At 72.0% G+C, this 57,096-nt stretch carries 49 protein-coding genes (1 of these 49 only partly in view); 13 read left to right on the top strand and 36 right to left on the bottom strand.

Features of this window, described 5'->3' with window-relative positions; genetic code table 11:
- Positions 1-263: the final stretch of a metal ABC transporter permease gene (locus EUA98_RS02415; RefSeq protein WP_130101140.1), read on the top strand. 616 nt of this gene lie to the left of the window's left edge; only the last 263 of its 879 coding nucleotides appear in the window; the start codon falls outside the window, past its left edge; it ends in the stop codon at positions 261-263.
- 30 nt (positions 264-293) lie between these two features.
- Positions 294-872 (top strand): DedA family protein, encoded by a 579-nt coding sequence (locus EUA98_RS02410; protein ID WP_130101070.1) that lies wholly within the window; start codon positions 294-296, stop codon positions 870-872.
- A 62-nt stretch (positions 873-934) separates the two neighbouring features.
- Here the strand turns inward: EUA98_RS02410 and EUA98_RS02405 are convergent, their stop codons facing one another.
- From EUA98_RS02405 to EUA98_RS02350, 12 genes are all read right to left on the bottom strand, one after another.
- Positions 935-1,759, bottom strand: a complete 825-nt coding sequence (locus EUA98_RS02405) for an isoprenyl transferase (protein ID WP_130101069.1) — start codon at positions 1,757-1,759, stop codon at positions 935-937.
- A complete protein-coding gene (gene recO, locus EUA98_RS02400) occupies positions 1,759-2,490 on the bottom strand; it encodes a DNA repair protein RecO (RefSeq protein WP_130101068.1) in 732 nt (243 codons plus the stop codon). The genes EUA98_RS02405 and recO overlap by 1 nt, the downstream gene beginning before the upstream one ends.
- A 59-nt stretch (positions 2,491-2,549) precedes the next feature.
- Positions 2,550-4,139, bottom strand: coding sequence for a methyl-accepting chemotaxis protein (locus EUA98_RS20160; protein ID WP_242511226.1), 1,590 nt, complete (start codon positions 4,137-4,139; stop codon positions 2,550-2,552).
- A 166-nt stretch (positions 4,140-4,305) separates the two neighbouring features.
- Positions 4,306-6,021 (bottom strand): GGDEF domain-containing protein, encoded by a 1,716-nt coding sequence (locus EUA98_RS02390; RefSeq protein WP_130101067.1) that lies wholly within the window; start codon positions 6,019-6,021, stop codon positions 4,306-4,308.
- Positions 6,018-7,775, bottom strand: coding sequence for a 2-isopropylmalate synthase (gene leuA, locus EUA98_RS02385; protein WP_242511225.1), 1,758 nt, complete (start codon positions 7,773-7,775; stop codon positions 6,018-6,020). The genes EUA98_RS02390 and leuA overlap by 4 nt, the downstream gene beginning before the upstream one ends.
- A gap of 133 nt (positions 7,776-7,908) precedes the next feature.
- A complete protein-coding gene (locus EUA98_RS02380; protein WP_130101066.1) occupies positions 7,909-9,426 on the bottom strand; it encodes an outer membrane protein assembly factor BamB family protein in 1,518 nt (505 codons plus the stop codon).
- Positions 9,427-9,485: 59 nt separating this feature from the next.
- Complete coding sequence (locus EUA98_RS02375; RefSeq protein WP_130101065.1) at positions 9,486-10,979, bottom strand: alpha/beta hydrolase family protein; 1,494 nt, start codon at positions 10,977-10,979, stop codon at positions 9,486-9,488.
- 23 nt (positions 10,980-11,002) lie between these two features.
- Complete coding sequence (gene era, locus EUA98_RS02370) at positions 11,003-11,893, bottom strand: GTPase Era (RefSeq protein ID WP_130101064.1); 891 nt, start codon at positions 11,891-11,893, stop codon at positions 11,003-11,005.
- Positions 11,890-13,221: a hemolysin family protein gene (locus tag EUA98_RS02365; protein ID WP_130101063.1), complete on the bottom strand. Its 1,332-nt coding sequence runs from the start codon at positions 13,219-13,221 to the stop codon at positions 11,890-11,892. Before EUA98_RS02365 ends, era begins: the two co-directional genes overlap by 4 nt.
- A complete protein-coding gene (gene ybeY / locus EUA98_RS02360; protein ID WP_130101062.1) occupies positions 13,218-13,670 on the bottom strand; it encodes an rRNA maturation RNase YbeY in 453 nt (150 codons plus the stop codon). The genes EUA98_RS02365 and ybeY overlap by 4 nt, the downstream gene beginning before the upstream one ends.
- The gene (locus EUA98_RS02355; protein ID WP_130101061.1) at positions 13,667-14,779 is read right to left on the bottom strand and encodes a PhoH family protein; all 1,113 of its coding nucleotides are present in this window, start codon (positions 14,777-14,779) and stop codon (positions 13,667-13,669) included. Before EUA98_RS02355 ends, ybeY begins: the two co-directional genes overlap by 4 nt.
- 115 nt (positions 14,780-14,894) lie before the next feature.
- The gene (locus EUA98_RS02350; protein WP_130101060.1) at positions 14,895-15,242 is read right to left on the bottom strand and encodes a histidine triad nucleotide-binding protein; all 348 of its coding nucleotides are present in this window, start codon (positions 15,240-15,242) and stop codon (positions 14,895-14,897) included.
- A gap of 103 nt (positions 15,243-15,345) precedes the next feature.
- On the opposite strand from EUA98_RS02350, the gene EUA98_RS02345 reads away from it, so the two are divergent.
- Positions 15,346-15,906, top strand: a complete 561-nt coding sequence (locus EUA98_RS02345; RefSeq protein WP_130101059.1) for a Gmad2 immunoglobulin-like domain-containing protein — start codon at positions 15,346-15,348, stop codon at positions 15,904-15,906.
- Between the two features lie 39 nt (positions 15,907-15,945).
- Here EUA98_RS02345 and EUA98_RS02340 read toward each other — a convergent pair whose 3' ends face one another.
- Genes EUA98_RS02340 through hrcA form a run of 3 tightly spaced genes read right to left on the bottom strand, consistent with a single transcriptional unit; the run spans position 15,946 to position 18,995 of the window.
- The gene (locus EUA98_RS02340) at positions 15,946-16,755 is read right to left on the bottom strand and encodes a 16S rRNA (uracil(1498)-N(3))-methyltransferase (RefSeq protein ID WP_130101058.1); all 810 of its coding nucleotides are present in this window, start codon (positions 16,753-16,755) and stop codon (positions 15,946-15,948) included.
- Between the two features lie 25 nt (positions 16,756-16,780).
- Entirely contained in the window at positions 16,781-17,911 is a 1,131-nt protein-coding gene (gene dnaJ / locus EUA98_RS02335; protein ID WP_130101057.1) for a molecular chaperone DnaJ, read from the bottom strand.
- 58 nt (positions 17,912-17,969) lie between these two features.
- Positions 17,970-18,995, bottom strand: coding sequence for a heat-inducible transcriptional repressor HrcA (gene hrcA, locus EUA98_RS02330; protein WP_130101056.1), 1,026 nt, complete (start codon positions 18,993-18,995; stop codon positions 17,970-17,972).
- A 198-nt stretch (positions 18,996-19,193) separates the two neighbouring features.
- Here hrcA and EUA98_RS02325 point away from each other — a divergent pair, with 198 nt between their 5' ends.
- The 3 genes from EUA98_RS02325 to EUA98_RS20000 all read left to right on the top strand — a co-directional run bounded on the left by EUA98_RS02325 (position 19,194) and on the right by EUA98_RS20000 (position 21,360).
- Positions 19,194-20,057 (top strand): DUF3097 domain-containing protein, encoded by an 864-nt coding sequence (locus tag EUA98_RS02325; protein WP_130101055.1) that lies wholly within the window; start codon positions 19,194-19,196, stop codon positions 20,055-20,057.
- Between the two features lie 125 nt (positions 20,058-20,182).
- On the top strand, positions 20,183-20,695 hold the full coding sequence (locus EUA98_RS02320; protein WP_130101054.1) for a DUF4870 domain-containing protein: 513 nt from the start codon (positions 20,183-20,185) through the stop codon (positions 20,693-20,695).
- Complete coding sequence (locus EUA98_RS20000) at positions 20,692-21,360, top strand: magnetosome magnetite crystal formation protein family (protein ID WP_207218942.1); 669 nt, start codon at positions 20,692-20,694, stop codon at positions 21,358-21,360. The genes EUA98_RS02320 and EUA98_RS20000 overlap by 4 nt, the downstream gene beginning before the upstream one ends.
- A 94-nt stretch (positions 21,361-21,454) precedes the next feature.
- Here the strand turns inward: EUA98_RS20000 and hemW are convergent, their stop codons facing one another.
- From hemW to EUA98_RS02290, 5 genes are all read right to left on the bottom strand, one after another.
- Positions 21,455-22,711, bottom strand: a complete 1,257-nt coding sequence (gene hemW / locus EUA98_RS02310; RefSeq protein ID WP_130101053.1) for a radical SAM family heme chaperone HemW — start codon at positions 22,709-22,711, stop codon at positions 21,455-21,457.
- Between the two features lie 4 nt (positions 22,712-22,715).
- Positions 22,716-24,581, bottom strand: coding sequence for a translation elongation factor 4 (lepA, locus tag EUA98_RS02305; protein WP_242511224.1), 1,866 nt, complete (start codon positions 24,579-24,581; stop codon positions 22,716-22,718).
- A gap of 106 nt (positions 24,582-24,687) precedes the next feature.
- The gene (locus EUA98_RS02300) at positions 24,688-25,530 is read right to left on the bottom strand and encodes a transglutaminase family protein (protein ID WP_130101051.1); all 843 of its coding nucleotides are present in this window, start codon (positions 25,528-25,530) and stop codon (positions 24,688-24,690) included.
- A 32-nt stretch (positions 25,531-25,562) separates the two neighbouring features.
- A complete protein-coding gene (locus tag EUA98_RS02295; RefSeq protein WP_130101050.1) occupies positions 25,563-26,489 on the bottom strand; it encodes an alpha-E domain-containing protein in 927 nt (308 codons plus the stop codon).
- Positions 26,483-28,060 (bottom strand): circularly permuted type 2 ATP-grasp protein, encoded by a 1,578-nt coding sequence (locus EUA98_RS02290; protein ID WP_130101049.1) that lies wholly within the window; start codon positions 28,058-28,060, stop codon positions 26,483-26,485. The genes EUA98_RS02295 and EUA98_RS02290 overlap by 7 nt, the downstream gene beginning before the upstream one ends.
- 81 nt (positions 28,061-28,141) lie before the next feature.
- On the opposite strand from EUA98_RS02290, the gene EUA98_RS02285 reads away from it, so the two are divergent.
- Positions 28,142-28,717 carry a type II toxin-antitoxin system PemK/MazF family toxin gene (locus tag EUA98_RS02285; protein WP_130101048.1) on the top strand — a complete coding sequence of 192 codons (576 nt, stop codon included), beginning with the start codon at positions 28,142-28,144 and terminating at the stop codon, positions 28,715-28,717.
- A gap of 152 nt (positions 28,718-28,869) precedes the next feature.
- Positions 28,870-29,130: a 30S ribosomal protein S20 gene (gene rpsT / locus EUA98_RS02280; protein ID WP_130101047.1), complete on the top strand. Its 261-nt coding sequence runs from the start codon at positions 28,870-28,872 to the stop codon at positions 29,128-29,130.
- 166 nt (positions 29,131-29,296) lie between these two features.
- Here the strand turns inward: rpsT and EUA98_RS02275 are convergent, their stop codons facing one another.
- The gene (locus EUA98_RS02275) at positions 29,297-30,628 is read right to left on the bottom strand and encodes a helix-turn-helix domain-containing protein (RefSeq protein ID WP_130101046.1); all 1,332 of its coding nucleotides are present in this window, start codon (positions 30,626-30,628) and stop codon (positions 29,297-29,299) included.
- Between the two features lie 167 nt (positions 30,629-30,795).
- Entirely contained in the window at positions 30,796-30,933 is a 138-nt protein-coding gene (locus tag EUA98_RS19650; RefSeq protein ID WP_165372690.1) for a hypothetical protein, read from the bottom strand.
- A gap of 341 nt (positions 30,934-31,274) precedes the next feature.
- Between EUA98_RS19650 and EUA98_RS02270 the strand changes: the two genes are divergently transcribed.
- The gene (locus EUA98_RS02270) at positions 31,275-31,913 is read left to right on the top strand and encodes an EAL and HDOD domain-containing protein (RefSeq protein ID WP_165372689.1); all 639 of its coding nucleotides are present in this window, start codon (positions 31,275-31,277) and stop codon (positions 31,911-31,913) included.
- On the opposite strand, the gene holA is transcribed toward EUA98_RS02270, so the two are convergent.
- The 6 genes from holA to EUA98_RS02240 form a co-directional block, all read right to left on the bottom strand.
- Complete coding sequence (holA, locus tag EUA98_RS02265) at positions 31,896-32,861, bottom strand: DNA polymerase III subunit delta (protein ID WP_130101044.1); 966 nt, start codon at positions 32,859-32,861, stop codon at positions 31,896-31,898. The two genes, EUA98_RS02270 and holA, sit on opposite strands and share 18 nt — an antisense overlap.
- Positions 32,862-33,119: 258 nt before the next feature.
- Complete coding sequence (locus EUA98_RS02260; protein WP_130101043.1) at positions 33,120-34,649, bottom strand: ComEC/Rec2 family competence protein; 1,530 nt, start codon at positions 34,647-34,649, stop codon at positions 33,120-33,122.
- A 33-nt stretch (positions 34,650-34,682) separates the two neighbouring features.
- On the bottom strand, positions 34,683-35,960 hold the full coding sequence (locus tag EUA98_RS20155; RefSeq protein ID WP_242511223.1) for a ComEA family DNA-binding protein: 1,278 nt from the start codon (positions 35,958-35,960) through the stop codon (positions 34,683-34,685).
- Positions 35,961-36,093: 133 nt separating this feature from the next.
- Positions 36,094-37,029, bottom strand: a complete 936-nt coding sequence (locus EUA98_RS02250; protein WP_130101042.1) for a DegV family protein — start codon at positions 37,027-37,029, stop codon at positions 36,094-36,096.
- A 17-nt stretch (positions 37,030-37,046) separates the two neighbouring features.
- The gene (gene leuS, locus EUA98_RS02245) at positions 37,047-39,974 is read right to left on the bottom strand and encodes a leucine--tRNA ligase (protein WP_434063467.1); all 2,928 of its coding nucleotides are present in this window, start codon (positions 39,972-39,974) and stop codon (positions 37,047-37,049) included.
- Between the two features lie 86 nt (positions 39,975-40,060).
- The gene (locus EUA98_RS02240; protein ID WP_242511231.1) at positions 40,061-41,047 is read right to left on the bottom strand and encodes a fatty acid desaturase family protein; all 987 of its coding nucleotides are present in this window, start codon (positions 41,045-41,047) and stop codon (positions 40,061-40,063) included.
- Positions 41,048-41,332: 285 nt separating this feature from the next.
- On the opposite strand from EUA98_RS02240, the gene EUA98_RS02235 reads away from it, so the two are divergent.
- Positions 41,333-42,925: a helicase HerA-like domain-containing protein gene (locus EUA98_RS02235; RefSeq protein WP_130101040.1), complete on the top strand. Its 1,593-nt coding sequence runs from the start codon at positions 41,333-41,335 to the stop codon at positions 42,923-42,925.
- Here the strand turns inward: EUA98_RS02235 and EUA98_RS02230 are convergent.
- The 4 genes from EUA98_RS02230 to EUA98_RS02215 form a co-directional block, all read right to left on the bottom strand.
- Positions 42,891-44,231, bottom strand: coding sequence for an MFS transporter (locus tag EUA98_RS02230; protein ID WP_130101039.1), 1,341 nt, complete (start codon positions 44,229-44,231; stop codon positions 42,891-42,893). The genes EUA98_RS02235 and EUA98_RS02230 overlap by 35 nt on opposite strands.
- A gap of 145 nt (positions 44,232-44,376) precedes the next feature.
- Entirely contained in the window at positions 44,377-45,051 is a 675-nt protein-coding gene (locus EUA98_RS02225) for a metal-dependent transcriptional regulator (RefSeq protein WP_242511222.1), read from the bottom strand.
- Between the two features lie 89 nt (positions 45,052-45,140).
- A complete protein-coding gene (locus tag EUA98_RS02220; RefSeq protein ID WP_242511221.1) occupies positions 45,141-46,814 on the bottom strand; it encodes a metallophosphoesterase family protein in 1,674 nt (557 codons plus the stop codon).
- Positions 46,815-46,863: 49 nt separating this feature from the next.
- Positions 46,864-47,637 carry an LLM class F420-dependent oxidoreductase gene (locus EUA98_RS02215; protein ID WP_130101038.1) on the bottom strand — a complete coding sequence of 258 codons (774 nt, stop codon included), beginning with the start codon at positions 47,635-47,637 and terminating at the stop codon, positions 46,864-46,866.
- 108 nt (positions 47,638-47,745) lie between these two features.
- Between EUA98_RS02215 and EUA98_RS02210 the strand changes: the two genes are divergently transcribed.
- On the top strand, positions 47,746-48,816 hold the full coding sequence (locus tag EUA98_RS02210; protein ID WP_130101037.1) for a glutathione S-transferase family protein: 1,071 nt from the start codon (positions 47,746-47,748) through the stop codon (positions 48,814-48,816).
- 19 nt (positions 48,817-48,835) lie between these two features.
- Positions 48,836-50,374 carry a CYTH and CHAD domain-containing protein gene (locus EUA98_RS02205; RefSeq protein ID WP_130101036.1) on the top strand — a complete coding sequence of 513 codons (1,539 nt, stop codon included), beginning with the start codon at positions 48,836-48,838 and terminating at the stop codon, positions 50,372-50,374.
- A 10-nt stretch (positions 50,375-50,384) separates the two neighbouring features.
- Here the strand turns inward: EUA98_RS02205 and EUA98_RS02200 are convergent, their stop codons facing one another.
- The 3 genes from EUA98_RS02200 to EUA98_RS02190 all read right to left on the bottom strand — a co-directional run bounded on the left by EUA98_RS02200 (position 50,385) and on the right by EUA98_RS02190 (position 53,680).
- Positions 50,385-51,299, bottom strand: coding sequence for a VOC family protein (locus EUA98_RS02200; protein WP_130101035.1), 915 nt, complete (start codon positions 51,297-51,299; stop codon positions 50,385-50,387).
- 206 nt (positions 51,300-51,505) lie between these two features.
- Positions 51,506-52,816 (bottom strand): MFS transporter, encoded by a 1,311-nt coding sequence (locus EUA98_RS02195; protein WP_130101034.1) that lies wholly within the window; start codon positions 52,814-52,816, stop codon positions 51,506-51,508.
- Positions 52,817-52,825: 9 nt separating this feature from the next.
- Positions 52,826-53,680, bottom strand: a complete 855-nt coding sequence (locus tag EUA98_RS02190) for a 2-keto-4-pentenoate hydratase (RefSeq protein WP_130101033.1) — start codon at positions 53,678-53,680, stop codon at positions 52,826-52,828.
- A gap of 124 nt (positions 53,681-53,804) precedes the next feature.
- Here EUA98_RS02190 and EUA98_RS02185 point away from each other — a divergent pair, with 124 nt between their 5' ends.
- On the top strand, positions 53,805-54,842 hold the full coding sequence (locus tag EUA98_RS02185; protein ID WP_165372688.1) for a LacI family DNA-binding transcriptional regulator: 1,038 nt from the start codon (positions 53,805-53,807) through the stop codon (positions 54,840-54,842).
- Between the two features lie 654 nt (positions 54,843-55,496).
- Here EUA98_RS02185 and EUA98_RS02180 read toward each other — a convergent pair.
- Complete coding sequence (locus tag EUA98_RS02180; RefSeq protein WP_165372687.1) at positions 55,497-57,014, bottom strand: methyl-accepting chemotaxis protein; 1,518 nt, start codon at positions 57,012-57,014, stop codon at positions 55,497-55,499.
- Positions 57,015-57,096: the final 82 nt, after the last annotated feature.

Raw genomic sequence — 57,096 nt, 5'->3', positions numbered from 1 at the left:
TGATGATCGTGCCCGTCGCGGTCGCCCAGCTGGTGGCGTCGTCGTTCCGGCAGACCATGGGGATCGCGATGGCGATCGGCGTGGTCGTGTGCGTGACCGGCCTGTCGATCACGTACTGGCGGGACCTGTCCCCGGGCGCCACGATCGTCGTGATCGCGATCGCGGTCTACGCGGTGGTCGCGCTGGCGCGCCCCCTGCTGGTGCGCTCCCGGTCGCACGATCCGCACCCCCAGGTGCCCGACGACGTCGAGGTCGCGGCGTGAGCGGACCCGCGGCGCACGCTGAGATCTGACATGGACGCGATCCCGTCGGTCCTCGGCCTGGACACGCTGACGTTCCCCGCGCTCGTCGCGGCGCTCTTCGTCATCGTCCTCGGCCGCGCGCAGGGCACCTACTGGCTCGGGCGCGCTGTCACAGCCAGCACGCGGCGGCTGCGTGCCGGCCACCGACCGACCGCGGGCCGCTGGGCCCGCTTCGCCGCCGCCGTCGAGCGCTGGTCGCACGGCCCCGGCGGACGGCGGGCGACCGCACTGCTGCATCGCTGGGGCCCGGTCGCGGTGACGCTGAGCTTCTTCACCATCGGGATCCAGACCGCCGTCAACGCGACCGCCGGCCTGACCCGGATGCGCTTCTCGCGGTACCTCGTCGCGATGCTCCCCGGCTGCCTGGCCTGGGCCCTGATCTACGCGACCGTCGGGTTCGCGGCGTTCTACGGGGCGGTCGCGCTCGCCGCGGGCTCGCCGTGGGCGCTCGCCGTCACGGCCCTGGTGGTGCTCGTCGGCGTCGGGGCGCTCCTGGTACGGCGCCGTCGCCAGGCCGAGCGGCTCGCGCCGATCACCCTGCTCGCCGCGCAGCGCGACGACCCCCGCTGACCCCGCCCTGCTGCGGCCGGGCGGTGTCGCAGGGCGGTGTCGCCGGGCGGTGTCGTGGGGCGTCAGGTTCCCGGCGCGTCGACGGCCGCGCCGTAACGACGGTCGCGACGGGCGTAGGTCTCCACGGCCCGCCACAGGGAGCGTCGGTCGACATCGGGCCACAGCTCATCGAGGAACACGTACTCCGCGTAGGCCGCCTGCCAGATCATGAAGTTCGACGTGCGCTGCTCCCCGGACGTGCGCAGGAAGAGGTCGACGTCGGGCAGGTCCGGCTCGTCGAGGTACGCGGCCACGGTCTTCTCGGTGACCTTCTCGGGGTCGAGGCGCCCCGCGGCGACCTCCCGGGCGATGGCCTTGGCGGCGTCGGCCACCTCGGCACGGCCGCCGTAGTTGACGCACATGGTGAGCGTGCACACGTCGTTGCCGAGGGTCAGGCGCTCGGCCTCCTCGAGCTCGTTGATCACCGAGCGCCACAGCCGCGGGCGCCGGCCCGCCCAGCGGACCCGCACCCCCCAGTCGTTCATCACGTTGCGCTGGCGGCGCAGCACGTCGCGGTTGAAGCCCATGAGGAAGCGCACCTCGTCGGGCGAGCGCTTCCAGTTCTCCGTCGAGAACGCGTACGCGGACACGTGCCGGACGCCGATCTCGATCGCCCCGGCGACCACGTCGAGCAGGGCGGCCTCCCCCGCCTCGTGCCCCGCCGTCCGCGGCAGGCCGCGGGCGTTGGCCCACCGCCCGTTGCCGTCCATCACGATCGCGACGTGCTGCGGGACGAGGTCGCGCGGGATGGCGGGCGGCCGAGCACCCGAGGGGTGCGGCGGCGGGGGGACGACGACGTGCGGGGTCCGCTCGGAACGGCCCCCCTCGCTCGTGCGGTCGCGCGCCATCAGACCCTCTCGACGAGCCGGAGCGAGCGCAGCTGACGCTCGAGGTGGAACTGCAGGAAGGCCGCCACGAGCCCGTCCGCCTCGCGACGATGACGCTCGTCGCTCGCGTCGGCCGTCCCCCACTCACCGCTCAGCAGGGCGGCGAGCAGGGCGAACGTCTCCTGGGCCGGTGAGGTCGCCCCGGGTTGGCGGCACACCCCGCACACGGCGCCGCCCTGCGCGACGGCGAACGAGCGGTGCGGCCCGGGCGCGCCGCACCGGGCACAGTCCGTGAAGCTCGGAGCCCAACCCGCGATGGACAGTGCGCGCAGCAGGTAGGAGTTCAGCACGAGGCTCGGCGAGTGCGCACCCTCGGCCAGCGCCCGGACGGCGCTGACGAGCAGCCGGAACTGCGCAGGTGCGGGTTCGCCCTCGGCCTCGACCAGCCGCTCGGCCGTCTCCAGCATCGCGGTGCCCGCCGTGTACATCGCGTAGTCCTGGCAGATGGGCCGCGCGAACGCGTGGATCGTCTCGACCTGCGTCACGATGTCGAGGCTGCGTCCGGCGTGCAGCTGGAGGTCCACGACCATGAACGGCTCGAGGCGCGCGCCGAACCGCGACGACGTGCGGCGCACGCCCTTGCCCACCGCACGCACCTTGCCGTGGGTGTGCGTCAGGAGGGTGACGATGCGGTCGGCCTCACCCAGCTTCTGGGTGCGCAGCACGATCCCCTCGTCGCGGTAGAGGCTCACGGGGCCATTGTTCCCTGCGCCGGTGACATCGGGGCACGCCCCACGCCCGCGGCAGCCGGTCAGACCCGGAACTGGCCGACGAGCTCGCGGAGCTCACCGCTCACCCGGGCCAGCTCACGGCCGGCTCGCTGGCTCTCCTCGACTGCGCCCGTGGTCGCTCGGGCGGCGTGCGCGACCCCGACGATGTTCGCGGCGATCGCGGTGCTGCCGGCGGCGGCCTCGGTGACCGACCGGCTCATCTCGTTGGTCGTCGCGGTCTGCTCCTCGACCGCGCTGGCGATCGTGGTCTGGAAGTCGTTGATCCGATCCACCACGTCACCGATCTGCGCGATGCCCGCCACCGCGCCCGCGGTGTCCGCCTGGATGCTCGCGATCCGCACCGTGATGCTCTCGGTCGCCCGCGCGGTCTCCTGGGCGAGCTCCTTGACCTCGTGCGCGACGACCGCGAAGCCCTTGCCCGCCTCGCCTGCCCGGGCCGCCTCGATGGTCGCGTTGAGCGCGAGCAGGTTCGTCTGCTGCGCGATCGAGGTGATCGCCTTGACCACGTCGCTGATCTCCGTGCTCGACTGGCCCAGCTTGGCGACCCGGTCGTTGGTCTCGCTGGCGATCAGGACCGCGCCGGCGGCGACCCGCGCGGCCTCGGACGTGTTCTGGGCGATCTCCCGGATGGACGCACCCATCTGCTCCGCACCCGCCGAGACCGTCTGGACGTTCCGGGACACCTCTTCGGCCGCGGCCGCCACGACGTCGGCCTGGCTCGAGGACTCGAGGGCGCTCACCCCGATCTGCTGCGACACCCCGGAGAGCTGGGTCGATGCCGTGCCGAGCTCCGCGGCGCTGCTGGCCACCCGCAGGACGACGTCGTGGAGCGCTCCCACGAAGGTGTTGAACGCGGCGGCGAGCGCACCGATCTCGTCGTCGCGGCCCTGGTGGACCCGCGTGGTGAGGTCGCCGTCGACCGCGTCGATCTCCCGGCGCAACCGACCGATCGGACGAAGGACGCCGAGGTTGAAGACCTGCCCGAGTCCGGCCAGGAGGACGACCGTGAGCACCAGGACCGAGGCCGAGACGAGCACGAGGTTGCGCTGGCCGTCCTCGAGCGCGGTGAGCTGTTCCCCGGTGCGCGCGTCGACGGTCGCCTGGATCGTGTCCAGCTGCGCGCCGATCGAGTCGCTCACGTCGACGTTCTTCGCGGTGACCGTGTCGGCGGCCTCGACGAACTCGCCGGCGAGAAACTCCTGGTACCCCTGGGCGAAGAAGCTGTCGTACCCGTCGATCGCGGTGCGCAGCTCGACCAGGACCGGTTCGAGGTCGGTGCCCGCCGCCAAGGCGTTGAGGGTGTCGTACTCGTCGTCGACCTGCGCGGCCCACGCGACCGCCTGCTGATAGGTCACGTCCGCGAGCTCGGCGCCCGCGGCCCCGCCCGTCGCGCCGACCAGGATGTACATGTTCGTGGCGCCGTCGTAGGCGAAGAAGTCGCTGCGCAGGTGCGACACCGCCGTCTGCAGCACGCTCGTCTCGGTGCGGAAGTCGCGGACGGTGCGTTCGGCTCCCAGCGCCTGCTGGAGCACGAACCCATCCACACCCGCGAGCACGAGCGCCAGCCCGCCGAGCGCCACCGCGCTCTTACGGCCAAGATTCCAGCTCATTCGTTGGACCACTTTCATCAGCGACTGGTTCCCGCTGGCGCAGAACGCACCACGGTATGAGTCACCGCCGCCGCGCGAGCAGGTGATCATCTGGGAGCCAGATCGGCAGCGGTACCCAGAGATGTGAGAAGTCGCCGCCCCGGAATCTGAACGATCGTTCAGAGTCCTACAGGCGCGGGTCCCCGACCACGAGCCGGTCCCGCCCGGACTCCTTCGCCTCGTGCAGCGCCGCGCTCACCGACGTGAGCAGGTCGGCCGGGTCGACGCTCGAGACGACCCCGACCGAGACCGTGATCGCGAGCCCGGCGCAGAGCACGGCCCAGTCGTGGGACCGGACCACGTGCAGGATGCGGTTCGCCAGCCCGAGGGCCACCCGCTCCGCCGCGACGACCGACCCGGTCGTGACCGGGTCGAGAAGGACCAGGAACTCGTCCCCGCCGTAGCGCACGATCCGGTCCTCGGAGCGCGAGGCCGTCCGCAGGAGCTCGACGAGCCGGACCAGCACCTGGTCGCCGACGACGTGCGAGAAGGAGTCGTTGACCCACTTGAAGTTGTCCACGTCGACGAACACGGCCGAGACCGGCACCAGGGGGCCGTCGAGCACGTCCGCGAGCACGCGCCGGTTGCTCGCACCGGTGAGCGCGTCCTGCCGGCTGAGCTCCGTGATCTGCGCCCCCTCCTCGATCAGCCGGTGCACGCGCACCCGGCTCTGGAGGTTGTCGAACCGGGCCTCGCGCTCGGACCACTGGCTCACCGCCAGACGCTGGTACATCGCGAAGGAACGGCTGACCGCCGGGTGATCGCCGAACTGACGCACGTACATCCGCATCAGCGCCGCATCCGCGATGGTCATCCAGGTCGTGCGTCGCTCGTCGACGGCGATCTCGCGCAGCTTGAGCAGGTGGTCCTGCGCCTCGTCGAACCGGCCGACCTCGACCAGCGCGGTGGCGAGGGCGAAGTGCGCGAGGAGCCGCTCCACCCGCTCGGTGCGCAGCTCGTCCCGGGTGAGGAGCTGCGGGATGACGTCCAGCGCGATCTGCGTCTCACCGAGCATCGTCGCGGCAAAGACCTCACCTGTGACCGCGAAGGTGTCGAACGCGCAACGCCCGGTCTGGGTGACGAGCCGGCGCAGCCAGGCGGCCCGGGACGCGCACACCACGAACTGCTGCGCCGCCGCGGCGGTGTCGCCGATCACCTGCAGGGCCAGACCCCACTCGGCCACCGTGTGCAGCGAGTCCGCAACCATCGTGATCGCGTCCCACGGTCGCAGCAGCCCGATCATCTGGCGCAGCTGCTTGTCGCTGGCTTCGAACAGGTCCACCCGGCGCAGCGCCAGCGCGATCGCACCGCTCGCCGAGACCTGGTTGTAGTCGCGCCCGTCCAGCACCCCGAGCATCACCGAGGCGCGGGCCAGGAGGTCGAGCGCACCGGCGCTGTCACCGCGCCCCGAGTGCGCGTTGGCCTTGAGCGCGAGCGCCTTGGCCTGCCAGTACGTGCGCAGGTCGTCCCGCGCGAGCACGAGGAGCTGCTCGGCGCAGTCCGAGGCTTCGTCCCCGCGACCGAGCTCGTTCGCGGCCAGGCCCCGGATGTACAGCGCGTACCGGAGCGTCTGGGCGTCCCCGACCGCCACGGCGAGCGTCTCGAGCGCCCGGCACATGAGGATGGCCCCGGGGGTGTCGCCGTCCTGGTAGGCCGAGTGCGCGACGTCGCTCAGGGCGTCGTAGACCCCGAACTCGCCCACCAGCACGACCGCATGCCGGTCGGTAGCCCCCTGACCCGATGCCCCCATCACGCCGGGCCCATCGACCACCGAGGCCTTGGGGTGAGGAGTTCGGGCCTCGATGCCCACCTGGTGGACATCGAGGCCCGGAACCACGGTCACCGCTCGGCGCGATTGACCGCCGAGATGATCGCCTTGAGCGACGCCGTCGTGATCGACGGATCGATCCCGACCCCCCAGAGCACCTTGTCGCCGACCGAGCACTCGACGTAGGCGGCCGCGGTGGCGTCACCGCCCTCGGAGAGCGCGTGCTCCGCATAGTCCAGCACGGACACGTCGACCCCGACCGTGGTCAGGGCGTCCACGAACGCCGCGATGGGGCCGTTCCCGGCCCCTTCGAGCGTGAGCGCACGATCGCCGTCGGTCAGGTCGACGCTGAGCGTGTCGGGACCGTCCCCGCCGCTCGACGCGCGCGTGCCGCGCAGCGCGAACCGGCCCCACTGCTCGAGCTCGCTGCCCGAACCGACCGGCAGGTACTCGTCGGAGAAGATCGTCCACAGGTCGTCCGCGGTGACCTCGCTGCCGGACGTGTCGGTGAAGGCCTGCACGGCGCGGGAGAACTCGATCTGCAGCCGGCGGGGCAGGTCCAGGTTCCGCTCGCTCTTCATGAGGTACGAGATGCCGCCCTTGCCGGACTGCGAGTTCACCCGGATCACGGCTTCGTAGGTGCGGCCGACGTCCTTCGGGTCGATCGGCAGGTACGGCAGCGCCCAGATGAGCTCGTCGGACGTGATGCCCGCGGCGGCCGCCTCGGCGTCGCGCGCCTCGAACGCCTTCTTGAGGGCGTCCTGGTGGGACCCCGAGAAGGACGTGTAGACCAGGTCCCCGCCGTAGGGGTGCCGCGGGTGGACGTCCATCTGGGTGCAGTGCTCCACCGTGCGGCGGATCTCGTCGATGTCCGAGAGGTCGAGCTGGGGGTCGACCCCCTGGCTGAACAGGTTCAGGCTCAGCGTCACGAGGTCCACGTTGCCGGTGCGCTCACCCTGGCCGAACAGGCAGCCCTCGACGCGGTCGGCGCCGGCCATCATCGCCAGCTCGGCCGCCGCGACCGCCGTCCCGCGGTCGTTGTGCGGGTGCACCGAGATCGCGATGTGCTCGCGGCGGGTGAGGTTGCGGCTCATCCACTCGATCTGGTCGGCGTACGTGTTCGGGGTCGCGCGCTCGACGGTGGCGGGCAGGTTGAGGATGATCTCCCGGCCCGGTTCGGGCTGGTAGACGTCCATCACCGCCTCGCAGACCTCGAGCGCGAAGTCGAGCTCGGTGTCGGTGAAGATCTCCGGCGAGTACTCGAGCCCGAAGACGGTCTGGTCGTCGAGCAGCTTCTCGGCGAAGTCGACGACGTCCTGGGTCCCCTTGATCGCCAGGTCCTTCGTCGCGCCGCGGTCGTTGCGGAAGACGACCTCGCGGAACACCGGGGCCGTCGCGTTGTAGACGTGCACGGTCCCCCGCGGGGTACCGATCAGCGAGGACACCGTCCGCTCGATGAGGTCCGTCCGGGCCTGGGTCAGCACCGAGATCGTCACGTCGTCGGGGATCGCGCCGTCGTCGATGATCGACCGCACGAAGTCGAAGTCCGTCTGGCTCGCGGCCGGGAACCCGACCTCGATCTCCTTGAACCCCATCCGCACCAGCAGGTCGAACATGCGGCGCTTGCGGCGCGGGTCCATCGGCTCGATGAGGGCCTGGTTCCCGTCCCGCAGGTCGGTGGACAGCCACCGCGGCGCCTGGGTGATCGTCTGCGAGGGCCACGTCCGCGCCGACAGGTCGTACCCGTCGAGCCCGGCGAACGGGCGGTACTTGTGGATCGGCATGGCGGTGGGCTGCTGCGCGGCGCGCACCTGCGAGTCGTGTCTCATCGGGTTTCCTTCGATTCGTCGGATCGGCCGGGGCGCGACGACCACCGCAACGAGGGACCGGCCGGGTCAGACCTCGTCGCGGCGACGAAGAAGGAGTCGCTGCCTGGATGAATCCACCTGTCAAGCCTACACGTCAGCCCACAGCCGCGAGGTCTCGTCCCGTGGTGACGATCAGTCGCCCCTGCACGACGTCGAGACGGCTCACCCGGGCAGGCAGCGCTGCGGTCCACTGCTCGCGGCCGTCCGCGGGATCGACCGCGGTGAGGACCGCGCCCCGGTCCGGGTCGAACCGCGGCACCAGCACCGTCCGCCCGTCGGTGAGCACCAGCTTGGCGTGGTTGCCCATCGGGATGTCCACGGTCCAGAGCATCAGCCCGCTGCGCGCGTCGAACGCCTCCAGCCCCCGCCCGGCGACCACGATCACCCGCCGGTCGAGCACGAGCGCACTCCCCCACGACGCCGCGCCGGCCGCCCACAGCACCTCACCGGTGGCGGCGTCGAGGGCGACGATCCCGCCGCGGTCCGCCGGTGCCGTCAGCAGCACATCGCCCGCCGAGCCGTCGTCGACCAAAGGTTCCAGGATCGGCCCGGGGATCGCGAACCCGTCGCGCGCGTCCGTCGCGGAGACCGTGCCGTAGTCCTCGTCGCTCAGGCCGACCCCACCGGCCTCCCCCACGGCGAACCGCCCGTCGGCCAGCACCGTGACGTCCAGCCCCCACCCGCCACGCACGGCCCAGTCGCCCCCCTCGAGGTGCCACTCGCCCAGCACGGTGCCGTCGAGCGCGAACGCCCAGGTCACCGGGCCGTTCGCGATGACCACCCCGTGCTGCACGACCGGGTACAGCCACGCGGGTCCCGCCGACGGCGTCCGCAAGACCGCCGGGCTGCGGAAGGACCACCGGGCCCGGCCCGAGACCGGGTCCCGGAGCGCCACGGACGCCCGCCCGTCCGGGAGCACCTCGGTGACGACCACGTCCGATCCGGCAGCGGCGATCGCGGAGTTGTCGCTGCGCAGCGAGTGCGTCGCCGTCCGCCGTCCCGTCGCCGTGGCCAGGACGACCAGCCGCGCCGGCTCGGCCACCTCGTCCCCGACGTCCCCGGCACCGGAGTCCCCCGCCCCGGGGGCGGCGACCCACGCGCCCGTCACGACGTGACACACGACGCGCGCGTCGTCGTCGGGCAGCGAGATGCAGCGGAGGCTGCCGCTCGCCGTCACCTCGGGGAACGACGCCGACCAGGACTGCTCGCCGGTGGCGCTGTCGACCAACGTCGCCCGGACGGCGCCCCGGGCGTCGCGACCGAACACGAGGAGGTCGTCGTCGCCGACGGCGGCCAGCTCGCCCCACCCCCAGGCCGGCAGCCGCCACCGTTCGGGCAGCGACCGGTCCAGCGGCGCGAGCACTCCCGGCAGGGCAGCGAGCCGGTCGGCGCGCTGGCGGGCCAGGAGCCCGGACACGAGCAGGCCGAGCGCGAGCACGGTGGCCGACGCGACGGCGACGACCCACCAGCGTCGCGCGGCGCGGATCAGCCGGCTCCGCAGGTCCGACCGATCGGCACCGGCGGCGCTGTCGGGACGGGTGCGCGCGCGGTCGTCCCGGTCGGTTTCGGTGACCTCGATCAGGTGGACCTGCTGGAGCTGGCCCCGCGCCATGTCTTCGACGGTACGCGCGGTCGCCCGCTGCTACCTCTCCCGGACGGACCCTCGCCGGGTCAGATCCCGAGCTGGAACACGCCCCAGTACGCGAGCATCACGAGGAGCACGACCGATCCGAGACTGACCAGAGCGAGGGAGGCCACGGCGGGAACTCCCTGGACCGCTTGACGGTCCGGATCGCCCCGCACGTCGTCGAGGCGGTTGACCAGCACGGCGCCGGCGACCACGGTGGCGATCCCGAGCAGCCGCACCCCGATCCACCCGCCCTGGACGACCCAGGGGTTCTGGTCGTAGTCGAGCGCGAGCTTGGTGATCGCGAACAGGTACCAGACCAGCCCGGCCACGGTGAGCACGGACCCGAGCCCGAGGCAGAACAGCGGTCGGCCCAGACCGACGGCGAACCCCGTGCCGCGGCGGCGCAGCAGGCGCGCGCACAGCCACACCCCCGCGCCGACGACGATCGCGCCGCACGCCCCCAGCACGGTGTTCAGCACGGTGTTGCCGTCCCCGAACCACCGCGGCGTGGGCACGGGTTCGGCCCGGAAGGTCTGGTGCGGCTGGTCACCGGCGACCTGGGGTGCGGCCGTCGCCGTCGCCGGCAGGCCGTCGATCCACCGGGAGAGGTCCCGGACGAAGTCCGCGGAGATCTCACCGTCCACCCGGATGCCGTGGTTGGCGTCGGCGTAGTACCGGACGGTGACCTGGTCGTTGCCCGCCACCGCCAGGTCCGTGATGATCTGCTGGGCGCCCTGCACGGTCGGCATCGACGCGTCGCCCGTGCCGTAGGCCACGAAGGTGGGCTGCGCCATGCGCTGCTGGTACGGCGTGACCTCGAAGTCCGCGTACTCGAAGCCACCGCCCGGGAACGCCATCCCGACGGCGCGTGGGATGGCGCGGAACACCCCCTGCGGCACGCCCGTGTTGCGCAGGTAGGAGTCGGCGGCGAAGGCCGCCTGCTCGCGCGGCGGGACGACCGGGGCGGAGATCAGGGCGGCGAACGCGAGCACCGGGTGGTCGGCCGCCATCACCGGGACGATCCAGGCCCCCTCGCTCTCCCCGTACACCCCGACGAGGTCCGGGTCGACCTCCTCGACCGCACGGAGCACCTCGACCGAACGCTCGTAGTCGCGGGCCATCTGGACGTAGTCACGGTGCCGGTTGGAGTAGGTGTCGAGGCGCTTGTTCGGGACCATCGTCACGACGCCCGCGCTGGCCAGCGCGTGCGCCTGGGTCTTGAACGCCTGCACGTACGCCCCGGTACCGGCGCCGTGCACGAACACGATCCCGGGCAGACCGGCGGGCGCACCCACCGGCGTGCTGATCTGCGCCTCGATCACGGTCCCGTCGAGCTGGACCGGCACGACCCGCGTGGTGACCTCGTACGTGCCGACCGGCGTCGCGTCCACCGGTCCCCCGATGACGGTCGAGGAGCTCTCCATCATCAGGGGGTCGGTCAGGGCGACCGGGTCCCACTGCGGCCCCATGGTCGCCCCGGCAACGGCGAGCGCGATGACGCCGATGGCGCTGGTGGCAATCGTTCGGAAGAGCACCCGCGCATCCTAGGGGGCGACCCCTAGAAGCCCATGCGTCCGAGCTGCTTCGGGTCGCGCTGCCAGTCCTTCGCGACCTTCACGTGCAGATCGAGGAACACCCGCGTGCCCAGCAGCGCCTCGATGCCGCGACGGGCCTCGCTGCCGACGTCGCGCAGGCGCGCACCGCCCTTGCCGATGATGATCGCCTTCTGGCTGTCGCGCTCCACGTAGAGGTTCACCCGCACGTCGAGCATGGGGGTGGGGCCCTCGCGGGCCACGATCTCGTCGACGACGACGGCGAGCGAGTGCGGCAGCTCGTCGCGCACGCCCTCGAGCGCCGCCTCGCGGACGAGCTCGGCGACCATCACGACCTCGGGCTCGTCGGTCAGCTCCCCGTCCGGGTACAGCGCCGGCCCGGGGGGCAGGTGCCCGACGATCACGTCGGTGAGCACCTCGACCTGGTACCCGTCGACCGCCGAGACCGGCACGATGTCGGCGAACTCGCCGAGCTGGGAGATCGCCAGGAGGTGCTCCGCGAGCCGGCCCCGGCCGATGAGGTCCGCCTTGGTCGCGACCGCGATCACCGGCGAGCTGACCTGGGCCAGCTGCGCGGCGATGTAGCGGTCGCCGGGGCCGACCTTCTGGTCGGCCGGGAGGCAGAAGACCACGACGTCGACCTCGGTCAGGGTGTCGCGCACGAGCGCGTTCAGCCGCTCCCCGAGGAGAGTGCGCGGGCGGTGCAGCCCGGGGGTGTCGACGAGCACGAGCTGCGCGTCGGGCCGGTGCACGATGCCGCGGATCGTGTGCCGCGTCGTCTGCGGCCGCTCCGACGTGATCGCCACCTTCTGCCCGACGAGGGCGTTGGTCAGGGTGGACTTGCCCGCGTTGGGCCGCCCGACCATGCAGGCGAATCCGGATCGGAAGTCAGTCATCTCGAGGCTCCAGGCAGGTCAGGGCGATCGTGGGAGGAGGAAGTGGAAGGTACGGAGGCGGACGAGGCGGACGACCCGCCGAATCCTGAGGCGGTGACCGGCGAGGTCAGCGCGACGATGAGCGTGGCGAGCTGTTTGCGGCGGCCCTCCACGCGATCACCGACGAGGTGCAGACCGTGGATGTCACCGACGGAGCCCGGCAACGGGACCTTGCCGATCGCCTTGGCGAGCAGCCCGCCGGCGGTGTCCACGTCGTCGTCGTCCAGGTCGAGGTCGAACAGCTCGCCGAGCTCGTCGACCGGCAGCCGCGCGGGCACCCGGAAGCGCCCGTCCCCCAGGTCCTCGACCTCCGGACCGGAGTGGTCGTGCTCGTCGGTGAGCTCACCGACGATCTCCTCGAGCGCGTCCTCGATGGTCACGAGACCCGCGATGCCGCCGTACTCGTCGACGACGATCGCGATGTGGGACGCGCTGGACTGCATCTCGCGGAGCAGGTCGTCCACGGGCTTGGTCTCCGGCACGAACACCGCCGGTCGCAGGGCCGTGCCGACCGGGTCGTTCGCCTGGCCGGGCGCGTCCTGCAGCCGCCGCACGACGTCCTTGAGGTAGACGACGCCGAGCAGGTCGTCCACGGAGTCGCCGATCACCGGCATGCGGGAGTAGCCGGAGCGCACGAGCAGCGCGAGGACCTTGCGCAGCGGCGAGGTCGCCGACGTCGTGATCATCTCGGTGCGCGGCACCATGACCTCGCGCGTGAGCGTGTCGCCGAGCTCGAAGACCGAGCGGAACATCTCCCGCTCGTCGTCCTCGATCCCCTCGGACTCGCTCACCCGGTCGACCATGTCGCGCAGCTCGTCCTCGTCGACCTCGCCGGTGCGGCGCGCCACCGGGGCGAGCTTGCCGATGGGCAGCCGGACGACGACGGCGAGCAGGCCCGAGAGCGCGACGAGCACCTGCAGCGGATGGTTGCGACCCAGCATGCGCGGGCTGATCCGCACGATCACGAGCGCGACCAGCCCCGAGACGAGCACCGAGAGCAGCAGCACCTGCCACCAGTCGAGCGACCCGGACGCGAGCCCGAGCGTGATGCAGGTGGTGGCAGTCATCTCCGCCACGAGCCGGACGAAGGCGGCCGTGGCCGCCGTGCGGGCCGGCGCGGCGACGAGTCGACGGATCCGGTCGGCGTGCGGCCGGCCCTCGACGACGAGATCGCTCACGGCCGAGCGGGTGACCCGCAGCACCGCGGCCTCGCCCGCGGAGAGCAGCGCGGCCAGGACGATCCCCGCAGCAGCGAGCGCGACCAGGAGCCCGATCGGGGCAGCGTTCATCGGCCAGCGAGGAACGTGAGCAACAGCTGGCGCTGCAGCGCGAACATCTCCTTCTCCTCCTCGGGCTCCTCGTGGTCGTAGCCGAGCAGGTGCAGGATGCCGTGCGTGGTGAGCAGCAGCAGCTCTTCCATCGTCGAGTGACCGGCCTCGCGGGCCTGCCGGGCCGCGACCTCGGGGCACAGCACGACGTCGCCGAGCAGACCGGCGGGGGTGATCTCGCCGTCGAGCCCGGGCCGGAGCTCGTCCATCGGGAACGAGAGCACGTCGGTAGGTCCGGGCTCGTCCATCCACTGCACGTGCAGCTCGGTCATCACCTCGGTGCCGACCAGCAGGATCGACAGGTCGGTCTGGGGGTGCACCCGCATCTGGTCGAGCACGTAGCGCCCGAGCGCGGCGAACTCGGCCTCGTCGGTCTCGTAGCCGGACTCGTTGTTGACCTCGACGCTCATCGGGCTTCTCTCGTCTCAGGTCGGGTATCGGTGCGGGGCTCGGGTCGGCGGGCGGTTCGCCCGTCCCGCCCGTGGCTCCGGTGGTCGCCGGACCGGGCGGGGCCGTCGGGCGCCACGTCCCAGCGGGCGTAGGCGTCGATGATGTCGCTCACCAGGCGGTGGCGGACGACGTCGGTCGAGGTCAGGCGGCAGAACGCGACGTCGTCGACGTCCTCGAGGATCTCCTCGACGACCCGCAGGCCGGAGGCCGTCCCGTGCGGCAGGTCGACCTGCGTCACATCGCCGGTGACGACGACCTTCGAGCCGAAGCCGAGGCGGGTGAGGAACATCTTCATCTGCTCCGCCGAGGTGTTCTGCGCCTCGTCGAGGATGATGAACGCGTCGTTGAGGGTGCGCCCGCGCATGTAGGCCAGGGGCGCGACCTCGACCGTGCCGGCCTCCATCAGCCGCGGGATCGAGTCCGGGTCGACCATGTCGTGCAGCGCGTCGTACAGCGGTCGCAGGTAGGGGTCGATCTTCTCGCTCACGCCACCGGGCAGGAACCCGAGCTTCTCGCCGGCCTCCACCGCCGGGCGGGTCAGCACGATCCGGTTCACCTGGTGCGACTGGAGGGCCTGCACCGCCTTCGCCATCGCGAGGTAGGTCTTGCCGGTCCCGGCCGGCCCGATCCCGAAGGTGACCGTGTGCCGGTCGATCGCGTCCACGTACTCCTTCTGGCCGGTGGTCTTCGGCCGGATGGTGCGTCCGCGGTTGGAGAGGATGTTCAGGGTCAGCACGTCGGCGGGCCGGGTGCCGGCCGGCGCGGTCAGCATCGCGACCGAGCGGCTGACGACGTCGGCCGTGAGCGGCGTGCCGGCCGCGGCGACCTCGGTCAGCTCCTCGATTAGGCGGGCGAGCAGCGCGACCTCGCCGGCGGGACCCGCCAGGGTGATCTCGTCTCCCCGGACGTGCACGTCGACGGCGGTGAAACCGTCCTCGATGGCCCGCAGGACCTCGTCGCCGAGCCCCAGCAGGGAGACCATCGCAACGGTGGACGGGATGGTGATCCGGTGCTCGACGCGCGCGGGCGAACCACCGGGGGTGCGCCGTGCGGGTGTGGTCTCTGCCATGGGACGGCCGGTGCGGCCTGAGTTCTCCTCGTTCCGGGCGCCGCTGGTGCGCGCCGCTCCGCCTCATCCTACCGAGGACCTCCCGGGATGCCTCCGTCGGGCGTTCCCGACCGGGTCAGGCGGGTGTCCAGCCGAGGCGGACACCGCCCAGCACATGGCCGTGGGCGTGGAAGACGGACTGCCCCGACTCCGGGCCGGTGTTGAAGATGAGCCGGAACTGGCCGTCGGCCTCGGTCCCGGCGACCTGGTCCGCGAGCTCGACGACCGCGGCGAGCAGCCGGGGGTCGGCCGCCGCGAGCTGGGCGACGTCGGCGTGGTGCTCGCGCGGCACGACCAGCACGTGCAGGGGGGCCTGCGGGTTGATGTCCCGGAACGCGACCGCATCGGCGTTCTCGGCGACGACGTCGGCCGGGATCTCGCCCGCGACGATCCGACAGAACAGGCACTGAGCGACGGTTGACATGCAAGTCAGGCTATCCCCGGCGTGGCTCGTTGCCCTGGGCTGGCCGACCCGGGTTGACTGGACGCCATTCCCCCACGGAGGTCACCATGACGAGCCCTGCCTCATGACGCGTTCGACGAACCCGCTCCGCGCATCCCTGCGCCCCGTGCGGAGCGCTGGTCCAGGACGGGTGATCGCGGTCGCCACGCTCGCCGTCGCCGCGGCGCTCACGCTGGGCGGCTGCGCGGACGCGGACACCACCCCGAGCGCATCGACCGAGGCCACGGAGTCGCCGTCGGCCACGCCGAGCTCGACTCCGACCACGTCACCCGAGGCCGAGCCCGCCGAGACACCGGCGACGGACGAGACCGGGACGACCACCATCGCGACCCCCGCGGACGGCTCGACGGTCGCCGGACCGCAGGTCGAGGTCACCGGGGCGGGCACCGCGTTCGAGGGGACCCTGACCTGGCGGGTCCTGGCGGCCGGCACCGACGACGTCGTCACGGAGAACTTCACCACCGGCGGGGCCAACGGCACCATCGGCCCGTTCGCGTTCACCGTCGAGCTGGCTCCCGGCAGCTACACGCTCGAGATCTGGGAGCCGGACATGTCCGACGGCGAGGGCGACGGCGTCGACGACGCGCCACGCGGGTTGGCCACGACGACGTTCACGGTGTCCTGACGGGCGCGGTGTCCTGACGGGCGTTGGACCTGGCTGAGCTCAGGTCCAGCGCCCGAGCCGTTCCGCGAGCAGTGCCAGCGCGACGGGTCCCGCGGTCGAGGTGCGCAGCACGTGCGGGCCGAGCCGGACGACCTGCGCCCCGGCCCCGGTCAGGGTCGCCAGCTCGCGGTCGCTGATCCCGCCCTCGGGGCCGACGACGACGAGCACCTCGCGCGGCGCGATGCTCGGGTCGCCGGCCGAGAGCCCGGCCATCGGTCGGGCCACCGGCGACGGCAGCGAGACCTGGGCCAGCGGCACGCTCGCCTCCTCGTGCAGCACGAGCGCGACCCCGCCGGCACCGACCACGGCGCGGACCCGAGCGGCCAGCCCGCGATGGTCGACGACCGGTTCGACGGCGGGCACGTGCGCCCGCCGGGACTGCTTCGCGCCCGCCCGCACGATGCCCTGCCAGCGCGCGAGACCCTTCGCGGCGCGGTCCGCCCGCCACACGACGATGGAGCGCTCCGCCTGCCAGGGGAGTACGCCGTCGACCCCGATCTCGGTCGCGGCCTCGATCGCCTGCTCGTCGCGGTCACCCTTGGCGAGCGCCTGGACGAGCACGAGCGCGACCTCGGGCCGGGGCTCGTCGACCCGGTCCGCGACGAGCACGCGCAGGCCCTCGGGGCTCGCGGCCTCGACCGTGCCGACGAGCCGCACCCCCGCGCCGTCGACCACGTCGACCCGCTCACCCGCGTGGCGTCGTTGGACGACGGCGGCGTGGCGCCCCTCGGCGCCGGCCAGCACGTAGACCGACCCGGGGGCATAGCCGGTGAGTGAACCGGGCTCCGCGAGGAAGACCGGCGCGCTCATCGCGCAACCCCGCAGGGTGCCGGGGTCACCGGCCCGAGAGCTTGTCGCGCAGCTTGGAGAACACCTTGCCGTGCGCCGCCGACAGGCGGGCCTCGGGGCGCTCCTCGCCGCGCAGCGCCGCGAGCTGGCGCAGCAGCTGCTCCTGCTCGGGGTCGGTCGCGGCGGGGACCTGGACGTCGATGTGCACGTGCAGGTCACCACGGCCGCCGATGTGCAGGTGTCCGACGCCGAGGCCCTTGAGCGTGACGACGTGCGCAGGCTGGGTACCCGGACGCAGGTCGACCTCCTGGGTGCCGTCGAACGTGTCGAGGTCGAGCACCGTGCCGAGCGCGGCGGCCGTCATCGGCACCTCGAGCGTGCAGTGCAGGTCGTCACCGCGGCGCACGAACTTCTCGTCCGGGCGCTCGCGGACCTCGAAGTACACGTCGCCGGGGGGTCCGCCGGCCGGGCCGACCTCGCCCTGACCGGTGAGCTTGATCCGGGTCCCGGTGTCCACACCGGCGGGCACGTCGATCGTGAGCGTGCGCCGCGAGCGCACCCGACCCTCGCCCGAGCACTCGGGGCAGGGCTCGGGGATCATCGTGCCGAACCCGTGGCACGCCGCGCACGGCGAGGACGTCATGACCTGACCGAGGAACGAGCGCGCCACGCGCTGCACGACGCCGCGCCCGCCGCACACGTCGCAGGTGCGGGGCGAGGAGCCCGGTCGGCAGCACGAGCCGGAGCAGGTGGTGCACACGACGGCGGTGTCGACCTGGATCTCGCGCCGCACGCCGAACACCGTCTCGGCGAGGTCGAGGTCGAGCCGCACGAGCGCGTCCTGGCCGCGCCGGGCGCGCGGGGTCGGACCCCGCTGCGCGCTGGCGCCCTGGGCCGCACCGAAGAAGGTCTCGAAGATGTCCTGGAAGCCGAAGCCCCCGCCGCCACCCATCCCGCCGCCGGGCGCGGACGGATCGGAGCCCATGTCGTACTGCCGCCGCTTGTCCGGGTTCGACAGCACCTCGTAGGCGCGCGAGACCTCCTTGAAGCGGTCCTCCGAGCCGTCACCCGAGTTCACGTCCGGGTGGAACTCACGAGCGAGCCTGCGGTAGGCCTTCTTGATCTGCTCGGGGCTTGCGTCCCGTTCGACCCCGAGGATCTGGTAGTAGTCGCTCACTGGTCACTTTCTGCAGGAAGTACGGGGCATTCGTCGGTCGGAATCGGGTCCGCGCGCATCACGCCGCGAGGATCCGAGACAAGTAGCGTGCCACGGCGCGCACCGCGGCGATGGTTCCGGGGTAGTCCATCCGGGTCGGGCCGATCGACCCGATGCGCGCGACGGAGTCGCCGTCGTTGCCGTACCCGGTGGTCACGAAGCTCGTCTCGACGAGCCCCTCGTGCTGCGTCTCGTGCCCGATCCGGACCGCCACGGTGACCGAGTCCTGGGCCATCTCCGTGAGCAGCCGCAGCAGCACGACCTGCTCCTCGAGCGCCTCGAGGACCGGGCTGAGCGTGTGCGTGAAGTCCATCCCGCCACCGCGCGCGAGGTTGGCCGTGCCCGCGAGCACGATCCGCTCCTCGCTCTCCTCGGCGAGCGTCTCCTCGATGACCTGGATGACGGACCGCACGAGCGGCCGGTCGATCGGCGCGAACGCGTCGGGCAGGTTCTCGAGCGTCCCGACGAGCTGGGCGAGTCGTTGGCCGCTCGCGACGGCGTTCAGCCGCGTGCGCATCTCGGCGACCAGCAGGTCGGTCACCGGTCCGGCCAGCTCCAAGGTCCGCTGCTCGACCCGGCCGGTGTCGGTGATGAGGACGACCAGCAGGCGCCGCTCCCCCACCGGCACCAGCTCGAGGTGCCGCATCGCCGAGTGCCGCAGCGAGGGGTACTGCACGACGGCGACCTGATGGGTCAGCTGCGCGAGCAGCCGCACCGAGCGGTCCACGACGTCGTCCAGGTCGACGGCGTTCTCGAGGAAGTCCTGGATGGCGCGCTTCTCCGGCGTCGACAGCGCCTTGACCGTGGAGAGCCGGTCCACGAACATCCGGTAGCCCTTGTCGGTGGGAACCCGCCCGGCCGAGGTGTGCGGCTGGGCGATGTACCCGCCCTCCTCGAGGGCTGCCATGTCGTTGCGGATCGTGGCGGGTGAGACGCCCAGACGGTGCCGTTCGACGAGCATGCGGGATCCGACGGGTTCACGCGTCTCGACGTAGTCCTCGACGATGGCGCGCAGCACGTCCAGCCTGCGGTCTTCGCTTCCCATCGCACCTCCCACCCTCGAGCCGTCGTGACCATTGCACATCCCGGGTAGCACTCGACACCGGGGAGTGCTAATTCTACGCTGCAGCCGGTGAGATGTCCTGGACCACCGGCTCAACCCCGGCCGTCCGCGGGGTGACGGGCCGGCTCGCGGGCGGGGTGGCGGGCCGGCCGGCGCGCGGCCGGGCCGTAGGCTGCCGCGGTGAGTCCGACAGATCGCTACGGCCCGGATGTGCTCGCCAGCAACGCGCCCGGCAGTCATCCGCGCCGGCCCAGGACGTCGACCCCGCTGGCAGCGACGCCCGGGCTCGTCGTCGAGGACGTCACCTCGGGCTGGGTCGGCGCGGTGGTCCGGGTGGAGAAGTCCGGCGGGATGCACGTGGTCGTGGTCGAGAACCGGCGCGGGGTCACGCGGACGTTCCCCCTCGGTCCGGGGTTCTGGGTCGACGGCGAGCCGGTCGTGCTGACGGCGCCCGCCGGCCCGACCGCCCCCGCCCGCCCGACCCGGACGGCCTCGGGATCCCGCGCGGTGCACGACGCCCCGGCCCGCGTCGCTCGCGGCAGCCGGATCTGGGTCGAGGGCAAGCACGACGCCGAGCTCGTCGAGAAGGTGTGGGGGGACGACCTGCGTGTGGAGGGGGTCGTCGTCGAGCTGCTCGACGGAGTCGACAACCTCGCCGACGCGCTGCGGGACTTCGCTCCCGAGCCGGGTCGTCGCGTCGGGGTGCTGGTCGACCACCTGGTGCGCGGGTCCAAGGAGAGCCGCCTGGCCGCGGACGCGCTCCGGCTCGCACCGGCGGGCACGGTGCTGGTCCTCGGGCACCCGTACGTCGACGTGTGGCAGGCGGTCCGGCCAGAGCGCGTCGGGCTGACGGCCTGGCCCACGATCGAGCGCAGCATCGAGTGGAAGTACGGCATCCTGCGCGAGCTCGGCTGGCCGGCGGCGGACCAGGCCGATGTCGCCCAGGCCTGGAAGCGGATCCTGGGCACGGTGCGGAGCTACGCCGACCTCGAACCCTCGCTGCTCGGCCGCGTCGAGGAGCTCATCGACTTCGTCACGGGCTGAGCGCGGACCACCCCTCGGACAGGGGTCTCACCACGCGCGACGCGATCTCGCTAGTGTTGAGGGCGGCTTGGTGATCCTCAGATCACCGGCGCCCGCTGTGCCACATCCTCCGCGAAAGGCCCGCCATGTCCGACCAGTACCCGCCGCCGCCAGCCGACGGCGTCCCGCCGAACACCGGCCAGGTCCCGCCGAACTACGCCACGCCCGTCCCGCCGCAGTACGGCACGTCGGCACAGCCTCCTTACGGCTCGCCGGCACAGCCGCCCTACGGCTCGACTCAGCAGCCGTACACCTCCGCGGCTCCGCTCGACGACGCCCAGACCCGGCAGTGGGCAGGTCTGGCGCACCTCGGTGGCATCCTCGGATTTCTGCCGTCGCTGGTCATCTGGCTCGTCTTCCGCGAGCGCAGCGCGTTCGTGGACCAGGAGGCGAAGAAGGCGCTCAACTTCCAGATCTCGGTGCTGATCGGCTACGTCGGATCCGCCGTTCTGGGCGCGCTCCCCTTCATCGGCGGGCTGAGCGGCCTCGTCACCCTGGCGATCTGGGTGACCTCCCTGGTCTTCTCCATCCAGGGCTACCAGGCCGTCCAGCGCGGCCAGGCCTACAGGTACCCGTTCACTCTGGATCTGATCAAATGACCGACAACTCCCCTGAGAAGCCGTCGGACGTACCGTCCGACGCGCCGTCTGACCTGCCGTCCGACCTTCCGTCCGACGTGCCCTCCGACGTGCCGTCCGACGTGCCGTCCGACGTGCCGTCCGACGTCCCCTCGGACGCGACCACCGACCTCCCGAGCGACGCGACGCCTCCTGCGGCCCCGTCGGCAGGTCCCGTGCCGCCACCGGCTCCGGGCTACGCCCCGCCGCCGACCGGCGGATACGCGCCGCCGCCGACCGGTGGGTACCCCCCGCCGCCCGCACCCGGCTTCGGCGGACCGCAGGGCTACCCGCCGCCCTACGCTCCCGGCACGCTCCTGAGTCCCTCGGACCAGCGCACGTGGGCCGTCGTGGCCCACCTCGGGACCCTGATCGCCTCGATCCTCACGCCACTGATCATCTGGCTCGTGTTCAAGGGACGCGGGGCGTTCCTGGAGGACCAGGCGAAGGAGTCGCTGAACTTCCAGATCACCGCGACGATCGCCGCGATCGTGCTCTCCATCGTCGGCGTCATCACGTTCGGTATCGGCTTCTTCCTGTTCCTCCCGTTCGGGCTCGCGTGGCTGGTCTTCATCATCATCGCGGCCGTCCAGTCCAGCCAGGGCGTGCTCTACCGCTACCCCCTGACGTACCGCTTCATCAAGTGACACCTCCGGCCTGACCTGCACGGACGCTCGACCTGACGAAACCCCCGCGAACACTCGCGGGGGTTTCGTCAGAGCGGGAGCTCGGGTGCGGGTGTCAGTCGGTCAGCGCGCGCACGACGGCGTCGGCCAGGAGCCGCCCGCGCAGCGTGAGCAGCACGCGCGCACCGTGGCCGTCCGCGCCCAGCGCCGCCCGCCCGTCGAGCAGGCCATCGGCGACCAGGCCGGCGACCTCGCGCCGCGCCCGAGTCGACAGCAGGTCCAGCGCCAACCCGTCGGCGAGCCGGACCCCGAGCATGACCCGCTCGAGCCGCGTCGTGGCCAGGTCGAGCGTCTCGCGGCCGGCCGCGGGGCTGAGCCCGGCCTCGAGCCGCTCCGCGTACGCCCGCGGGTGCTTGACGTTCCACCACCGCAGGCCGCCGCCGGCATCTCCGCCGATGTGCGAGTGGGCGCCGGGACCGATCCCCCACCAGTCGTCGCCGCGCCAGTAGGCGAGGTTGTGCTGGCACGCCTGAGCCGGGGTGCGCCCCCAGTTGCTCACCTCGTACCACTGCAGGCCGCCGGCGGAGAGCAGCTCGTCGGCGATCTCGTACTTCGCCGCCTGGTCCTCCTCGGTCGGCAGCGCGAGGTCGCCGCGGCGAACCTGGACCGCCATCTTGGTGCCCTGCTCCACCACGAGCGCATAGGCGGAGACGTGATCGACGCCGGTGGCCAGCACCGCGTCGAGGCTCGCGCGCCAGTCGTCCGGCGACTCCCCCGGCGTGCCGTAGATGAGGTCGAGCGACACCGCCAGACCGGCGGCCCTGGCCCAGCGCACCACGTCGGGGATCCGACGCGGGTCGTGGGTCCGCTCCAGGGTCGCGAGCACGTGCGGGCGGGCCGACTGCATCCCGAACGACACGCGCGTGAACCCGGCCTCGGCCAGCTGCGCGAGCGACTCGGGCGTCACGGAGTCGGGGTTGGCCTCCGTGGTCACCTCCGCGCCGGGGGCGAGGCCCCACGCGGACCGGGCGCCGTCGAGCATCCGCGCGAGGTCCCCGGGCGGCAGCACGGTCGGGGTGCCGCCACCGACGAAGACGGTCGCCAGCGGGCGCTCCGGCAGGCCCGCGCCCTCCAGCACGCGCGCGGCGAGCTCGATCTCGCGCAGCGCGGTGTCGGCGTAGGACGCCTGGTTCGCCCCGCCGCCGAGCTCGGCGGACGTGTACGTGTTGAAGTCGCAGTACCCGCACCGCACGGTGCAGAACGGCACGTGCAGATACAGCCCGAACGCGCGTCCGGCGGCCCCCTCGGCAACGGACGCGGGCAGCCCCCCGTCGTCGGGCGCGGCATCCCCGAGCGGAAGTGCAGGACTCATCGGTCTACTTCTTCTTGTCCTTGACTTCCGTGTCGGAGCTCAGGGCGGCGATGAACGCCTCCTGGGGGACCTCGACGCGACCGATCGTCTTCATGCGCTTCTTGCCCTCCTTCTGCTTCTCGAGCAGCTTGCGCTTGCGGGTGATGTCACCGCCGTAGCACTTGGCGAGCACGTCCTTGCGCATCGCGCTGATCGTCTCGCGGGCGATCACGCGGGCGCCGACGGCGGCCTGGATCGGGACGTCGAACTGCTGGCGCGGGATGAGCTTGCGCAGCTTGCCGACCATCATCACGCCGTACGCGTAGGCCTTGTCCTTGTGCACGATCGCGCTGAACGCGTCGACCGCCTCGCCCTGGAGCAGGATGTCGACCTTGACCAGGTCGGCGGCCGCCTCGCCGGTGGGCTCGTAGTCGAGCGAGCCGTAGCCGCGGGTCTTGGACTTGAGGTTGTCGAAGAAGTCGAACACGATCTCGGCGAGCGGCAGCGTGTACCGCATCTCGACCCGGTCCTCGGAGAGGTAGTCCATCCCGAGCAGGTCGCCGCGCCGGACCTGGCACAGCTCCATGACCGCACCGATGAACTCCGCCGGGCACAGGATCGTCGCGCGCACGATCGGCTCGCGGATCTCGCCGACCTTGCCGCTGGGGAACTCGCTGGGGTTGGTCACCGTGACGACCGACTTGTCCTCGAGGCTCACCTGGTAGACCACGTTGGGCGCGGTCGAGATGAGGTCGAGGTCGAACTCCCGCTCGAGCCGCTCCCGGACGATCTCGAGGTGCAGCAGGCCGAGGAACCCGACCCGGAAGCCGAACCCGAGCGCGACGGACGACTCCGGCTCGTACACCAGGGCGGCGTCGTTGAGCTTGAGCCGGTCCAGGGCGTCGCGCAGGATCGGGTAGTCCGACCCGTCGATCGGGTAGAGCCCCGAGAAGACCATCGGCCGCGGGTCGCGGTACGCGCCCAGCGACTCGGTCGCCGGCTTGTGCGCGTTGGTGACGGTGTCGCCGACGCGGGACAGGCGCACGTCCTTGACGCCCGTGATCAGGTAGCCGACCTCGCCGACGCCGAGGCCGTTGGTGACCACCGGCTCCGGGGAGATGACGCCGATCTCGAGCAGCTCGTGCGTCGCCCGGGTCGACATCATCACGATCTTCTCGCGCGGCGACAGCGCGCCGTCGACCACGCGCACGTAGGTGACCACGCCACGGTAGGTGTCGTACACCGAGTCGAAGATGATCGCGCGCGCCGGGGCCTCCGGATCGCCGACCGGCGCCGGGATGGTCGCGACGATCAGGTCGAGCAGCTCCAGGACGCCGTCGCCGGTCTTGCCCGACACCCGCAGGCAGTCGTCCGGCTCGCACCCGATGAGCTTGGCCAGCTCCTCCGCGTACTTCTCCGGCTGGGCCGAGGGGAGGTCGATCTTGTTGAGCACCGGGATGATCTGCAGGTCGTTCTCGAGCGCCAGGTACAGGTTGGCGAGCGTCTGGGCCTCGATGCCCTGAGCGGCGTCGACCAGGAGCACGGCGCCCTCGCACGCGGCGAGCGAGCGAGATACCTCATAGGTGAAGTCGACGTGCCCGGGGGTGTCGATCATGTTCAGCGCGTACGGGACGCCGTCGACCTCCCACGGCATGCGCACGGCCTGGCTCTTGATCGTGATGCCGCGCTCGCGCTCGATGTCCATCCGGTCGAGGTACTGCGCACGCGCCGCCCGGGCATCGACGACGCCGGTCAGCTGCAGCATGCGGTCTGCGAGCGTCGACTTGCCGTGATCGATGTGGGCGATGATGCAGAAGTTGCGCAGCAGCTCGGCCGGGGTCGACGCGGGCTGGATGCGCTTGCTCAGGGCAGCAGTGGGAATGGGGGACAACGGGTGGCGCTCCGGGGATCGGCAAAGGACTGCGGGCGCCCTTCGGGCGGATGCGTCCATGGTCCCATGCCCGGGCCGTCCCCCGAGAACGTGGGCTCCGCCGGGCTCACTCCTCGCGGGTGATCTGCACCTCGACCTCGAGATCCTCGGTCCCGGTCCCCGCGTAGATGCCCCGCAGCGGCGCGACGTCGGAGTACTCCCGGCCGCGCGCCAGGATCACGTGGCCGTCGTCGGCGAAGATCCGGTTGGTGGGGTCGAACCCGGTCCACTGCCCGGCCCACCACTCGATCCAGGCGTGCGACTCGCCGACGACCGTCTGGCCGAGCTCGCCACCGCTGAGCGGGTAGAGGTAGCCCGAGACGTACCGCGCGGGGATGCCGACGGCGCGCAGCGCACCGAGGCTGAGGTGCGCCATGTCCTGGCACACGCCCGTCCGCGCCGCCCAGGCCTCCGTCGCCGGGGTGTGCACCGCGGTGACGCCGGGCACGTACTCGAGCTCGTCGCGGACCGCGCGGCAGATCGCCTCGGCGGCCTCGTGCGGACCGCGGCCCGCCACGCAGGCCTCGGCGAGCGCCACCACCTCGGCCGGCGCCGCCGTCGTCGTGGTCGAGGCGAGGAACTCGGCGAGCCGGTCGGCCACGGGCTGCCCGTGCACGACGTCCCAGGGCGCGACCTCGGTGGGGATCGTGAACGTCCCCTCCATCTCGACCCGGGACCGCGCGGCGATGACGAGGCGATCGTGCGGGAGCCGGACCTCGAACGCCGACACCGCCGTGCCCCAGTAGTCGGTGTAGTCGTGCCGCCAGGACTGCGGGGTCACCGAGAGGCTCGCCTCCAGCACCCGCTGGCCCGGTTGGGACACCGGCACCATGCGTGCCTCGTTGTACGAGGCCGCCACGGAGCCCGAGTAGCGGAAGGTCGTGGTGTGCATGATGTGCAGGCGGCTCACTGGTCGTCCTGACCTCGTCGTGGTCGTGGTCGTCACAGGGCCTCGCCCACCCAGGTCGTGGGCGCCCCGGAGGGGAAGTACCGGGACCGGATGGCGTCGCTCGCCGCGGAGCAGGCGCGCTGGACCGTCTCCATCTTGGCCGGCAGCCGGTGCAGGATGTCCTCGGGCGAGGCGTACTCCAGGCTGGTGCGCGCGTGCCCGAGGTAGAGCCGCGCCTTGCTGACCGTCGCGCTCTCACTGGGCGGCTCGAGCGCGTCGAGGCACGCCTCCGCCTGCCCGAGCGCGTGCACGATCGATCGAGGGAAGAGCTGGTCGATGAGCAGGAAGCCCGCCGCGCTCTCGTCGGACACCTGCCCGCGATAGCGCCGCAGGTACGACTCGTGCGCCCCGCACGAACGCAGCAGCGTGGTCCAGTCCGGACCGCTGGCCCCCGCGAGCGCCCGCGTGGTCAGCAGGCGCGCGGTCATGTCGGCCCGCTCGATCGAGCGGCCGAGCACCAGGTACTGCCAGGTGTCGTCGCGGGCCGTCGCCGAGTCGACGATCCCGGCCACGACCGCGGCACGCTCGCGCACCCATTGGAAGAAGTCGTGCGGCTGGGCCACGAACAGGTGCGCCGGCAGCTGGTTCCACGTGCCGTTGACCGCCTCCCAGAGCTCGGTCGAGATGATCTCCCGCGCACGGCGCGCGTTCTCCCGCGTCGAGACGATCGAGCCCGCGATGGCCGACGGCGAGACACGGTCGTAGGCGAGGACGTCCAGGACATGGGCGCGCCCGATCTCGCCGGCGGGCGGGTCCTCGCAGTCCATCACGGACAGCAGCGAGCGGCACGCGAGGTCCTCCTCGGCCCACGGGTCCTCGAGCAGGCTCTGCAGGTGCACGTCGAGCAGGCGCGCGGTGTCGTCGGCCCGCTCCATGTACCGGCCGATCCAGAACAGCGACTCGGCGATCCGGCTCAGCACAGTCCCACCTCCGGGCTCGTGACGCTCTGCTGCTGCTGCATCGCCTGCGGGCGGACGTCGTCGGGGTTCGCGTCCATGGGCACCTGGGAGCCCTGCGGCACGGCGCGGGGGACCTCGGCCGCGCGCGGGCGGGCCGGGACCTTCCCGCCGATCACCCAGGTGTCCTTCGACCCGCCGCCCTGCGAGCTGTTCACGACGAGCTCCCCCTCGGGCAGCGCGACCCGGGTCAGGCCGCCGGGGAGCACCCAGATCCGCTCGCCGTCGTTGACCGCGAACGGCCGCAGGTCCACGTGCCGTGGCCGGAGCTCGTCGCCGATCAGGGTCGGGACCGTGGAGAGCTGCACGACCGGCTGCGCGATCCAGCCGCGCGGATCGGCCGTCAGCGTGGTGCGCAGGACGTCGAGCTCGGCGCGCGAGGCCCGCGATCCGACCACGAGGCCCTTGCCTCCCGAACCGTCGACGGGCTTGACGATGAGCTCGTCCAGGCGGTCGAGCACCTCCTCGAGCGCGGCCGGCTCCTCGAGCCGCCAGGTGTCGACGTTCGCGATGATCGGCTCCTCCCCCAGGAAGTACCGGATGAGGTCGGGCACGTAGGTGTAGACGAGCTTGTCGTCGGCGACGCCGTTGCCCACCGCGTTCGCGATCGTCACGGTGCCCAGGCGCGCGCACGTGAGCAGACCGGGGCTGCCCAGCGCCGAGTCGTCGCGGAACGCCACCGGGTCGAGGAACTCGTCGTCGACCCGTCGGTAGATCACATCGACGCGCCGCCGACCGTTGGTGGTGCGCATCCACACCCGCCCGGCCGAGCAGTACAGGTCCCGACCCTCGACCAGCTCGACGCCCATGGTCCGGGCGAGCAGCGAGTGCTCGTAGTACGCGCTGTTGAAGACGCCGGGGGTGAGCACGACGACGGTTGGGTCGTCGACCCCGTGCGGCGCCGCGGCCGTCAGCGCCGCGAGCAGGCGCCGCGGGTAGTCCGAGACGGTCCGGATGCGCAGCGCGGCGAACAGCTCCGGAAAGGTCTGGGCCATCGCCCGCCGGTTGGCCAGCACGTAGCTGACCCCGCTCGGCACCCGGACGTTGTCTTCCAGGACCCGGAAGCTGCCCTCCTCGTCGCGCACCAGGTCGATGCCCGAGACGTGCACGCGCACCCCGTTGGGCGGCTCGATGCCCATCACCGCGCGGTGGAAGTGCTTCGACGACGTGATCAGCGAGCGCGGGACGACGCCGTCGGCCACTGCCCGCTGCGGCCCGTAGACGTCCGCGAGGAACGCCTCGAGGGCCCGGACCCGCTGGGCGACCCCCGGCGAGACCAGGTCCCACTCGGCCCCGTCGAGCACCCGCGGCGCGACGTCGAGCGGGAACGGCTTCTCCTCCCCCGCGAAGTCGAACGTGACCCCCTGGGTGACGTAGGTGCGCGCCAACCGCTCGGCGCGGCCGCCGATCTCGCCCGCCGACATCTGAGCGAGCGCCCGGTGCACCAGCTTGTACGCCGACCGGACGTCACCGCCCCGCTCGAACATCTCGTCCCACGCAGCGCCCGGTGGGTAGCCATCGAAAAGGTCCGCCATGCCGCGACCGTAATCCCCGCGTGTTAACTGGAACACCCTTGTGTTACCGGCAAATCACACGCCTCGCCGTAGGGTCGGGCCATGGCCCGGCACCCGCTTTTCGACCGCCTGCTTTCGATTGCCCGACGAGCGACCCCGCCCAGGTCCGCGGGCCCGCGCACCCCGGACGGCGCCCGCTCGGCGACCGCCCGGCCCTCGACCGCCCGGTCCTCGACCGCAGCGCCGTCGACCACAGCGCCGTCCACCACGCCTCGCCGCACGAACCCCGGGGACTTCGACGGCGTCGTGCACCCGGTCTACGAGCCCGTGCTCGACGGCGATGGTGACCCCGGCGAGATCGTGTGGACCTGGGTGCCCTACGAGGAGGACGCCTCCCGCGGCAAGGACAGACCCGTCCTGGTGATCGGCCGCGACGGGCCGTGGCTGCTCGGCCTCATGCTCACCAGCAAGGATCACGCGCGCGATGCCGCCGACGAGGCGCGTCACGGGCGGTTCTGGCTCGACGTCGGCAGCGGCGCCTGGGACGCGCAGCGACGGCCGAGCGAGATCCGGCTGGACCGCGTCCTGCGGCTCGACCCGTCCGCGGTACGCCGCGAGGGTGCGATCATGGACCGGGTTGTCTTCGATCGTGTCGCGGCCTGGTTGCGGAGCCGGTAGGGCTGGTAGCATGTTCCCTCGCGTGTCCGCCCAGGTCGGCGGGCACAGATCCAGTTCCTCCCCGCGGGTGTCCCCACGCCCCAGTCCCGGAGCTGGGCAGCCCTCTAGACCTGTCAGATTTCGTTTCTGCGAGCGCACAAGAGAGTTCACACGTGGCTAACATCAAGTCCCAGATCAAGCGCATTGGTACCAACGAGAAGGCGCGGCTGCGCAACAAGGCCGTGAAGTCCGAGCTTCGGACCCACGTCCGTCGGGTTCGCACCCTTGTCGCCGGTGGCGACAAGGACGCCGCCTCGGTCGCCCTCGTCGCTGCGTCCACCAAGCTGGACAAGGCCGTTTCCAAGGGCGTCATCCACGCCAACCAGGCAGCCAACAAGAAGTCGGCCCTGGCGAAGGTCGTCAACGCCCTCTGAGGCGCTGACCACGAAGAGGGCGTCACCCCCGCCGGGGTGACGCCCTCTTCGTGTGCCCGAACCACCCGAACCGCCGGTTCGTCGGGTGCGGATGCCGCGCTGGACCTCACGACGACGCCGCCTCGGGGTTGACCCCGAGGCGGCGTCGTCGGTCGTTTGCGTGCGATCAGTCGACGGTGACCTTGTACCGAGCCGCGAGCATGGCCGCCGGGACGGTCGGACGGAGCCCCGCCTCACGCAGTGCGCGGTCGAACGACCGGGCCGCGCCCGAGACGTCACCCTGAGCGAGGTACCGATCACCGAGCTCGCGCCAGGCGGCCGCCGACTGCCGGCTGGCCGCCATCATCCCGAGCATGTCGGCCGCCCGGAGGTACGCGTCCGCCGCGCCGATGTCGTCGCCGCGAGCGAGCAGCGCATCGCCGAGAACGAGGTGAGCGCGCCAGGTGTCCAGACGGGGCTTCGATCCCAGGCGCTCGATCGCACTTCGGGCGTCATCCTCAGCTTTGGCGACATCGCCGAGCATCAGGTACGCACGCGAACGCTCGATCTCGGCGAACGCGATGTCGTCGGACGAGCCGACAACTGCAAGCACCGGCACAGAGAGCTGGAACTGCACCAGCGCGGCTTCGGGTGCCGCGGGTTCGCCGCGCAGGAGAAGCCATGCGTAGTGGTGCCGGAGCCGAGCCACGTCCCGGGTCGAGCCGGTCTCACCCACCAGAGCGAGCGCGCGAGTGGTGTACCGCTGGGCGAGGGCGTAGTCGTGGCGCCCTTCAGCGACGAGCGAGGCGTTCCAGTAGACACCGCCACGCCCGCGGGGCGTCCCGAGCGCGTCCGCCTGGGCGATCAGCTCCGACGCGCGGTGGGTGGCGTACATCAGGTCGCCCCGCTCGACGTAGGCCCAGAGAATCGACGCGCCGAGACGCAGGTGCTCGTCGGTCCCGGTGAGCCCAGCCGACTCCAGGTCGGCGAGCACCTCCTCACCTAGCTCGACGCTGCGGTGGAGGTCCCCGGACTGGAGATAGGAGATCACGAGACTCGTGGTGATCTCGGCGGCATCCAGGTGGTTCTCGTGCGCACGCACCCGTTCGAGCAACGGCTCCAGCACGGCGATCGACGCTTCGAGGTCTCCGAGTCCCTCGTGCGCTCGCGCGAGAGTCTTGAGGATCTCCGGATGAAGCGCCGGGGCGATCCCCGTCAGGTCGAGCGCGAGCATCCGATCACGCGATTCCTCGGGGTGACCGTTCTCGGAAGCGAGCTTGGCGTAGTCGATCTCGAGACGAGCTCTCGCCTCGTTGGGCCCGCTCTCGCCGTGCCGGAGGTACTCCGCCGTCGTGTCGAGACGTGCCGCGAGCACGGCGAGCGCCGAATCGGTCGGTTCGCGCCGGCCACCCTCGATCAGAGAGATGTAGCTGGGCGAGAATGACTCACCCGCGAGGGCGGTCTGGGACAGCGATGCCGCCACGCGCAGCACCCGAATGCGGTCACCGATGTCTGTCATAAAAAGTGACTGTAACTGTGACCTTGGGTCAGCGTGTCCCAAACGACGCGCGGACTTTCCCATCGATTCACCGAGCACCTCACGTCCGGGTCGGCACCACCGTCACAGCGCGACCCGGACGTCAGTTGAGACATGCGCCACTGCTGCTTCAGCGCCGCCAGCGACTGCTAGTTGGTGCCCGAGTAGCGGCAGCAACCGGCACCGTTGGTGGTGACGCCGCCGAAAGCAGAGGCGGGTGCGACCGAGACCAGGGCGAGGCCGGCAGCGAGGGCGACAACAAAGACCGACTTGATCGTGCGCTTCATGAGAATCTCCAGTCAGGGTATTTTGACTGCTTGTCACAGTCACGGTGACACCAAGATCGCCTGTGCAGAACCTCCTGTCAAGGATGAACTTGCAGGTCAGGGCACAAGAACGGTCCGCCGTGCGTGGATCGGACGCCTCCGCGTCACGAGTTACCGCCATATGGGTGAATTTGGCGTCAATCGACCTCTTGCTCGCCAATAACCCGTCACAGCAATGCTGTCTGGGTGTCACATGAGACATGACAACAGATGTCTACGCCCCGCCAGCCCTTCTGGGACGCCTCGCCGATGCCCCCGATGACCTGCCAGCGCCGCCCTCGCAGCGCGACTGCAACAGGTTCTTGCGCACCGATCGAATGCTGCTCGGGCGACAGGGGATCTTCACCGGGAGCGGCGACGTCCTCGGGTACGAGCTGTACTTCCGCTCCCCCCACCCGGCCCCGCTGCATGTCGACCACTGGACCGCCGAGCAGCAGAACGCCGCGACCGCGCACGTGCTGCACACCACGTTCGCCGGCCCCGGGGTGTCCTCGGTCGCGGGTGATCGGCGCATCTTCGTCAACTTCACGCGCTCGTACCTTGTGAACGACCTGTCCATTCCGTACCTGCCGGAGCAGCTCGTGGTCGAGATCGTCGAGTCGGTGGTCGCCGACGACGCCGTGATGGCCGGCGTCCGGCGGTTGCGCGACCGCGGCTTCCGGATCGCGATCGACGACTTCATCGGGCTCGCCAGCCAGCGCCGACTGCTGCCCTACGCCGACTACGTCAAGATCGACGTTCGTGATCTCGACGTCGAGGGCCAGCCCCTCATCGACCTCGCGCGCTCGCACGGGGCACAGGTCGTCGCCGAGTGCGTCGAGTCCGAGTCGATGCTCGATGAGTGCCAGAGCCTGGGCTTCGACCTCTACCAGGGCTTCGCGCTCGAGGTCACCACGGTGCTCGATCGGACCGCCGTGGTGCCGTCACGACGCTGCGGCTGACGCGACCCGGATCACCGCACGCTCGACCGCGAAGACCGGATCGCGCCCCCCGCCCTTGACCTCCGCGTCCGCCTGCGCAACAGCCGTGATCGCCGCCGCGAGAGCCTCCGGCGTCCACCGGGAGAGGTCGCGCAGCGCGCGCTCGACCAGCCACGGAGCCAGCCCGAGGTCCCGGGCCGCGGCACCGCCCCGCCCGCGGGTTGCGGCCACCTTGGCGAGAACCCGCAGCTTCGCGGCCAGCGCGGCGACCAGCGGCACCGGATCCGCCCCCGTCGCGAGCGCGTGCCGCAAGAGCGCGACAGCCTGACCGGTCTGCCCCGCGATCGCGGCGTCCGCGACCCGGAAGCCGGTGGCCTCGATCCGCCCCCCGTAGTAGCGGTTCACGACGTCCGCACCGATCACGCCCGAGGTGTCGGCCACGAGCTGCGCGCAGGACGCCGCGAGCTCGCGCAGGTCCGCGCCGACCGCCTCGACCAGCGCGCGCATCGCCGCGGCGTCCGCACGCCGACCCGCTCGCCGCAGCTCCGCGGCCGCGAACGCGACCTTGTCGGTGTCCTTCTTGATCGGTTCGCAGGTCACGACGGTCGCACCCGCGCCGCGCACGGCGTCGAGGAACTTCTTGCCGCGTTGACCGCCGCCGTGGTGCAGCACCAGCACGACGTCGTCGGCCGGGGCGTCCAGGTAGGCGAGCGCGTCACTGATCAGCTCGTCGTTCGCCTGCTCGACCCCCTGCACGACGACGATCCGCGCCTCGCCGAACAGGGACGGGCTCGTCGCGACGAGCAGGGTCCCGCCGACATAGCCGGCACCCTCGAGCCGGGTCACCTCGACATCGGCATCCCGCTGCTTGGCCGCGGCGATCAGGCCGGCGACGGCACGCTCGGCGAGCAGCTGCTCGGCGCCCGTCACGAGCACGATCGGGGCAAGCTCGACCGCGTCCCACGCCATGGTGGTGGCTCGACCCGCCGTCGAGGAGCGCGCGGGCGCGGGCCGGGATGCGGGACGCGCGGATGAGGGGCGACGCTCGGCGGGTGGCACGGCCCCAGCCTGCCACGGGACGCCGTCGCTCCCGTTCGCCCACGCCCGCGCCCACGCCGTCGCCGTCGCCGTCGCTGTCCCGCGCACGCTGCACGCTCACCGGGCCATGCACCCTCACCGGGCCATGCACCCTCACGGCACCCTGCACCCTCACCGCGCCCTGCACCTTCATCGGGCTCTGCTCCCCCGCGCGACCCCGACGCCGACCACCACGGTAACCGCCGCGAGCAGTCCCGCGCCGCCGGCCCCGCCCGGCCACGGCATCTGCGCCCCGGGCAGCGCGGCGCACCCGCGGGCGACCTGTGCGATCCACCAGGTGGCCCATCCGGCGACCTGCGCGAGCGCGGCACCGCCGGTGGCCCACCACGGCGCCACCATCGCGGCGAGGGCTCCGGCGACCGTGGCCGGCGCGATCGCCGGCGCCGCGGCGAGGTTCGCCGGGACCGCGTACATCGCGAGCGCCGGGTTGAGGAGCACGATCACCGGCGCGCACACCGCCTGCGCTGCGAGCGGGACGGCGATCGCGCGCGCGAGGCCCCGGGGCAGTGCCCGACCCGGGCCCTGCGCGATCGGCCCGGTGAGCAGCACGATCCCCGCCGTCGCGAGCACCGACAGGGCGAATCCGTAGCTGCGTGCGAGCCACGGATCGACCACCAGCAACACGATGACCGTCGCACCGAGCGCCGCCAGGGCCCGGGACGGGCGCCCGAGAAGCATGCCGCCGGCACCGATGGCCCCCATCGCCGCCGCCCGGAGCACGCTCGGCTCGGCGTGTACGAGCAGCACCAGCCCGCCCATCGCCGCGACAACGACGGCGATCCGGGCGCGGCGCGGCAGGCCGATCACGCCCGTGAGCCCGAGCACCGCCGCGCCGATGATGGCGAAATGGGCACCCGAGACGGCGGTGAGGTGGGTGAGACCCGCGACCCGCATCGCCTCGGCCAGGTCCGGCGACAGCCGCGAGGTGTCACCCACGGCGATCCCCGGCACGAGTCCGCGCGGGTCCGGGGCGAGCTGATCGGTGGCGACCAGCAGCGCGGTCCGCACCTGCCTGACCGCGCGGTCGATCGTGCCCGGGGGGTCGACGACGCGCGGGGCTCCCCGCCCCGAGAGGATCGCGACCTCGGCCCGGCCACGCTCGGCGGGCATCAACCGACCGTCCACCTCCACGTGCGCGCCGAACCCGATCCCGGCCCACGCCGGTCCGCCCAGGACGAGCACTGATGCGGCCGCAGACCCGGTCCGGCCGCGGCCGGTGACCCGATCGACACCGAGCACGACCCGGTAGCGCACCTCCGGCTCGCCCCACCCCGCTGGCGCGGCGAGCGGTATCGGCTCGGACCGCACGGTGCCGACCACCCGCACGGTGGCCTCCTCGTCGATGAGCGCACCGAGCAGCCCGGCCCCGCGAACCGCGAGCTGCCCGGCGGCGGAGAGCGCCACGGCGCTGGCCACGACGAGCACGAGAATGCCCTGCCCCACCACCCCGGCCACACCGGCACCCACCCGGCTGCGATCCGTCGTCCGCACGCCCACCCGGCTGCGATCCGTCACGCCCACCCGGCTGCGGTGCCCCAACCGCCAGCCGCCGACGACGGCGACCCCTCCCCCGGCCAGGAGGCCGACGGCGAGCGCACCCCCGGCGGGCAGCCCGACCACGACGAACGCCACCACCCACGTGGCGACGGCCGCGGGCACGAGGCGAAGGTCCGTCCGGGTCGGCCGCACGCGTCAGACCCGCACGAGCTCACGAAGGCGTCCCAGCAGCGTGTCGCCGATCCCGGCCACCTCGCCGAGCTCGTCGACGGCGGTGAACCGGGTGTGCTCGGTACGCCAGTCCACGATCCGCTGCGCGAGCACCGGACCGATGCCGGGCAGGGACTCGAGATCGGTTGCGTCCGCGGTGTTCAGGTCGAGGAGTGTGCTCGCATCGCCCCCGGGGGCCGCACCGGTCTGGTCCGCACCGTTCCGGTCGGCATCGCTCGCGGCAGCACCACCCGCGCCCGTCGTGCCCGGCGCGACCTCTCCGAGGGCCGGGACGACGATCTGCTCGCCGTCCTGGACCACCCTCGCCAGGTTGACCGCGGCGAGCACCGCGCCGGGAGCGGCTCCACCGGCCACGGAGACCGCATCCGCCACCCGCGATCCGGTCGGGAGGTGGACCACCCCGGGCGCGTTGACCTGACCGACGACGTGCACGACGACGTCGGCCGGGCTCGGTGCCGGCACCGCAGCCCCCGGACCGGCCGAGGTCTCGCCCGACCCCGCTGCGTCCGCGGACCGCGCCGCCCCCTCGGAGCCCGCCGCCCCCTCGACCAGTGGCCCACCCGGAGCCGGCGCGGTCGCCACCGGGACGGAGGGCGCGCTGAGCGTCGCCCGCGCCACGACCCCGGCCCCGAGCACCACGACCGCGAGGGCGGCGACGAGCGCCAGGCGCACGCTCAGCAGCCAGCGCCGTCTGCCGGCCGGCGCATCCGCGGACGGGTGCTCGAGCGGATGGCCGTGCACGGAGGTGTAGGCCGCCGCCGCGCTGTCCAGCGCACCGGCCCGGATCCGGGCCACGACGTCGCGCACGTCCTGCGTGTCCGGCGGCGTCCCCCACGGCGCCGAGCCCGACGCGTCCGAGCCTGGCGCGTCGAGGCCGTCCGAATCGACGTCCGCCGCCGGGTCGGTCAGTTCGAGTGGCGGTCCCGCGAGGCCCACGTCCGCGGACGGCGCCTCGGGAACCCAACCGGGCGCCGCCGCCGGTACATCGAGAGCCCGTCGCACGGCCACCTTGCCGGGTTCCCCGAGCACCCGCGGCGGGGCCAGGCCCTGCAGTCCGCCGAGCCCCTGCGGCTCACCAAACCCCTGCGGCTCACCAAGACCGTGCGGCTCACCAAGACCGTGCGGCTCGCCAAACCCCTGCACCCCGCCAGGACCCTGCCGCGCCGAGGGCCCGTGCGGCACCGCGAGACCATGCAGGCGGTCGCGGGCCGCCCGCTGCAGGGGTTCGGACGCGCGCGGCATCTGAGCACGCTAGATCGCGCACGGGTTCCGCCCTGCTCCACCTCGACGCCATGGGGACCGACGCACAAAGCAACCGTCTGGGGACGGGCGCGCACTCCAGCGGCACGGTCGGACCGTCAGCGGCGTCGGACCGTCAGCGGTCCGCGACCACCACGGCCAGCAGCCCCGGCCCGGCGTGCGCCGCGATGACCGCGCTGATCTCCGACACCGCGACGCGCCCGACCACCCGCGCGTCCCCGTCGCACAGCGCCGACTCGAGCGCTGCAGCGACCTGCGCCGCGAGCTCGGGCTGGCCCAGGTGGTGCACGGCGATCTGCGCGCCGCCGCGGGCGCGCACGTCCTTGACGGTGAGCGCTTCGAGGCGCTCGCGCGCCGCTCGCCGCGTGCGCACCTTCTCGACCACCTCGATCCGCCCGGACCGGAGCGTCAGGAGCGGGCGCAGTCCCAGCAGGGTGCCCATCGTCGCCGCGCCGGAGCCGATCCGGCCACCGCGACGGAGCTGATCGAGCGAGTCGAGCAGGAAGAGCGTCGAGCTCGAGGCCGCCACCTGACGGGCCCGCTCGGCCGCGAGCGCACCGCCCGGGGCGAGCGACCGGCCGGCCGGTGATCGGCCGGGCAGCCCGTGGCCGGTCCTGGGCGGCGGGGCGACAAGCTCGGCCGCGGCGATCGCCGCGAGCCCGAGCCCCATCGCCACGGTCCGCGAGTCGACGACATGCACCGGCACCGGAGCCGCGAGGGCGGCGAGCTCGGCCGCGCGCACGGTGCCGGAGAGCTCACCGGACAGGTGCACCGAGACGATCTCCCGCGCGCCCCGCTCGACCGCGTGGGCGTAGGCCCGCGCGAACACCGCCGGGGACGGCTGCGACGTGGTCACCTTCCGGCCCGCGGTCAGGGCGGTGAGCAGGTCGGCGGAGGTGAGGTCGAGACCCTCGTGATGACGTTCGCCGTCGACCACCACCTCGAGCGGGACGACCTCGATCCCCCAGCGTTCGGCCAGACCGGCGGGCAGCGACGCGGTGGAGTCGGTGACGACCGCGACCCGTGGGCCGCGGTCCCCCGACCGGAACAGGCCGCGGATCCCGGGCGTCAGGCGGGCACCACGTTGACGAGCTTCGGGGCGCGCACGATCACGGTGCGGACCTCGCGCCCGTCGAGCGCCCGCTGGACCCCGGCGTCGGCCAGGGCCAGCTCACGCAGCACGTCGCCGTCGATCGACGGCGACACCTCGATCCGGCTGCGCACCTTGCCCTGCACCTGGAGCACGCAGGTCACGGTGTCCTCGACGAGGTACGCGGCGTCGGCGACCGGGAACGGCTCGAACGCGAGCGAGCCGGCGTGGCCGAGCCGCTGCCAGAGCTCCTCGGCGATGTGCGGCGCGACCGGTGCGGTCATCAGCACGAGCGGCTCGAGGGCCGCGCGCGGCACCCGGTCGAGCGAGGTGAGGTGGTTGTTGAGCACGATCAGCTTGGCGATCGCGGTGTTGAGCCGCATCGCCTCCATCTCGATCCGCACGTCCGCGATCGAGTGGGCCAGCACGCGCAGCGTGGCGGGCTCCGGATCGTCGTCGACCACGACGAGCTCGCCGGTGGCCTCGTCGACGGTGTTGCGCCACAGCCGCTGCAGGAAGCGCTGGGAGCCGACGACGGCGCGCGTGTCCCACGGTCGCGACTGGTCCAGCGGCCCCATCGACATCTCGTACACCCGGAACGTGTCGGCGCCGTAGGCGTCGTACATGTCGTCGGGGGTGACGACGTTCTTCAGCGACTTGCCCATCTTCCCGTACTCCTGCAGCACCGGGACCTCGGCGCCGTCGACGAGCGCGACGAACTCCCCCGGCGCATCCGGACGCTCGGTGACGGTGGCGGCCTCGACGTACGCGCCGTTGTCCGCCCGGACGTAGGCGAACGCCTGGATGTAGCCCTGGTTGAACAGCTTGTGGAAGGGCTCCAGGCTCGACACGTGCCCCAGGTCGAACAGGACCTTGTGCCAGAACCGCGCGTACAGCAGGTGCAGCACCGCGTGCTCGACGCCGCCGACGTACAGGTCGACGCCGCCCGCGGTCCCCGCCTCGGGGTTGTGCTGCGGCCCGAGCCAGTAGCTCTCCAGCTCCGGCGAGACGAGGTGGTCCGCGTCGGTCGGGTCGAGGTAGCGCAGGTAGTACCAGCACGACCCGGCCCAGTTGGGCATCGTGTTGGTCTCCCGGCGGTACTGCTTCGGGCCGTCACCGAGGTCGAGCGTGATCGCGACCCAGTCCGCGTTGCGGCCCAGCGGCGGCTCGGGCGAGGAGCCGGCGTCGTCGGCCGCGTAGGTGCGCGGGGAGTAGTCCGGGACGTCGGGCAGCTCGACCGGGAGCAGCTCGTCCGGGATGGCGATCGGCAGGTCGTTCTCGTCGTACACGATCGGGAACGGCTCGCCCCAGTACCGCTGACGGCTGAACAGCCAGTCGCGCAGCCGGTACGTGGTGGTGCGCGTGCCCAACCCCTTGGACTCGAGCCAGTCGATGATCTTCGGCTTGGACTCGGCGACCTGCAGCCCGTTGAGGCTGATCTCGTCGTTGGCGGAGTTGATCATCGCGCCGGGGCCGGTCCAGGCGCCGCCGTCGAAGCCGGCGGGCGGCTGGACGGTGCGCACGTGCGGCAGCTCGAAGGCGGCGGCGAAGGCCCAGTCCCGCTCGTCCTCGGCCGGCACGGCCATGATGGCGCCGGTGCCGTAGCCCATCAGCACGTAGTCCGCGGTGAACACCGGCACGGGCAGCCCGTTCACCGGGTTGGTCGCGAGGTGCCCGCTGAACACGCCGGTCTTGCGACCGGCGTCGGCCTGGCGCTCGACGGCGGTCTTCGCCGCAGCCTCGGCGCGGTAGGCCGCCACGGCCTCGATCGGCGTGTCGAACCCGCCGGTCCAGGCGCTGCGCGTCCCGTCGGGCCACGCGGCCGGCACCTCGTCGAGCAGCGGGTGCTCGGGGGCGACCACGAGGAAGGTGGCACCGAACAGCGTGTCGGGACGGGTCGTGAAGACCTCGACCTCGAGGCCGCCGATCACGTCGAACACGACGTTCGCGCCGTCCGAGCGCCCGATCCAGTTGCGCTGCATCGCCTTGACCTTCGCGGGCCAGTCGATCAGCTCGAGGTCGTCGGCCAACCGGTCCGCGTACGCGGTGATCCGCATGTTCCATTGGCTCAGGCTGCGCTGGAACACCGGGAAGTTGCCGCGCTCGCTGCGGCCGTCCGCGGTGACCTCCTCGTTCGCCAGCACGGTGCCCAGACCGGGGCACCAGTTGACCGGTGCCTCGGTGATGTACGCGAGGCGCTCGCGGTCGACCAGGCGCCGACGTTCGACGTCGGTCAGGTCGGCCCAGGTGCCGCCGTCGGGCACGGGGCGGGTCCCCGCCTCGTACTGGGCGACGAGCTCCGCGATCGGCCGGGCGCGACCGGCGGAGCCGTCGGGCCGCACCGCGTCGACGTCGTACCAGGACTCGAAGATCTGCAGGAAGATCCACTGGGTCCAGCGGACGTAGCCGGCGTCGGTCGTGGCGAAGGTGCGCCGCGGGTCGTGCGCGAGGCCGAGCCGGCGCAGCTGACGACGCATGTTGGCGATGTTCGCCTCGGTGGTGACCTGGGGGTGCTGACCGGTCTGGACCGCGTACTGCTCGGCGGGCAGGCCGAACGCGTCGTAGCCGAGCGCGTGCAGCACGTTGTCGCCGCGCATCCGGCGGAACCGGCCGACGACGTCGGTCGCGATGTAGCCGAGCGGGTGCCCCACGTGCAGCCCGGCGCCGGAGGGGTACGGGAACATGTCCATCACGTAGAACGTGGCCGCGTCGGGGTCGGCGGGCCTGCCGGCCCCGTCGGTCAGCGCACCCGACGGGTTGGCGGTGTGGAACGTGCCGAGCTCGTCCCACCGGTCCTGCCAGCGCTGCTCGAGCTCGGAGGCGAGCGCGGCGGTGTATCGGAATCGGACGTCGTCCCGGGGGGCGTCGTCGGAGAACACGGGCTGGGCTGCGTCGGGCGAGGTCACCTGCGCGAGTTTACCGGCGCAGCGCACCGCGCCCGCCCGCACAGCGCACCGCGCCCGCCCGGTGGGGCAGGCGCGGAACGGGAGAGTCAGCGCGCTGAGCGGAACTCCGCCGTCAGCGGGCACTGGAACGGGTCGCGGGCCGCGAGGCCGACCTTGTTGAGGTACCGCACGACGATGCCGTACGACTCCATCAGCGAGGTCTCGGTGTAGGCGATGCCCCGGCTCGCGCAGAACTCACGCACGATCGGCTGCACGCGGCGCAGGTGCGGTCGCGGCATGCTCGGGAACAGGTGGTGCTCGACCTGGTAGTTCAGCCCACCCATGAACAGATCGATGAGCCGGCCGCCGCGCACGTTGCGGCTCATGAGCACCTGTCGGCTGAGGAAGTCGATCCGCGAGTTGGCCGGCACGATCGGCATGCCCTTGTGGTTCGGCGCGAACACCGCGCCCATGTACAGCCCGAACAGGCCCAGCTGGACGCCGAGGAAGGCGAACGCCATCCCGACCGGCAGGGCCCAGAACACCAGGCCGAGGTACCCGCCGAGGCGCACCGTCACGAAGGCGATCTCCACCGGGCGGCGCTTGACCTCGCCGCGCCCGAACACGGTCTTGATGCCCGAGGCGTGCAGGTTCAGGCCCTCGAGCAGGAGCAGGGGGAAGAACAACCAGCCCTGGCGCTGCGCGAACCACGCGGGGAACCCGGTCTTCGCGGCGGGGATGTCCTGGGTGTGGAAGACCATCGCCCCGGTGCCGATGTCGGGGTCGGCGCCCACCTGGTTGGGCTTCGCGTGGTGCTTGCTGTGCTTGTGGTTCCACCAGCCGTAGCTCATCCCGGCGTAGAGGTTCGCGATCACCAGGCTGGACCAGTCGTTCCAGCGCCCGGACGCGAAGATCTGTCGGTGGGCGGCGTCGTGCCCGAGGAACATCACCTGACCGAGGACGAAGGCGAGGCCGGCGGCGACCAGAAGCTGCCACCAGGACTCCCCGATGACGACGATCGCGGCGCCGAACGCGAGCAGCAGCCCGGTGAGCACGACGAACCGGGTCCAGTAGTAGCCCTGCCGCCGCTTCATCAGCCCGGCTTCTTGGACCGTGCGGGTCAGGGCGGTGAAGTCGCTCACCTGACGCTCGCGGGGCGAGCTCGCCTTGGCATCGGTGGTGGTGTTCACATGGACCGCCCTCGCGCATCGATTCGTGACGCGAAGCCGGGTGGGGCAACACATCCAGTGGTCCGAAAAAGAGTAACCGCGGACCCCCTGAACCTCGGCCCCGAACGCACATCACCGGTCCGGCGGTTCGTACAGTTCGCGGCGGATTCTCCCCCGCGCGGTCCGGATCCGATCCCCTACAATCCGCTCATGACGGACCAGAAGGACCCTGCAGCGCCCACCGCCGGCCCGCCGCCCGGGTGGGCCGCCGAGGTCACCGCCGGCTACACGTTCGCCGGCGCGAGGCTCGGGCTCGGAGCCCTGGTCACCGGCGACCATGCGGACCCGGCCGTCCAGGTCGGGCTGCCGCTCGCGATGATGAACCGGCACGGGCTGGTCGCCGGGGCCACGGGCACCGGGAAGACCAAGACGCTGCAGGTCCTCGCGGAGGGGCTGTCGGCCGCCGGGGTCCCGGTGTTCCTCGCCGACCTCAAGGGCGACCTGTCGGGGCTGGCGGTCCCCGGGGAGCCGACCGAGAAGCTCCTCGCCCGCACGGCGAGCATCGGCCAGGAGTGGGCCGCCGTCGGGCACCCGGTGGAGTTCTTCACCCTCGGCGGTCTCGGGACCGGGACGCCGCTGCGCACCACCGTGACGGACTTCGGCCCCCTGCTGCTCGCGAAGGTCCTCGGCCTGAACGCGACCCAGGAGTCGAGCCTCGGGCTCGTCTTCCACTGGGCCGACAGCCAGGGGCTCGCGCTGCTCGACCTGCAAGACCTGCGAGCGACGATCGCCTACCTCGTCTCGGACGAGGGCAAGCCCGAGCTCAAGGGCATCGGCGGCCTGTCGGCGGCGACCGCCGGGGTGATCCTGCGGACGATCGTCACGTTGCAGTCCCAGGGCGCGGACGTGTTCTTCGGCGAGCCCGCGTTCGAGGTCGCGGACCTGCTGCGCACGGCCGACGACGGCCGGGGTGTCATCTCCGCCCTCGAGCTGCCCGGGGTGCAGGACCGGCCCGCGCTGTTCTCGACGTTCCTCATGTGGCTGCTCGCCGAGCTCTACTCCGAGCTGCCCGAGGTGGGCGACCTCGCCAAGCCCAAGCTCGTGTTCTTCTTCGACGAGGCCCACCTGCTGTTCACTGACGCGTCGAAGGACTTCCTCACCCAGGTCACCCAGACCGTCCGGCTCATCCGGTCCAAGGGCGTCGGGGTGTTCTTCGTGACGCAGAGCCCGAAGGACGTGCCGCCGGACGTGCTCGCCCAGCTCGGCAACCGGGTCCAGCACGCGCTGCGCGCCTACACGCCCGACGACGCCCGCGCGCTGCGGGCCGCGGTGCGCACCTTCCCCGACTCCCCGTACGACCTCGAGGAGCTGTTGACCACACTGGGCACCGGCGAGGCCGTGGTCACGGTGCTCTCGGAGCGGGGCGCCCCGACGCCGGTCGCCTGGACCCGGCTGCGGGCACCGCAGTCGTCCATGGCGCCAGCGCCGCCGGCGGCGCTGGCGAGCGCAGTGGCCGCATCGGGGGTCGCCCGGAAGTACGCGACCGCCGTCGACCGCGAGTCGGCCTACGAGCTGCTGGCCGCGCGCGCGACGGCGACCGAGTCGGCCCGGGCCGAGCAGGTCGAGCGCGCCGAGCGGACGCCTCAGGCCGAGCGGACCCCGCGCGAACGGGTCGAGCGAGCGGAGCCGAGCGGGTTCGAGCAGGTGGTGACGTCGGCGCCGATGCGCTCGTTCCTGCGATCGGCCGGCACGGTGCTCGGCCGCGAGATCACTCGCTCGCTGTTCGGGACCCGGCGGCGCTGACGGCGGCACGCTCGAGCGGGCCCTCGGGCTGGGGCGTCGCCGGGGCCGGGTGCGAGATCGAGAAGGACGGTCGCGACACCGGCCGGCGGCTCGCGAGCGCGAAGATCACCAGGCCGAGCCCGGTGAGCCCGGCGCCGACCCAGGCCGGGGCGAGGTAGCCGAGGCCCCGCGCGATCACGAGCCCGCCGACGAACGCTCCCGCAGCGTTGCCGACGTTGAGGGCCGAGTGCGACAGCGCCGCGCCGAGCGACGGGGCCGCCGGCGTGAGGTCCATCAGACGGGTCTGGAGCGCGAGGCCGAGGATCTGGGACGTGACCCCGAGCAGGACGATCGCGGTCAGCGCGCCCACCGGCTGCCGCCCGGTCACGGCGACGAGCACCAGCACGACCGCCGTGCTGGCAAACCCGAGGTACACCGTGCCGAGCACGGACCGGTCGGCGAGCCGGCCGCCGATCAGCGTGCCGACGGTCATCCCGACACCGAACAGCGCGAGCACGATCGGCACGGTCGCGGCCGACAGACCGGTGACGTCGGTGATCAGCGGTGCGACGTAGGAGTACACCGCGAACATCCCGCCGAACCCGATCGACGTGGCCGCGAACGCGATCCACAGCGGGGGGCTGCGCAGTGACCGCAGCTCGCTCCGCACGGTCGTCTCCGGGTGGGCGGCGAGCCCCGGCACCCACCGCCAGAGCGCGGCGAGGGTCGTCAGCCCGAGCAGGCCGACGAGCACGAACGCGGCGCGCCAGCTCACGTTCTGCCCGACGACGGTCGACAGCGGGACTCCGACCACGTTCGCGATCGTGAGCCCCGCCATCATCGTCGCGACCGCACGACCGCGCCTCGACGGGCCGACGACGGCCGTGCCCATGACCGCGCCGACCCCGAAGAACGCACCGTGCGGCAGCCCGGCGACGAATCGCGCGGCCATCAGCCAGCCGACGCTGGGGGCGAAGGCCGACAGCACGTTGCCCAGCGTGAAGGCGACCATGAGACCGATCAGGAGCACGCGGCGGTCGATGCGGGCCGCGGTGGCAGTCAGCAGGGGCGCCCCGACGACGACGCCGAGCGCGTACGCGGTGATGACATGGCCGGCCACCGGGATGGAGACCTGCAGGTCGGTCGCGATCTGCGGAAGCAGGCCCATGGTGGCGAACTCGGTGGTCCCGATGCTGAACCCGCCGAGGGCCAGCGCCAGCATCGCCGGACGTACCCGGACCCCGGGCAGGCCGTCGGACGCGACGGCCGGGCTCGCGGCGACGTCGGTGGTGCGGAGTGCCCCGGTGTGCTTCTCGGACCCGGTCATGTGACTCCTCGGCTGCTCAGCGGTGCGTGGCGTGAACGTGTCGAAACGATTCGATCTCGGCCCGCACCACGCCATCGACAGTCTCGGGATTGCGCCGATCATACCGGTGGACCGGCGCGAGGCCACCGTCGTCAGGCGGGCACGGTCAGGCGGGGACGGCCCAGAGGGCCGAGGCGGCCGGCTCGGCCAGATCGACGTGCCGGCCGCCGACCCGCAGCGCGATCAATCCGCTCTGCGGGTGGCGCGCGACGACCGTGACCCGGGCGTCGAGCCCCAGTCCGACCGCCGTGCAGAACCGCAACAGGTCCGGGTCCGCATCGGAGATCCGGGCCACGACCCACTCCCCCGGCTCGAGGTCCCACAGGCGGCGTGCGGGCGGCGTCGGAACTCGACCGTCACGGGTCGGGATCGGGTCGCCGTGCGGGTCTCGGGCGGGCCGTCCGAGGCGCTCGTCGATCCGTTCGATCATTAGGTCCGAGACCGCGTGCTCGAGCACCTCGGCCTCGTCGTGCACCTCGTCCCAGCCGTAGCCGAGCTCCTGCACCAGGAAGGTCTCGAGCAGCCGGTGCCGGCGCACCATCGCCACCGCGTGCGCCCGGCCGAGCTCCGTGAGCCCGATCTCGCCGTACGGGGCGTGCTCGACCAGACCCTGGCTGCTCAGCCGCCGCACCGTCTCCGAGACGGTCGGCGCGCCGACGCCGAGCCGCCCGGCCAGCATCTTGATGGTCACCGGCGCGCTGGACCACTCGCGAGCGGACCAGATGATCTTCAGATAGTCCTGGGCGACCGGGGTGAGGTCGGCGAACTCGGCGCGGGACACCGGTTCAGCCTATGCGCGGGGCCGGCTCGCGCCCGTGCCGGGCCGAGGTCGCCGGCGCGGAGGTCGGATCGGCAGAGGTCGCCGCCCGGTCAGGGCGTGGAGCGGCGGTCGGACAGCCCGCCGTCGTCGTCGACGTCCGGCGGGGTCACGGCGGCCGGGAACGTCACCCGGTACCCGACCGAGGCCGACCCGTTCGGGCGCACCTCGACCAGCTGGTAGTCGAGGAAGCGGCGCTCGACCGGGTCGAACCGCAGGACGGTCATCTCCGCGGTGCCCCGCAGCGGGCCCACGGTCGGCTGCCCGGGGGCTGCCCCCGCCGTGCTGGCGTTGATGTAGCGCACACCGAGCCCGTTCGGGACGGGGCCTTCCCGTACGTGGCGGTGGCCTGAGAGCTGCACGGGCACGCACCCGCGTGCCATCGCGGCCCGTCCCACGTTCGGGTCGTGGATGAGCAGGAGGTCGACGTCGGGGTCGTCGCACGAGGCCCGGGCCAGGCGCTCCCCCATCTCGTCCGCGGTCTCCTCGCCGCCGGGGTTCGTGCCGCCGCCGATGCGGGTCTCGTTCGGGTCGCGATCCCCCAGGATGCGCACCCCGGCCGCCGTGATCACCTCGCCCTCGAGCACGGTCATGCCGGCCTTGCGCTCCTGGCCGGCGGTCTCGGCCGAGTCGTGGTTCCCGTTCGCCACGACGACCGGGATGCCGTTCGGGATCGCGTCGGCGAACGTCGTGACGCAGTACTGCTCGACCGCCGTGCCGTTGATGGTCGTGTCGCCGCCATCGAGGACGAGGTCCGCCTCCGCGAGCTCCGCGACGGACCGGATGAGTCCGGCCATCCCCACGTTGCAGTGCAGGTCGCTGACCAGGAGCATGACGACCGGCTCGGAATCGGCGTCCGCCACGAGCGGGGTCGAGGTGTCCCCCGGACGCTGCAGGATCAGCTCCTGGGCCTTCGCCCGGGCCGCGGTCCCCTCCGCCCGGAGCGTCCAGGCCTCGACCAGCGCGTCGTCCGCCGCCGCGTAGAAGTCCTGGTTCTCGCGGTACGCCTCCACGACCTGCCCGCCGTAGGTGTCAACCACCCCGGCCAGGCGACCGGTGATCCGCGCTCCTTCGAGCGCCGTGCCGTCGAACACGCTCGACGCGGCCCGTCCGGTCGGGCGGAGCTCGTTCGGGCTCAGGCTGCTGACCGAGGTGATCGCGACCGCCAGGGTGAGCAGGCCCGTGCCGACGATCACCCGGCGATGAGGCACGAGCTCAGCGGCCAGCTCCGAGCGGCGCTGCGCCCCCAGCAGCGCGCGACCGGCCAGGCCCAGCACGACGGCGGCGAGCAGCACGGTCCCGGTGCGCAGGAGCGCGTCGAGGATCAGCGCCTGCGCGGCACTCGTCACGGTGGCGCGCGGCGCGCTGAAGAACTGGACGTAGCCCTGCAGGTCCCCGCTCAGGGCCTCGATCGTCTTCACCGGGTCCACGGCCCGGACGTCGGCGGGGATCTCCTGCAGCGTCACCCGCACGCCGAGGGTGAGCGGCAGCGGCGACTCGATCTGGACGGTGCCCAGCGGCCCGACATCGAGGGTCACCAGGTCGTCCGTGGTGACGTCGTATCGCGCCTGGTGGGGACCGAGACTGAGCTGGACCGACGCGGTCGTCACCCCGAAGGTGGCGGCAGCCACGAGGGCGAGCAGCCCCACGACGACGATCCGACCCCAGCGCATCCCTCGCAGGTGCGCCAGCCAGGGCGGCACGCTCGCTCTCGGGGTCGCAGTCATCCCCACAAGCCTCGCTCATCTGCGACAAGACACCAAAACCGCGCCCCGATCAGCCCCGTGCGTCGCGCCAGGCGACCCACTCGCGCGCGAGCGACAGGTCGTAGTCCGGCCCGCCGACCCCGATGGTGAAGAGCGTCGCACCGGCCGCCACGAGCGGCTCGGCGATCTCCGACGGCGACTTCGTGACGGCGGCGGACCGCTCGATCGCACCCGGGTCCCGCCCGACGACGGCGCAGTGCTCGTCGAGGATCGCGCTCTTCCGGGTGAGCGTCCCGACGCTGCCGAATCCGTGCCACACGTCGGCGTGCTCGGCGACCAGGCGCAACGTCTTGCGCTCCCCGCCCCCGCCGATCAGGACCGGGATGTGGCGCACGGGCGGCGGGTTGACGGCCGCGAGGCGCGCCTCGATGCGGGGCAGGGCCTGGCCGAGGTCGGCGATGCGCGTGCCGGGCGTGCCGAACTCGTAGCCGTACGCGTCGTAGTCCCGCTGGAACCAGCCCGCGCCGATCCCGAGGATCAGCCGCCCGCCCGAGATGTGGTCGACCGTGCGCGCCATGTCGGCCAGGAGATCGGGGTTGCGGTAGCTGTTGCAGGTCACGAGCGCGCCGATCTCGACCCGCGAGGTCTGCTCGGCCCACGCTCCGAGCACGGTCCAGCACTCGAAGTGCTTGCCGTCCGGCTCGCCGGTGAGCGGGAAGAAGTGATCCCACGTGAACAGCACGTCCACCCCTGCGTCCTCGGCGCGCCGCACTGCGTCGCGGATCTGGGCGTAGTCGGCGTGCTGCGGCTGGAGCTGGACTCCGATGCGGATGGGGGGGTTCATACCGGTGACTGTGGCACCCACCGCGGGATCGGCGCCACCACTCCTTAGGCTGGGGTCCCACCGGCACCGATCAGCGGCGTCCGGTGCAGGCAGAGAGGCGCGCGCGACATGGGGTCGGGTACCGAAGCGCACGAGACCACCGGCGCGTACGTCACCGCGGGCGAGTCGTTCACGCGGGACATGAACTATCTGACGACCCGCATCACGCGTGACGGCGCGCAGGGCTACCCGGTCGAGGCCGGCCGGTACCGCCTGGTGGTCTCCCGCGCCTGTCCCTGGGCGCACCGCGCCATCATCGTCCGCCGGCTGCTCGGCCTCGAGCAGGCCCTGCCGATGGGCATCTGCGGGCCGACCCACGACCGGCGAAGCTGGACCTTCGACCTGGACCCGGGCGGCGTCGACCCGGTGCTCGGGATCGCTCGCCTGCAGGACGCCTACTTCGCGCGGGTGCCGGGCTACGAGCGCGGCATCACCGTCCCGGCGATCGTCGAGGTGTCGACCGGGCAGGTGGTCACGAACGACTACGCCCAGCTGACGCTCGACCTCGACGTCGAGTGGGCGGCGCACCACCGCGCCGGTGCCCCGGACCTGTACCCCGAGCACCTGCGCGGCGAGATCGACGAGGTCGCGCTGGCGATCTTCCGCGACGTCAACAACGGCGTGTACCGGTGCGGGTTCGCGGGGTCGCAGGAAGCGTACGAGCGCGCCTACGTGCGGCTGTTCGACCGCCTGGACCGGCTGACGGAACGGCTGCGCGACCAGCGGTTCCTGGTGGGCGACACGATCACGGAGGCGGACGTCCGGCTGTTCACCACCCTGGTCCGGTTCGACGCCGTCTACCACGGTCACTTCAAGTGCAACCGCTCCAAGCTGAGCGAGATGCCGGTGCTCTGGGCCTACGCGCGCGACCTGTTCCAGACCCCCGGGTTCGGCGACACGGTCGACTTCGAGCACATCAAGGCGCACTACTACGTCGTGCAGACGGACCTCAACCCGACGCAGATCGTCCCGAGCGGACCGGACCTGGCCAACTGGCTGACCCCGCACGGACGCGAGAGCCTCGGCGGCCGACCCTTCGGCGCCGGCAGCCCGCCCGGGCCGCCGCGTGCGGCGGAGACGGTCCCGGCCGCGCACACCCCGGCGGGCTCGGTGGCCTCGTTCGGGAGCGACGCCGACTGACCTCTGGGAACCTGGATCGATGAAGACGCATCGGGAGATCGAGGCCAAGCTCGAGGTGGCGCCCGATGCGGTGCTGCCGGACCTCGCCGCCCTTGCCGGAGTCGCCACGATCGACGCCCCGGCCACGTTCACGCTCGAGGCCGTCTACCTGGACACCCCCGACCTGCGCCTCGCCCGCGCCAGGATCACGCTGCGCCGGCGCACCGGCGGCACCGACGCCGGGTGGCACCTGAAGCTGCCCGTCTCGGCGCAGGAGCGGATCGAGCTCGGCGTCGCCCTCGGGTCCGCGGACGACCCCGCCGCCGACCCGGTGCCCGCCGAGATCGCCGCGGCCGTCGCCGCCCGGGTCCGCACGGCCCCGATCGAGCCCGTCGTCGTGCTGCACACCCGCCGCACCGTGCGGGTGCTGCGCGACCGGGCCGGCCGCGTGCTCGCGGAGCTGGCCGACGACTCGGTCACCGCTCGTTCCCCGGCCGCCCGCGACGAGATCCTCGACACCTGGCGCGAGTGGGAGCTCGAGCTCGTCGAAGGTGACCTCGACCTCCTCGCGGCCGCGGTGGACCTCCTCCAGGCCGCCGACGGCGCCATGCCCGCCCACTCGTCGAAGCTGGCCCGGGCCCTGGGTGACCGGTTGCCGGACCCCGCCGAGCAGGACCGGCAGGCGGTCCCCGCGGCCGGGACGGCCGGCGCGGCGCTCCGCGACCATCTGCGCGCCCAGCGCGACAACCTGCTCACCCGAGACCCGCAGGTCCGGCGCGACGAGCCGGATGCGGTGCACCAGATGCGGGTGTCCACCCGCCAGCTGCGCAGCGCGCTGGCGACCTTCCGCCCGCTGCTCAGCGGCGACACCGGCGAGCACCTGCGCGCGGAGCTGGGCTGGCTCGGCGAGCTCCTGGGGGTCGCCCGGGACGCGGAGGTGGCCCGCGCCCGCCTGGCCGAGCTGGTGGCGGCGGAGCCCGCGGAGCTCGTTGCCGGGCCGGTCGGCGAACGCCTCGACGCCGACCGCGCCGACGCGTACCGCGCAGCGCACGACCACGCCCTCACCGAGCTCGACTCGGCCCGGTACTTCCGACTTCTCGACACGCTGGACGACCTGGCGGACGCCCCGCCGCTCGCCGCCGCGGCCCGCGGGCCTGCCCGGAAGGTCCTGCCGGCCCGGGTGCGGCGCGAGTGGAAGCGGCTGGAGCGCGCGTTCCGGGCGGCCACCAAGGCGCCACCCGGCCCGCGCCGGGACGAGCACCTGCACGAGACCCGCAAGGCAGCCAAGCGCGCCCGGTACGCCGCCGAGGCCGTGTCCCCGGTGCTGGGTCGACCGGCCGAGAAGTTCGCCCGCGCCGCCAAGGACCTGCAGACCCTGCTCGGCGACCACCACGACTCCGTCGAGCTGCGATCCGTCCTGCTCCGGGTCGGATCGCAGGCCCAGCTCGCCGGCGAGAGCGCGTTCACCTACGGCCGGCTCCATGCGCTCGAGCAGGCGCACGCCGCGGCTCTCGAGGCGCAGCTGCCCCGGGCCTGGCGCCGCATGTCGGCCCGGGGGAAGCGGCGCTGGTTGCGCTGAGCCGTGCGACTCAGTGGTCCGCGGTGACCTTGATCAGGTTGCGCCACGGGTCCTCGAAGCTGAGCGTGGCGCCGTCGTCGGCCACGGCCACGCCGTGGTGCGCGAGCCGCCCGGCCAGCGCCGCGACGTCGTCGGCGGCGGGGACGCGGATGGCGACCTCGCCCAGGCCGAGGGCGGAGGCGCGCGGTCCGGCGCCCGCGCTGTTCCACGTGTTCATCGCAAGGTGGTGGTGGTACCCGCCCGCAGCGACGAACAGCGCGCCGTGCCAGGACGCGGTGACCTCGAACCCCAGCGCATCGACGTAGAACGCCCGGGCGCTCGGGACGTTGCCGACCTGAAGATGGACATGGCCGACGACGGCGTCGCCCGCGCCGGACTGGTCGGCGGCGGACTCGCTGAGGTGCTCGCGCAGGAACTCGTTCGGGTCGAGGCGCAGCGAGTCCATCGTCACGCGACCGTTCTCCCAGCCCCACTCGGCGCGGGCGCGGTCCCAGTAGAGCTCGATCCCGTTGCCCTCGGGGTCGGTGAAGTAGAACGCCTTCGACACGAGGTGGTCGGCGCTGCCGGTGTAGGTGCCCGGCGCCTGGGTGGCGATCGAGGCGACCGTCGCCGCGAGCCCGGCCTGGTCGTCGAACAGGATCGCGGTGTGGAACAGGCCCGCCTGCCCGCGGCGCGCCGCGGGCAGATCCGGGGTGTGGCGCAGCACGACCAGCGGCGTTCCGCCCCGTCCCAGGGTGACCGTCGCGGCCGCGCGGACCGGCAGGATGCCCACGGTCGGCGCGGGGACGTCGAGCACCTGGAGCGCGAGGACGTCCCGGTAGTACGAGGTCATCCTGTCGAGGTCGCCGACGTGGAGGGTCACGGCGTCGAGCCCGGTGTCGGCCGCGATCAGGTCGGCGGTCGAGCGGACGGTGTCCTGGGTCATGGTTCCTCCGGTGGTTCGCGTGTTCCCAATGTACTTGAGTGCTCAATCACTTTGCAAGGGGATCTGTTCCGCGAGGTGGACCGGGTCGGGGTGGGCACGCCGCCTCGGGCGGTCCGGAGATGCGACGAAGCGCGCCCGACCAGTGGTCAGACGCGCTCCGCACACCGACGACGCGTCGCGGGCAGCGTGCCCGCGACGCGTCCGGGTCAGCTGACGGGGATGACGGACCTGTCGGTGAGTACCCGATCCATCCGAGGCATCAGCAGGTGGATGACGCTGAGCGCGATCAGGTAGGCCATCGAGCAGACGATGAAGATCGGCGTGTAGTTGCCGACGCTAGCCAGGATGTGGCCGGCGTAGATCGACATGAACATGCCGCCGACACCGCCGAGCGCACCACCGATTCCCACCACGGTGGCGACCGCACCCCGGGGGAACACATCGCTGGGCAGCGTGTAGAGGTTGGCCGAGAAGCCCTGGTGGGCGGCGGTGGCGAGTCCGATGATCGCCACAGCGAGCCACAGGCTGCTCAACTGTCCCGCGAAGGCCACCGGAAGAGCCGCCATCGCACAGATCAGCATCGTCGTCTTGCGCGACCGGTTGATCGACCATCCACGCTTCATGAATCGGCCGGACAGCCAGCCGCCGGAGACGCTCCCGAAGTCGGAGACCAGGTAGATGACCACCAACGGCGGGCCGAAGCTCTTCAGATCCAGGCCGTAGGCCTTACCCAGGAAGTCGGGCAGCCAGAACAGGAACATCCACCAGATCGGATCGGTCAGGAACTTGCCCAACGCGAACGCCCAGGTCTCGCGCTGCTTGAGGATGAGCCGCCAGTCGATCTTCTCGATCGCCTCTTCGGGATCCTGAGTGATGTGGGCCAGCTCAGCAGCGTTCACCCGCTTGTGATCCTGCGGCCGGCGGTACATCAGGAACCAGATCGGCAACCAGATCAGGCCCGCGACGCCGGTGACGACGAATGCGGCCTCCCAACCCCAGGCGAGCACGATCATCGGCACAACGAGCGGAGTGACGATTGCGCCCACGTTGGTGCCGGCGTTGAACAGTCCGGTGGCGAACGCTCGTTCCTTCTTCGGGAACCACTCGGTGACGGCCTTGATGCTGCCGGGGAACCCGCCACCCTCACCCAGACCGAGGATGAACCGGGCAAAGATGAAACCGGAAAGGCCACGCATGCCGGCGTGCATGATGTGTGCGACCTGCCAGATGGCGAACGCGACCCCCAGGCCCCAGCGGGCGCCGACACGGTCGATGACCCTGCCCCAGACCAGGTAGGAGGCGGCGTAGGCGGCCTGGAACCACATGATCGCCCGGGCGTAGTCCTGCTCCGACCAGCCGAACTCGTTGGACAGGTCGGCCTTCAACAGGCCGAGCGTCTGCCGGTCCACATAGTTGATCACCATGGCGGCGAACAACAGCCCCACAATGACCCACCGGTATCGCGACATGCGCTCCGTGGCGGTCGAGACCGCGGTTTCTTCAAGCGTTCTGCTCATTTCACCCTTTCAGTTCTTCCCGTGCGTCGTTGCACAAAGGCTTGATGGCGTCCGAGGGCTCTCGCCCGGACGGGATCCGTCGACGAAGGCGATGTCGACGTCGAACATGTCCCCGAACTCGATGTGTGCGCTCTGCCCCGCGACGACGTCGTGGACGCCGGTCACGGCACCGGTGGCGATCAGGTCACCCGCAGTGAGGCCGCGCCCGCGCGCCGTGATCGTCTCGAGCGCGAACCGGAAGGCCTCCAGCGGCCCCCCGGGAATGGTCGAGACGGGGGCTGAGCCCACCAGCTCGCCGTCCACCCAGGTGTGACACCGCATCGAGGCCCAGGTGTCGGGGTCGACGTCCGCCGATGGTCCGACGAGGAGGCCCGCGTTGTTGCCGAAGTCGGACGCCACAGCGATCGGGCCGAGTGCGTTGAGGCCGGCCACCGGGCTGCCCGCCAGCTCCACGGCCGGATGCAGCCCGGCGAGGCACCGGCGAGCGTCCTCGAGCGACCAGGCCCTCGCCCCGGGCTCGATGTCGACTCCCACCTCCAGGACGATCTCGGCTTCGACACACGCGGTGCCGCCGACGATCACCGGCAGGGGCGTGGTGCCGTCCGTGGACTTCGTCCACACGTTGGGCGCGAAGATCGGCCCCACCAGGCGTTCCACACCGGCGACATCCCGCCACGCGGGTTGGACCAGCCCGACCTTCCAGCCCCGCACCTGCTCCCCGCACATCGCGATGGCGAGGTCCTGAACCTGGTACGCCTCTTCGAGGGTGGCCGGGATCTCCCCCGGGTAGCTCATCAAGTGAGTCGTGCGTCGGCGGGCGGATACCAACGCCCTCGCGATCTCGGTTGCCTTGAGCACGTCCATGTGCCTCCCCTTCTGTCGGGTAAGCGGTTACCGTAGTAGTGGAGTAACCGGTTACGCAACTCGGATCCTCGGACTGGGTAGGCTGCTGGGACGCCGCACGGCGTTTGCACGGGAAGTGAGTGGGATGACGTCGACGCATGACGACGAGCGGACGGACCGGCGGCGCGGCGGCCTCACGATGCGCGATATCGCCGCACTGGCAGGCGTGTCGAGCAAGTCGGTGTCACTTGTCGTGAACGGACTGCCAGGGGTGGGCGAGCAGACCCGGCTCCGGATTCAAGAGCTGATCGAGCAGCACGGATACACCCCACGGGCGCAGGCTCAGGGGCTGGCCACCGGGCGGGCCTTCCTGATCGCTCATGTGTTCAACAACCCCAACCCCGAGTACCTGATGCTGATGCAGCAGGGGTTGTTGGACGCCCTCGAAGAGACAGGCCACGCGCTGGTCAGCTTCCCGATGCAGCGCGACGACCCGCAGTTCCTCGACCGCCTGCGGAGCTTCGTGGACCGGCACCGCTTGGACGGAGTCGTGTTCACCTCGTCCGTCTCGGAGGACCGCCGCATACGGCCCCTCATGGAGGACCTTGGTGTCCCCTACGTCCGGGTGGCCGCGAAGGCGCTGGACACCCGTCCCCGGAGCGTGGTGGGCGGCGATCGGGCGGCGGCGGGACTCGCAGCAGAACACCTCTACGCGTTGGGTCACCGTGAGATCGCAATGGTGGCCGGCCCGCCGTCATTCCTTTCAGCCCGAGAGCGACAGTCGGGCTTCCTCGCCACCCTCGAGGGATTCGGGGCGGCCCTTGCGCCCAGCCTGATCAAAGGGGGCGAGTACACCTTCGCCTCGGGGTTGGCGGCCGGTGAGTCACTGCTGGGCGGACCTCAGCCGCCGACCGCCGTGTTCGCCGCCAACGACGAGATGGCGGTGGGGGTCATGCAAGCGGCGCAGCGAGCCGGTTTGCGTGTTCCCAACGATCTCACCGTCGTCGGCTTCGACGACTTCAGCATCGCCACCCGCGTCTTCCCGCGCTTGACGACCGTGCGGATCCCGACGCGCGAGATGGGACGGCTGGCCTCGTTGAAGCTTCTCCAGCGAGCCCAAGGCACCAGCTGCGCCCCAGGTGAGCTCATCATTCGGGAGACGTCCGCGCCGCCGAGGTCCTAGGACATGAGCTCGTACAGCGCCTGCGCGGTGACGTGGAGCAGCTCGGCGACCTCCGGGCAGCGACAGCACCGCGAGGACGCGCAGGGAGGTGTCGTGCGTGTCCAGGACCCTCAGGTGCGCGGCGCGCACCACCACACGTCGAGACGCGCCGAGATCGGGTCGTGCCCGACAAACACCACAGGCCATGCCCTTGCCCCCAAACTCGGAGACTCAGACACGGCCTGGGCCCTGCGAACTGCTACCTCGGTGGAGCTGAGGGGACTCGAACCCCTGACCCCGTGAATCCAGGGGAATGATCTCCAACCCACGAGGAATCGTGGCGACTCGAAGTTTTAGCCGCCTGAACTGGGCGAATGGCTGGGCGAGGTGAACGTTGCGTGGCAAGCGCCATCGAAGTCTCTAGTGCAAGATCGAGCCGATCGAGGCGTCTCACGACACCAAAGTGCCCAATACTTGCCCACCCCGCGCGCCCGCATCCCCGCACCGACATCCGACGCGACATCCAGCGCGATCCGACCCCAGCCGCACGGACCTTCGGGTGGGGCTTGATCTTGCGTGGTCGTCTGTCGTGGACCACGAGGCCGACACGATGACGGGAATGGCTACCTTCGAGTTCTGCACACCCCCTTCCCGCCTTCGCCCGTGCGAACAGGCTCAGTAGGTGAATGCACCCAGCCGGCCGCGCAGGTCGGCTGACAGGCGGGCGAGCTCGCTCACGGAGCCGCCCATCTCCACGAGCACCTCGCTCGAGGAGGCCGCGCCGGAGGCGACACCCGAGATGTTGGACGCGATCTCGCTGGACCCGGTCGCAGCCTCGGTCACCGACCGGGACATCTCGTTCGTCGTGGCCGTCTGCTCCTCCACCGCGCTGGCGATGGTGAGCTGGTAGTCGTTGATGCTCGCGATGATCGCGCTGATCTCCTCGATCGCCTCGACCGCACCGGTGGTGTCCACCTGGATGGCCTCCACCCGCCGGGTGATCTCCTCCGTCGCCCGTGCCGTCTCCCGCGCCAGCTCCTTGACCTCCCCGGCCACGACCGCGAACCCCTTACCTGCCTCGCCCGCACGCGCCGCCTCGATCGTCGCGTTCAACGCGAGCAGGTTGGTCTGCTCCGCGATGCTCGTGATCTGCTTGACCACGGTGCCGATCTCCTGGCTGCTGACGCCGAGCTTGGCGATCGTGTCGTTCGTGGCCGCGACCACTCCGGTCGCCTTCGTCGCGACCTTTGCTGCCTCGTTCGCGTTCTGCGCGATCTCGCGGATCGACGCCCCCATCTGCTCCGCACCCGCGGCCACCGTCTGCACGTTCCTCGACACCTGCTCCGCAGCCGCCGCCACCACCCCGGCCTGCACGCTGGTCTCCTCCGACCCGGCCGCGACCTGCGTGTTCGCCGCGGACAGCTCCTCCGCCGCCGCTACCGTCTGCGCCGTCTCTCCGACCCCGCTCAAGGTCGCTCGGAGCGAGACCTGTGCCTGCGCGAGTGCGCTCGCCATCCGACCAAGCTCGTCGGCAGAGCTGACCTCTGGGTCAAGCGTCAAGTCGCCTGAGGCGATCGCGTCGAGCGAGCGCCCAACCGAGCGAATGGTCCCGCCAATCTGCCGCATGACCACGATCGCGATCAAGATCGATATGGCAAGCCCCGCCGCGAGAGAGGCGATCAGCATCGTGCGAGCGCTCCGAGCCGCCGCGGCACCCGCCTCGCTCTCCTGCGCCGCAGCGTCTGACTGTGCGGTCGTCTCGGCCTCGAGCGCGTCCAAAGCGGCATCGGCGTGGACATAGACGACCTCGGCATACAGGCGCCCGACCTCGGTGATGTCACCGGCCGCCGACGCGGCGAAGAACTCGCCGTCAACGGCCTCGTGGAATGCCACCACCTCCGTGAGGAAGGTGTCGACATTGCCCGCATCGATCGCCGCCGGCCGGTAGGCCCCGACCAGTTCGGTCAGATCTGCCTGTCGGCTGAGGAGTTCCGCGCGCAGCTCAAGGCGCTCGTCATCGCCCGCCGCCAACAGGGCGTTCGCGCGGACCCGGCTGCCCTGGATCGTGCGCTGGACCACGCCCAGTTCGACGAGCGGCTCCACATGCTCGGTGTACAGCCGGGCCTCTCCCGCGGCAAGGTCCGCGATTCGGATCGCTCCCAATACGCCCATGAAGGTGGCCACGAGTCCCATCGCTCCTAGCCTCGCGCTTTCATGGCGCGGTGGCGTGAGGTCGTGTCGATGACGTGAAAAGTGCTCCTGACCTGGAACGATT

It is taken from the genome of Pengzhenrongella frigida (assembly GCF_004168625.1).
GTDB classification, from domain to species: domain Bacteria; phylum Actinomycetota; class Actinomycetes; order Actinomycetales; family Cellulomonadaceae; genus Pengzhenrongella; species Pengzhenrongella frigida.
Note: the sequence above shows the minus strand (reverse complement) of the source record. Positions and strands in the feature narration are given on the sequence as shown.

What these genes read in the sequence shown, in the direction of transcription:
- EUA98_RS02290 (WP_130101049.1), bottom strand. Translation starts at nt 28,060, where the DNA reads ATGGCGGACCTTTTCGATGGCTACCCACCGGGCGCTGCGTGGGACGAG.
- EUA98_RS02185 (WP_165372688.1), top strand. Translation starts at nt 53,805, where the DNA reads ATGACGTCGACGCATGACGACGAGCGGACGGACCGGCGGCGCGGCGGC.
- EUA98_RS02215 (WP_130101038.1), bottom strand. Translation starts at nt 47,637, where the DNA reads ATGAACCCCCCCATCCGCATCGGAGTCCAGCTCCAGCCGCAGCACGCC.
- EUA98_RS02275 (WP_130101046.1), bottom strand. Translation starts at nt 30,628, where the DNA reads ATGACAGACATCGGTGACCGCATTCGGGTGCTGCGCGTGGCGGCATCG.
- hemW (WP_130101053.1), bottom strand. Translation starts at nt 22,711, where the DNA reads ATGAGTCCTGCACTTCCGCTCGGGGATGCCGCGCCCGACGACGGGGGG.
- EUA98_RS02285 (WP_130101048.1), top strand. Translation starts at nt 28,142, where the DNA reads ATGGCCCGGCACCCGCTTTTCGACCGCCTGCTTTCGATTGCCCGACGA.
- EUA98_RS02340 (WP_130101058.1), bottom strand. Translation starts at nt 16,755, where the DNA reads ATGAGCGCGCCGGTCTTCCTCGCGGAGCCCGGTTCACTCACCGGCTAT.
- EUA98_RS02365 (WP_130101063.1), bottom strand. Translation starts at nt 13,221, where the DNA reads ATGAACGCTGCCCCGATCGGGCTCCTGGTCGCGCTCGCTGCTGCGGGG.
- EUA98_RS02320 (WP_130101054.1), top strand. Translation starts at nt 20,183, where the DNA reads ATGTCCGACCAGTACCCGCCGCCGCCAGCCGACGGCGTCCCGCCGAAC.
- EUA98_RS02180 (WP_165372687.1), bottom strand. Translation starts at nt 57,014, where the DNA reads ATGGGACTCGTGGCCACCTTCATGGGCGTATTGGGAGCGATCCGAATC.
- EUA98_RS20160 (WP_242511226.1), bottom strand. Translation starts at nt 4,139, where the DNA reads ATGAGCTGGAATCTTGGCCGTAAGAGCGCGGTGGCGCTCGGCGGGCTG.
- EUA98_RS02200 (WP_130101035.1), bottom strand. Translation starts at nt 51,299, where the DNA reads ATGACCCAGGACACCGTCCGCTCGACCGCCGACCTGATCGCGGCCGAC.
- EUA98_RS02350 (WP_130101060.1), bottom strand. Translation starts at nt 15,242, where the DNA reads ATGTCAACCGTCGCTCAGTGCCTGTTCTGTCGGATCGTCGCGGGCGAG.
- EUA98_RS20155 (WP_242511223.1), bottom strand. Translation starts at nt 35,960, where the DNA reads ATGCCGCGCGCGTCCGAACCCCTGCAGCGGGCGGCCCGCGACCGCCTG.
- EUA98_RS02205 (WP_130101036.1), top strand. Translation starts at nt 48,836, where the DNA reads ATGAAGACGCATCGGGAGATCGAGGCCAAGCTCGAGGTGGCGCCCGAT.
- EUA98_RS02210 (WP_130101037.1), top strand. Translation starts at nt 47,746, where the DNA reads ATGGGGTCGGGTACCGAAGCGCACGAGACCACCGGCGCGTACGTCACC.
- ybeY (WP_130101062.1), bottom strand. Translation starts at nt 13,670, where the DNA reads ATGAGCGTCGAGGTCAACAACGAGTCCGGCTACGAGACCGACGAGGCC.
- EUA98_RS02195 (WP_130101034.1), bottom strand. Translation starts at nt 52,816, where the DNA reads ATGAGCAGAACGCTTGAAGAAACCGCGGTCTCGACCGCCACGGAGCGC.
- EUA98_RS02345 (WP_130101059.1), top strand. Translation starts at nt 15,346, where the DNA reads ATGACGCGTTCGACGAACCCGCTCCGCGCATCCCTGCGCCCCGTGCGG.
- leuA (WP_242511225.1), bottom strand. Translation starts at nt 7,775, where the DNA reads ATGAGACACGACTCGCAGGTGCGCGCCGCGCAGCAGCCCACCGCCATG.
- EUA98_RS02240 (WP_242511231.1), bottom strand. Translation starts at nt 41,047, where the DNA reads ATGAAGCGGCGGCAGGGCTACTACTGGACCCGGTTCGTCGTGCTCACC.
- era (WP_130101064.1), bottom strand. Translation starts at nt 11,893, where the DNA reads ATGACTGACTTCCGATCCGGATTCGCCTGCATGGTCGGGCGGCCCAAC.
- EUA98_RS02190 (WP_130101033.1), bottom strand. Translation starts at nt 53,680, where the DNA reads ATGGACGTGCTCAAGGCAACCGAGATCGCGAGGGCGTTGGTATCCGCC.
- hrcA (WP_130101056.1), bottom strand. Translation starts at nt 18,995, where the DNA reads ATGGGAAGCGAAGACCGCAGGCTGGACGTGCTGCGCGCCATCGTCGAG.
- EUA98_RS02235 (WP_130101040.1), top strand. Translation starts at nt 41,333, where the DNA reads ATGACGGACCAGAAGGACCCTGCAGCGCCCACCGCCGGCCCGCCGCCC.
- EUA98_RS20000 (WP_207218942.1), top strand. Translation starts at nt 20,692, where the DNA reads ATGACCGACAACTCCCCTGAGAAGCCGTCGGACGTACCGTCCGACGCG.
- holA (WP_130101044.1), bottom strand. Translation starts at nt 32,861, where the DNA reads ATGGCGTGGGACGCGGTCGAGCTTGCCCCGATCGTGCTCGTGACGGGC.
- EUA98_RS02380 (WP_130101066.1), bottom strand. Translation starts at nt 9,426, where the DNA reads ATGGCGCGGGGCCAGCTCCAGCAGGTCCACCTGATCGAGGTCACCGAA.
- EUA98_RS02405 (WP_130101069.1), bottom strand. Translation starts at nt 1,759, where the DNA reads ATGGCGCGCGACCGCACGAGCGAGGGGGGCCGTTCCGAGCGGACCCCG.
- EUA98_RS02410 (WP_130101070.1), top strand. Translation starts at nt 294, where the DNA reads ATGGACGCGATCCCGTCGGTCCTCGGCCTGGACACGCTGACGTTCCCC.
- EUA98_RS19650 (WP_165372690.1), bottom strand. Translation starts at nt 30,933, where the DNA reads ATGAAGCGCACGATCAAGTCGGTCTTTGTTGTCGCCCTCGCTGCCGGC.
- EUA98_RS02230 (WP_130101039.1), bottom strand. Translation starts at nt 44,231, where the DNA reads ATGACCGGGTCCGAGAAGCACACCGGGGCACTCCGCACCACCGACGTC.
- EUA98_RS02220 (WP_242511221.1), bottom strand. Translation starts at nt 46,814, where the DNA reads ATGACTGCGACCCCGAGAGCGAGCGTGCCGCCCTGGCTGGCGCACCTG.
- EUA98_RS02355 (WP_130101061.1), bottom strand. Translation starts at nt 14,779, where the DNA reads ATGGCAGAGACCACACCCGCACGGCGCACCCCCGGTGGTTCGCCCGCG.